54 protein-coding genes, 1 tRNA gene and 3 pseudogenes (2 of these 58 running past the window's edge) are annotated in these 56,797 nt (G+C 57.8%); 13 read left to right on the top strand and 45 right to left on the bottom strand.

Annotated features, from left to right (window positions below):
* The 3 genes in view from pcaC to pobA are tightly spaced (each overlapping or abutting the next) and all read right to left on the bottom strand, a layout consistent with a single transcriptional unit that may run on beyond the window.
* On the bottom strand, positions 1 to 298 hold the 5' portion of the coding sequence (gene pcaC / locus BOA8489_RS10140) for a 4-carboxymuconolactone decarboxylase (RefSeq protein WP_093973906.1). It extends 83 nt beyond the left edge of the window; the window shows 298 of its 381 coding nt (coding positions 1-298); its start codon is at positions 296 to 298; its stop codon lies beyond the left edge, outside the window.
* Positions 291 to 1,079, bottom strand: coding sequence for a 3-oxoadipate enol-lactonase (gene pcaD / locus BOA8489_RS10135; RefSeq protein WP_093973905.1), 789 nt, complete (start codon positions 1,077 to 1,079; stop codon positions 291 to 293). Before pcaD ends, pcaC begins: the two co-directional genes overlap by 8 nt.
* Positions 1,079 to 2,248, bottom strand: coding sequence for a 4-hydroxybenzoate 3-monooxygenase (gene pobA, locus BOA8489_RS10130; protein WP_093973904.1), 1,170 nt, complete (start codon positions 2,246 to 2,248; stop codon positions 1,079 to 1,081). The genes pcaD and pobA overlap by 1 nt, the downstream gene beginning before the upstream one ends.
* Positions 2,249 to 2,440: 192 nt before the next feature.
* On the opposite strand from pobA, the gene BOA8489_RS10125 reads away from it, so the two are divergent.
* On the top strand, positions 2,441 to 2,911 hold the full coding sequence (locus tag BOA8489_RS10125) for a hypothetical protein (protein WP_093973903.1): 471 nt from the start codon (positions 2,441 to 2,443) through the stop codon (positions 2,909 to 2,911).
* On the opposite strand, the gene BOA8489_RS10120 is transcribed toward BOA8489_RS10125, so the two are convergent.
* From BOA8489_RS10120 to BOA8489_RS21165, 3 genes and pseudogenes are all read right to left on the bottom strand, one after another.
* Positions 2,908 to 3,780, bottom strand: coding sequence for an NAD(P)-dependent oxidoreductase (locus BOA8489_RS10120; protein ID WP_093973902.1), 873 nt, complete (start codon positions 3,778 to 3,780; stop codon positions 2,908 to 2,910). The two genes, BOA8489_RS10125 and BOA8489_RS10120, sit on opposite strands and share 4 nt — an antisense overlap.
* A 2-nt stretch (positions 3,781 to 3,782) precedes the next feature.
* Positions 3,783 to 4,442, bottom strand: coding sequence for a dienelactone hydrolase family protein (locus tag BOA8489_RS10115; protein WP_093974017.1), 660 nt, complete (start codon positions 4,440 to 4,442; stop codon positions 3,783 to 3,785).
* A 208-nt stretch (positions 4,443 to 4,650) separates the two neighbouring features.
* A pseudogene (locus BOA8489_RS21165) lies at positions 4,651 to 4,883 on the bottom strand (IS6 family transposase); the annotation flags it as partial.
* A 240-nt stretch (positions 4,884 to 5,123) separates the two neighbouring features.
* On the opposite strand from BOA8489_RS21165, the gene BOA8489_RS10110 reads away from it, so the two are divergent.
* Positions 5,124 to 6,149, top strand: a complete 1,026-nt coding sequence (locus tag BOA8489_RS10110; protein ID WP_093973901.1) for a methionine synthase — start codon at positions 5,124 to 5,126, stop codon at positions 6,147 to 6,149.
* A gap of 174 nt (positions 6,150 to 6,323) precedes the next feature.
* On the opposite strand, the gene BOA8489_RS10105 is transcribed toward BOA8489_RS10110, so the two are convergent.
* From BOA8489_RS10105 to BOA8489_RS10095, 3 genes are read right to left on the bottom strand one after another with little or no spacing between them, the layout of a single operon-like run.
* Positions 6,324 to 6,923: a VOC family protein gene (locus BOA8489_RS10105; protein ID WP_093973900.1), complete on the bottom strand. Its 600-nt coding sequence runs from the start codon at positions 6,921 to 6,923 to the stop codon at positions 6,324 to 6,326.
* Positions 6,924 to 6,946: 23 nt separating this feature from the next.
* On the bottom strand, positions 6,947 to 8,251 hold the full coding sequence (locus BOA8489_RS10100) for a phenylacetate--CoA ligase family protein (protein WP_217897940.1): 1,305 nt from the start codon (positions 8,249 to 8,251) through the stop codon (positions 6,947 to 6,949).
* Between the two features lie 5 nt (positions 8,252 to 8,256).
* The gene (locus BOA8489_RS10095; protein WP_093973898.1) at positions 8,257 to 9,039 is read right to left on the bottom strand and encodes a citryl-CoA lyase; all 783 of its coding nucleotides are present in this window, start codon (positions 9,037 to 9,039) and stop codon (positions 8,257 to 8,259) included.
* Positions 9,040 to 9,508: 469 nt separating this feature from the next.
* Here BOA8489_RS10095 and BOA8489_RS10090 point away from each other — a divergent pair, with 469 nt between their 5' ends.
* Positions 9,509 to 9,934 carry a DoxX family protein gene (locus BOA8489_RS10090; protein WP_093973897.1) on the top strand — a complete coding sequence of 142 codons (426 nt, stop codon included), beginning with the start codon at positions 9,509 to 9,511 and terminating at the stop codon, positions 9,932 to 9,934.
* A 317-nt stretch (positions 9,935 to 10,251) separates the two neighbouring features.
* Here BOA8489_RS10090 and BOA8489_RS10085 read toward each other — a convergent pair.
* The 21 genes and pseudogenes from BOA8489_RS10085 to BOA8489_RS09990 all read right to left on the bottom strand — a co-directional run bounded on the left by BOA8489_RS10085 (position 10,252) and on the right by BOA8489_RS09990 (position 29,618).
* Positions 10,252 to 10,957, bottom strand: a pseudogene (locus BOA8489_RS10085) (IS6 family transposase).
* 280 nt (positions 10,958 to 11,237) lie between these two features.
* On the bottom strand, positions 11,238 to 12,362 hold the full coding sequence (locus BOA8489_RS10080; protein WP_093973896.1) for a Gfo/Idh/MocA family protein: 1,125 nt from the start codon (positions 12,360 to 12,362) through the stop codon (positions 11,238 to 11,240).
* A 1-nt stretch (position 12,363) separates the two neighbouring features.
* Positions 12,364 to 13,419 (bottom strand): sugar phosphate isomerase/epimerase family protein, encoded by a 1,056-nt coding sequence (locus tag BOA8489_RS10075; protein ID WP_093974016.1) that lies wholly within the window; start codon positions 13,417 to 13,419, stop codon positions 12,364 to 12,366.
* A 51-nt stretch (positions 13,420 to 13,470) separates the two neighbouring features.
* Positions 13,471 to 14,523: a LacI family DNA-binding transcriptional regulator gene (locus tag BOA8489_RS10070; protein ID WP_093973895.1), complete on the bottom strand. Its 1,053-nt coding sequence runs from the start codon at positions 14,521 to 14,523 to the stop codon at positions 13,471 to 13,473.
* Positions 14,524 to 14,542: 19 nt separating this feature from the next.
* Positions 14,543 to 16,168 (bottom strand): dihydroxyacetone kinase subunit DhaK, encoded by a 1,626-nt coding sequence (locus BOA8489_RS10065; protein ID WP_093973894.1) that lies wholly within the window; start codon positions 16,166 to 16,168, stop codon positions 14,543 to 14,545.
* 14 nt (positions 16,169 to 16,182) lie between these two features.
* Positions 16,183 to 17,178 (bottom strand): ABC transporter ATP-binding protein, encoded by a 996-nt coding sequence (locus tag BOA8489_RS10060; protein ID WP_093973893.1) that lies wholly within the window; start codon positions 17,176 to 17,178, stop codon positions 16,183 to 16,185.
* Complete coding sequence (locus tag BOA8489_RS10055) at positions 17,171 to 18,268, bottom strand: ABC transporter ATP-binding protein (protein ID WP_093973892.1); 1,098 nt, start codon at positions 18,266 to 18,268, stop codon at positions 17,171 to 17,173. Before BOA8489_RS10055 ends, BOA8489_RS10060 begins: the two co-directional genes overlap by 8 nt.
* A gap of 5 nt (positions 18,269 to 18,273) precedes the next feature.
* Positions 18,274 to 18,462 (bottom strand): hypothetical protein, encoded by a 189-nt coding sequence (locus tag BOA8489_RS10050; RefSeq protein ID WP_093973891.1) that lies wholly within the window; start codon positions 18,460 to 18,462, stop codon positions 18,274 to 18,276.
* Positions 18,459 to 19,397, bottom strand: a complete 939-nt coding sequence (locus BOA8489_RS10045) for a carbohydrate ABC transporter permease (RefSeq protein ID WP_093973890.1) — start codon at positions 19,395 to 19,397, stop codon at positions 18,459 to 18,461. Before BOA8489_RS10045 ends, BOA8489_RS10050 begins: the two co-directional genes overlap by 4 nt.
* The gene (locus tag BOA8489_RS10040) at positions 19,394 to 20,341 is read right to left on the bottom strand and encodes a carbohydrate ABC transporter permease (protein ID WP_093973889.1); all 948 of its coding nucleotides are present in this window, start codon (positions 20,339 to 20,341) and stop codon (positions 19,394 to 19,396) included. The genes BOA8489_RS10045 and BOA8489_RS10040 overlap by 4 nt, the downstream gene beginning before the upstream one ends.
* Before the next feature lie 106 nt (positions 20,342 to 20,447).
* Positions 20,448 to 21,767: an ABC transporter substrate-binding protein gene (locus tag BOA8489_RS10035; RefSeq protein ID WP_093973888.1), complete on the bottom strand. Its 1,320-nt coding sequence runs from the start codon at positions 21,765 to 21,767 to the stop codon at positions 20,448 to 20,450.
* Between the two features lie 445 nt (positions 21,768 to 22,212).
* A pseudogene (locus BOA8489_RS10030) lies at positions 22,213 to 22,536 on the bottom strand (DDE-type integrase/transposase/recombinase); the annotation flags it as partial.
* A 144-nt stretch (positions 22,537 to 22,680) separates the two neighbouring features.
* Positions 22,681 to 22,770: transfer RNA gene (locus BOA8489_RS10025), tRNA-Ser, on the bottom strand.
* Between the two features lie 88 nt (positions 22,771 to 22,858).
* Complete coding sequence (locus BOA8489_RS10020) at positions 22,859 to 23,581, bottom strand: alanyl-tRNA editing protein (protein WP_093973887.1); 723 nt, start codon at positions 23,579 to 23,581, stop codon at positions 22,859 to 22,861.
* 3 nt (positions 23,582 to 23,584) lie between these two features.
* Complete coding sequence (locus BOA8489_RS10015; protein WP_093973886.1) at positions 23,585 to 24,613, bottom strand: cysteine synthase A; 1,029 nt, start codon at positions 24,611 to 24,613, stop codon at positions 23,585 to 23,587.
* An 87-nt stretch (positions 24,614 to 24,700) separates the two neighbouring features.
* Complete coding sequence (locus BOA8489_RS10010) at positions 24,701 to 25,819, bottom strand: NUDIX domain-containing protein (protein ID WP_093973885.1); 1,119 nt, start codon at positions 25,817 to 25,819, stop codon at positions 24,701 to 24,703.
* Positions 25,816 to 26,256 (bottom strand): TrgA family protein, encoded by a 441-nt coding sequence (locus BOA8489_RS10005; RefSeq protein ID WP_093973884.1) that lies wholly within the window; start codon positions 26,254 to 26,256, stop codon positions 25,816 to 25,818. Before BOA8489_RS10005 ends, BOA8489_RS10010 begins: the two co-directional genes overlap by 4 nt.
* A gap of 7 nt (positions 26,257 to 26,263) precedes the next feature.
* Positions 26,264 to 27,478 carry an SAM-dependent methyltransferase gene (locus BOA8489_RS10000; protein ID WP_093974015.1) on the bottom strand — a complete coding sequence of 405 codons (1,215 nt, stop codon included), beginning with the start codon at positions 27,476 to 27,478 and terminating at the stop codon, positions 26,264 to 26,266.
* Positions 27,479 to 27,678: 200 nt separating this feature from the next.
* The gene (locus BOA8489_RS21000; protein ID WP_306345759.1) at positions 27,679 to 28,533 is read right to left on the bottom strand and encodes an NAD(P)H-hydrate dehydratase; all 855 of its coding nucleotides are present in this window, start codon (positions 28,531 to 28,533) and stop codon (positions 27,679 to 27,681) included.
* A 45-nt stretch (positions 28,534 to 28,578) separates the two neighbouring features.
* Entirely contained in the window at positions 28,579 to 29,247 is a 669-nt protein-coding gene (locus BOA8489_RS20995; RefSeq protein ID WP_306345758.1) for an NAD(P)H-hydrate epimerase, read from the bottom strand.
* Between the two features lie 122 nt (positions 29,248 to 29,369).
* Entirely contained in the window at positions 29,370 to 29,618 is a 249-nt protein-coding gene (locus tag BOA8489_RS09990; RefSeq protein WP_093973883.1) for a hypothetical protein, read from the bottom strand.
* Positions 29,619 to 30,135: 517 nt separating this feature from the next.
* Here BOA8489_RS09990 and BOA8489_RS09985 point away from each other — a divergent pair.
* The 4 genes from BOA8489_RS09985 (at position 30,136) to BOA8489_RS20430 (ending at position 33,193) form a co-directional block, all read left to right on the top strand.
* Entirely contained in the window at positions 30,136 to 30,474 is a 339-nt protein-coding gene (locus BOA8489_RS09985) for a P-II family nitrogen regulator (protein ID WP_093973882.1), read from the top strand.
* Between the two features lie 36 nt (positions 30,475 to 30,510).
* Positions 30,511 to 31,917: a type I glutamate--ammonia ligase gene (glnA, locus tag BOA8489_RS09980; RefSeq protein ID WP_093973881.1), complete on the top strand. Its 1,407-nt coding sequence runs from the start codon at positions 30,511 to 30,513 to the stop codon at positions 31,915 to 31,917.
* A gap of 267 nt (positions 31,918 to 32,184) precedes the next feature.
* A complete protein-coding gene (locus BOA8489_RS09975) occupies positions 32,185 to 32,937 on the top strand; it encodes a sulfite exporter TauE/SafE family protein (RefSeq protein ID WP_093973880.1) in 753 nt (250 codons plus the stop codon).
* Between the two features lie 103 nt (positions 32,938 to 33,040).
* The gene (locus BOA8489_RS20430) at positions 33,041 to 33,193 is read left to right on the top strand and encodes a hypothetical protein (RefSeq protein WP_176440264.1); all 153 of its coding nucleotides are present in this window, start codon (positions 33,041 to 33,043) and stop codon (positions 33,191 to 33,193) included.
* 72 nt (positions 33,194 to 33,265) lie between these two features.
* Here the strand turns inward: BOA8489_RS20430 and dusA are convergent, their stop codons facing one another.
* From dusA to BOA8489_RS09935, 7 genes are all read right to left on the bottom strand, one after another.
* Positions 33,266 to 34,258, bottom strand: a complete 993-nt coding sequence (gene dusA, locus BOA8489_RS09965; protein WP_093973878.1) for a tRNA dihydrouridine(20/20a) synthase DusA — start codon at positions 34,256 to 34,258, stop codon at positions 33,266 to 33,268.
* A gap of 171 nt (positions 34,259 to 34,429) precedes the next feature.
* Entirely contained in the window at positions 34,430 to 36,115 is a 1,686-nt protein-coding gene (locus BOA8489_RS09960; RefSeq protein WP_306345757.1) for an alkaline phosphatase family protein, read from the bottom strand.
* Between the two features lie 11 nt (positions 36,116 to 36,126).
* The gene (locus BOA8489_RS09955; RefSeq protein ID WP_093973877.1) at positions 36,127 to 37,296 is read right to left on the bottom strand and encodes a phytanoyl-CoA dioxygenase family protein; all 1,170 of its coding nucleotides are present in this window, start codon (positions 37,294 to 37,296) and stop codon (positions 36,127 to 36,129) included.
* 2 nt (positions 37,297 to 37,298) lie between these two features.
* Positions 37,299 to 38,108, bottom strand: coding sequence for a 5-deoxy-glucuronate isomerase (gene iolB, locus BOA8489_RS09950; RefSeq protein ID WP_093973876.1), 810 nt, complete (start codon positions 38,106 to 38,108; stop codon positions 37,299 to 37,301).
* Positions 38,105 to 38,896 (bottom strand): ATP-binding cassette domain-containing protein, encoded by a 792-nt coding sequence (locus tag BOA8489_RS09945; protein ID WP_093973875.1) that lies wholly within the window; start codon positions 38,894 to 38,896, stop codon positions 38,105 to 38,107. Before BOA8489_RS09945 ends, iolB begins: the two co-directional genes overlap by 4 nt.
* A gap of 1 nt (position 38,897) precedes the next feature.
* The gene (locus BOA8489_RS09940; RefSeq protein WP_093973874.1) at positions 38,898 to 40,025 is read right to left on the bottom strand and encodes an ABC transporter permease; all 1,128 of its coding nucleotides are present in this window, start codon (positions 40,023 to 40,025) and stop codon (positions 38,898 to 38,900) included.
* 80 nt (positions 40,026 to 40,105) lie between these two features.
* Positions 40,106 to 41,053, bottom strand: a complete 948-nt coding sequence (locus tag BOA8489_RS09935; RefSeq protein WP_093973873.1) for a sugar ABC transporter substrate-binding protein — start codon at positions 41,051 to 41,053, stop codon at positions 40,106 to 40,108.
* Between the two features lie 158 nt (positions 41,054 to 41,211).
* Here BOA8489_RS09935 and BOA8489_RS09930 point away from each other — a divergent pair, with 158 nt between their 5' ends.
* Entirely contained in the window at positions 41,212 to 42,213 is a 1,002-nt protein-coding gene (locus BOA8489_RS09930) for a LacI family DNA-binding transcriptional regulator (RefSeq protein ID WP_093973872.1), read from the top strand.
* On the opposite strand, the gene BOA8489_RS09925 is transcribed toward BOA8489_RS09930, so the two are convergent.
* The 3 genes from BOA8489_RS09925 to BOA8489_RS09915 are packed head-to-tail and all read right to left on the bottom strand — an operon-like array spanning position 42,210 to position 45,369.
* On the bottom strand, positions 42,210 to 43,343 hold the full coding sequence (locus BOA8489_RS09925) for a Gfo/Idh/MocA family protein (protein WP_093973871.1): 1,134 nt from the start codon (positions 43,341 to 43,343) through the stop codon (positions 42,210 to 42,212). The two genes, BOA8489_RS09930 and BOA8489_RS09925, sit on opposite strands and share 4 nt — an antisense overlap.
* Positions 43,344 to 43,355: 12 nt before the next feature.
* On the bottom strand, positions 43,356 to 44,252 hold the full coding sequence (locus BOA8489_RS09920) for a TIM barrel protein (RefSeq protein WP_093974013.1): 897 nt from the start codon (positions 44,250 to 44,252) through the stop codon (positions 43,356 to 43,358).
* Positions 44,253 to 44,265: 13 nt separating this feature from the next.
* The gene (locus BOA8489_RS09915) at positions 44,266 to 45,369 is read right to left on the bottom strand and encodes a Gfo/Idh/MocA family protein (RefSeq protein WP_093973870.1); all 1,104 of its coding nucleotides are present in this window, start codon (positions 45,367 to 45,369) and stop codon (positions 44,266 to 44,268) included.
* Between the two features lie 120 nt (positions 45,370 to 45,489).
* Here BOA8489_RS09915 and iolD point away from each other — a divergent pair, with 120 nt between their 5' ends.
* Genes iolD through iolG form a run of 5 tightly spaced genes read left to right on the top strand, consistent with a single transcriptional unit; the run spans position 45,490 to position 51,031 of the window.
* Positions 45,490 to 47,355, top strand: a complete 1,866-nt coding sequence (gene iolD, locus BOA8489_RS09910; RefSeq protein WP_093973869.1) for a 3D-(3,5/4)-trihydroxycyclohexane-1,2-dione acylhydrolase (decyclizing) — start codon at positions 45,490 to 45,492, stop codon at positions 47,353 to 47,355.
* Positions 47,355 to 48,344: a 5-dehydro-2-deoxygluconokinase gene (gene iolC, locus BOA8489_RS09905; protein WP_093974012.1), complete on the top strand. Its 990-nt coding sequence runs from the start codon at positions 47,355 to 47,357 to the stop codon at positions 48,342 to 48,344. The genes iolD and iolC overlap by 1 nt, the downstream gene beginning before the upstream one ends.
* Positions 48,345 to 48,358: 14 nt before the next feature.
* The gene (locus BOA8489_RS09900; RefSeq protein ID WP_093973868.1) at positions 48,359 to 49,201 is read left to right on the top strand and encodes a 5-deoxy-glucuronate isomerase; all 843 of its coding nucleotides are present in this window, start codon (positions 48,359 to 48,361) and stop codon (positions 49,199 to 49,201) included.
* Positions 49,198 to 50,028 carry a class II fructose-bisphosphate aldolase gene (locus BOA8489_RS09895; RefSeq protein ID WP_093973867.1) on the top strand — a complete coding sequence of 277 codons (831 nt, stop codon included), beginning with the start codon at positions 49,198 to 49,200 and terminating at the stop codon, positions 50,026 to 50,028. The genes BOA8489_RS09900 and BOA8489_RS09895 overlap by 4 nt, the downstream gene beginning before the upstream one ends.
* A gap of 13 nt (positions 50,029 to 50,041) precedes the next feature.
* Complete coding sequence (gene iolG / locus BOA8489_RS09890) at positions 50,042 to 51,031, top strand: inositol 2-dehydrogenase (RefSeq protein WP_093973866.1); 990 nt, start codon at positions 50,042 to 50,044, stop codon at positions 51,029 to 51,031.
* An 83-nt stretch (positions 51,032 to 51,114) separates the two neighbouring features.
* On the opposite strand, the gene BOA8489_RS09885 is transcribed toward iolG, so the two are convergent.
* The 5 genes from BOA8489_RS09885 to BOA8489_RS09865 all read right to left on the bottom strand — a co-directional run.
* Positions 51,115 to 51,705, bottom strand: coding sequence for a DUF3726 domain-containing protein (locus tag BOA8489_RS09885; protein WP_093973865.1), 591 nt, complete (start codon positions 51,703 to 51,705; stop codon positions 51,115 to 51,117).
* On the bottom strand, positions 51,702 to 53,345 hold the full coding sequence (locus BOA8489_RS09880; RefSeq protein WP_093973864.1) for a hypothetical protein: 1,644 nt from the start codon (positions 53,343 to 53,345) through the stop codon (positions 51,702 to 51,704). Before BOA8489_RS09880 ends, BOA8489_RS09885 begins: the two co-directional genes overlap by 4 nt.
* 87 nt (positions 53,346 to 53,432) lie before the next feature.
* On the bottom strand, positions 53,433 to 54,416 hold the full coding sequence (locus tag BOA8489_RS09875; protein WP_093973863.1) for a membrane dipeptidase: 984 nt from the start codon (positions 54,414 to 54,416) through the stop codon (positions 53,433 to 53,435).
* Positions 54,413 to 55,864 (bottom strand): aldehyde dehydrogenase family protein, encoded by a 1,452-nt coding sequence (locus tag BOA8489_RS09870; protein WP_093973862.1) that lies wholly within the window; start codon positions 55,862 to 55,864, stop codon positions 54,413 to 54,415. Before BOA8489_RS09870 ends, BOA8489_RS09875 begins: the two co-directional genes overlap by 4 nt.
* Positions 55,865 to 55,954: 90 nt before the next feature.
* Positions 55,955 to 56,797, bottom strand: the 3' portion of a protein-coding gene (locus BOA8489_RS09865; protein WP_245813767.1) for a LysR family transcriptional regulator. It continues 96 nt past the right edge of the window; only the last 843 of its 939 coding nucleotides appear in the window; the start codon falls outside the window, past its right edge; the stop codon is at positions 55,955 to 55,957.

Here is a 56,797-nt window from a genome sequence, read left to right as displayed (position 1 = left end):
CAACATGCATAAACGCCTGCATAATTTCATCAGGTGTCGCTCCAGTGTTGCTGCTGGCGCGGATATGCATGGGGATCTCTTCGAAATTGCCGGTCGCCGCCAAGAGCGCCAACGTCAAAAGCGATCGGTCCCGCCGCGAAATCGTCTCGTCGGCCCAGAGTGTTCCCCAAGCACCTTCAGTTATCAACGTTTGAAACGGATGGTCAAAATCGCTTTTCGCCGCCTCAGCCCGATCAACGTGCGCATCGCCCAGCACCTCGCGCCGCACCTTCATTCCAACCTCGAAGCGATCAGTCACTGCTGTTCTCCTTCATAAACGACGCGAGGATCGCCGCGTAAGCCTCTGATTTCTCGACACAAGGCAAATGCCCAGTACCGGCGATGATTTCCATGCGCGCGCCGGGGATAAGCGTCGCCGTGGCCTTGACGACATCCGGCGGCGTGGCACCATCCTCTTCGCCCGTGACAAAGAAAACCGGCAAATTCAAAGAGCCGACGCGGTCGCGAAGATCGGCGTCCCGCAAGGCAGCGGAACAACCCGCATAGCCATCGACCGGGGTCCGCTCAACCATTGCACGCCACAAGACGGTCTCACGCTTATGGCGTCCCTCGGAACTGAACCAGCGATCAAGGATTGAATCCGACATCGCGGCCAAACCCTGTGCTTCAACCTGGTCGATCCGGTCTTGCCAAAGCTCCACCGTGCCAAACCGTGCCGTGGTGTTAGATAGAAAAAGCGCTTTCACAAGATCAGGTCGCTTCAGCGCAAGACCCTGTCCAATTATCCCGCCGATCGAGAGGCCCACAAAGATCGCCGGACCACCCACAACTGCGTCCATAACAGCTTCTGCATCCGAAATCAGCATGTCGAGTGTGTAAGGTGCCGGCGTCACGCTGGTCAGCCCGTGACCACGATTGTCGAAGCGAATGTAACGAAAGCCCTTGGGCAACTGCGAGATCACCGCATCCCAGAGCCGGAGATCCGTGCCCAATGAATTGGAAAACACCACTGGCAGGCCGCTTGCGTCCCCGTCCTCGCGCCAATGGATGGCAATGCCGTTTGCGTCGAGCACATTCATCAATAGGGCAACCCTACGTAATTCTCGGCCAGTGACTTCTGCGCAGCCGCATTTGAGCGGATGAACTCAAGCTCAGCTACCTGCATCTTGAGGTCGAACGGTGTCTGATCGGGATACTGATGCGTGATGGACGAAAACCACCACGAGAAGCGTTCAGCTTTCCAAACACGCGACAAGGCCCTCTGAGAATACTGCTCGATGCCCTCGCTGGAACCGTTCCGATAATAGTCGGAGAGGCCATTAAAGAGGTAGTGCACGTCGGAGGCTGCCAGATTGAGCCCCTTGGCTCCGGTTGGCGGCACGATGTGCGCTGCATCTCCGCAAAGAAACAAGCGTCCCCACCGCATCGGTTCGGTCACAAACGACCGCAAGGGTGCAATTGATTTTTCAATCGAAGGCCCCGTGACCAGTTTGGCCGCCTGGTCAGCGGGAATGCGGCGCTTGAGTTCCTCCCAGAAAGCACTGTCCGACCAGTTGTTCGGATCGTCGTCCGTTCGGCATTGAATATAGTAGCGGCTCAGGTTCGGATTGCGCATGGAACAGAGCGCAAATCCGCGGTCTGAGTTGGCATAGATCAGCTCGTGGTTTACCGGTGGTGTCTCGCTCAGAATACCGAGCCATCCAAAGGGGTAGACCTTCTCATATTCCGTGCGAACATCTTCGGGGATTGTCTTGCGGCTGACGCCGTGAAACCCGTCGCAGCCCGCAATGAAATCGCATGTCAAGCGACGGCTTTTACCATCAACAACATAGGTTACATAAGGGGAATCCGTTGTCGCATCATTGATTACGACGTCCTCAACGTTGAATTCGATCTGGCCTCCTGCCGCTTCACGCGCGGAATAAAGATCACGCGTAACTTCGGTCTGGCCGTAGACCATGACGGGTGTACCCGTATGCTCGGTGAAATCGATCCGGAATATCTCGTCGCCGTATGAAATCAATGTCCCGTCGTGCGGCAGCCCCTCTTTTCGCATCCGATCCGCGCAGCCCGCCTGTTCAAGCAGACCAAGCAAACCTTGCTCAAGCACACCAGCCCGAATACGGCTAAGTACATAGTCCTTGGACTTCCTCTCCAACACCACGCTTTCAATGCCGCGAGTGTAGAGAAGCTGAGACAGAAGCAGGCCCGACGGCCCACCTCCGATAATAACCACCTGCGTCTTCAACGGTCTCCTCCCGTTTGGCTACTTCTAAGATGTATGCCGCAAAAGGAATAGAATAATAATACCCTGACCGAACTATTTGCCGACTTGGAGCCAAGAAAATTGGGCCCAGCTAGACGGGACACATGCTTGCTGGCAAGAAAACCAGTTCGTCGGGTCAGTGGGCCGTGAAAAAATTTCATTGGAAATTGCAGGGTGACTCGTCGGGCAAATTCCTTTGTCATTCGTCACGCCAACCACGCGGTGATGTACGGCTTGCTGTTGTGCCTGGCCTCAACATCAAGCGGCACGGTTCTGCACCATGCATTCGATATGCGAGCACCTTACTGGGTCTTCAGCTTGCCAAAACTACTTGGAATTCCTGGCGGCGTCCTTCTTACAGTCGGAGCCGCCACCCTCATGTGGCTCAAAACCAAAGCCGATCCGGAACTCGGTGCGCCGTCCGTCTGGGGCGGTGAAATGGCCTTTCTCGGGCTTCTCGGAGCCACCGGAACCACTGGACTCGCCCTCTATGCCGCGACCGGTACGTCGCTCGTCAGCCCGCTTCTCGCCCTGCACTTTGGCACGGTTCTGGCGTTCTTTCTGACCATGCCCCATTCAAAGATGGTGCATCGATTTTATCGCCTCGCGGCCCTCATCCGGGGTGCACAAATAAAACAAGCCTAACCGGTCAAACGCCGCAAGTACTCGGTCGCAAACCACAAATGATCCGGAACCTCTCCGTCAGGCAATCCCAGATCCGTGCCTGACAGAATCCGCTGCCAGTCTGCCGTCGCAGACGACATTCCGCACGGCAATCCAAGATCGGCAATCATCTTTGCAACCTCATCCATTTCTGCCGCCCGCCGCGCCCCGTGGACAAGTGTCCGCTCAAAGTTATAGGCCGCGCGTTCCGGCACATCGATCTTCGGATGCGCCGACTTCAGCGACGGAAACACTTCCTCCGCAACATCAGCACCGACCGCCGCCAAAACGCATTCCGCCGTCAAAGCCTCCATTCCCTTGACCATGATCGACCGGACCATCTTGATCGAAGATGCCCGCCCCACGACGTCCCCCATCACGCGAACATCCATCGGCAAGCCCTCCAGAACCGACGCCAATTCCAGCGCCTCGGGACCCGATATCAGGCACGGCACCATGTTGCGTTTGGGATAAACCGGGGCCATCACCGCCACATCTAGATACCGCCCACCGTCATTTCGAATAACAGCCTCTGCCACCTGCTTTGAGCGTGGCGCGCAGCTGTTCAGATCACACCAGACCCCGCCCCTCTCCATTGCCGGCCCGTGCGCTTCGGCTACCGCGACCGCCTGATCGGCCGTCACGGTCGAGAATACCAGATCAACGCCTGAAACTGCCTCCGCTCCTGATGCGCAAACTTCGACTGCAAGCCCTGCACCGCGCGCCGCAATCTCGCCAGCGGTTGCCGCAGAGTCGGACTTGATGTCATACGCCTTTACCATATGCGCACCACCCCAACCCGAGATCAAAGCCCCCGCCGCCTCGCCCAATCCGATGAACCCGATCCGCATGTCTACATGTGTCCCTTCAAAAAGGTTAACGCCCGCCTATGCGCCATCTCCGCCGCCGTTTCCACGTAGCTGACCGGACGCCTGTCATTCGCAAAGGCATGACCGGCATCCTCATAGACAAATGCCTCAAACTCAGGAAAATATGCCTGCGCCGCCTCCACGACTTCGCGCGGCGTATGATCGTCATCGGCGCCGAAATGTCCCTGCACGGGGGCCTTCAACGGCTCGGTTTGATATGTCGGCAAACGCGTTCCGTAAAATGATACTGCACAGGCAATGTCCAGCACCTGAGCTGCCCTGAACGCCAATCCACCACCCCAACAGAACCCCAACACAGCGACCTTGCCTCCGCGTGCAGCCAATACCTGCACTGCCGCGTCAACATCCAACATCGTGTGCGTCAACTCCGACCCCATCATCAGATCACGCCCCCGGGCGGCCGCGTCGAAAGGGATCACAGCACCCTTCACCTGCCTGTCAAACAAAGCAGGTATGGCCACGTCAAAGCCCTGCGCGGCATAGCGTTTAGCCACACCTTTCAACTGATCAGTTACTCCGAAAATCTCTTGCAGGATCACCAGACCACCCCTGCGCGCTCCCCTCGCATCAGCCATCCAGCAGTCCAGAACGTGCCCGTCAGCCGCCGTTAATTCGATCATCATAGCGCATTTTCCCCCTGCAATGGGCGGCGCAAGAACCACCCCAACCATTAATTTTCGCGAGGTTCGCAAGACTTCGCCCCACACCACCACGCCATCATCCAGATGCCCCATAACCGTCATTTCACATGTCGGATGTTCGAGCGACAACCGCGCGGGGTGCTGACAAGTGAATGCGCGACGGTCTCCAAATAGACAGAAAAACTGCCTCCTATTTTGCGCACAGGCCATGCCACTCGGCAAGAGCGCCCGCACGGATACGTTTGAAATTCGGTCGAGTCGAGTGGCTGCGTTCCTGCCCAAAGTGATTGGAGACCTATGCGTGAACTACGGCGAATTTCTGCAGACTTCGTATCCGCCTGAATCGAAGCTTGACCCGTTCTCCTGGTCGAAATGGCAAGTGAGAATTTCCCAACCGACTTTCAGCCAACGCCCAGTTTGCTGCGCCGATTTCCTTCAGCGGGTACAGTATAACCGCAGTCGGTCCGTACCCATAACCGCTGGCCGGAAGGTTTGAAGAGTGTGTTGCGTCCATCAGTTGAAACCATCCCGCATCGCGGACATTGGTGCTGACCGCAGTGAACGGCAGCTTTGAGCCCGAAGCGGACGTAGATTCTCAGTACCGTATCGACTCTTCACGCTGTATAAGTTGTTGAAATTGCGGTTCTCAAACAGAGGTTACGGATGATTCAGACAACTATTGCGGGCAGCCTGCCTAAGCCAAGCTGGCTTGCGGAGCCTGAAAAGCTATGGGCTGGGTGGCGGCTGGAAGGAGATCAACTGATCGAGGGACAGCAGGATGCCGCCCTTTGCTGGCTGAAGATCCAAGACGAGGCCGGCATCGATATTCAGTCCGACGGAGAGCAGTTCCGAAAGCACTTCGTCCACGGTTTCCTGGAAGAGGTTGAAGGTATCGACTGGAACCTGATGACGACAATGGGCATCCGCGACAACCGGTATGACGCCTCTGTTCCGACGGTGACATCAGAAGTCAGGCGGAAGAAATCCGTGCATGGCGAAAGCGTAAAGTTCCTCCGCCGTCATTCCACAAAGCAGCTGAAGTTCACGCTCCCGGGCCCCATGACGATCTGTGACACGATTGCCGACAAGCATTATGGCGAGCGTTCGAAAATGGCGATGGCATTTGCCGCGTTGCTGAATGAAGAGGCCCTGGAACTGGAAGCGCTCGGCGTCGACGTGATTCAGTTCGACGAGCCTGCTTTCAATGCCTTCATGCATCTTGTGCCGGAATGGGGAGTCGACTGTCTTCACCGCGCCATTCAGGGCCTGAAGTGCAAGACGGCCGTTCACATCTGTTACGGCTACGGGATCAAGCAGAATATCGATTGGAAGGAAACGCTCGGCGATGAGTGGCGGCAATATGAAGAATTCTTCCCAGCCTTGAATGCCAGCCGCATTGATCAGGTTTCTCTGGAATGCGCGGACTCGCATGTGCCCCTTTCGGTGATGTCGAAATTGAAAGACAAGGAAGTTCTGGTGGGCGCCATCAACGTCGCAACAAACGAGATTGAGACACCGGAAAAGGTCGCCAACACCCTTCGTGCGGCGATGGAGTTTGTCGATCCCGAAAGGCTGATCGCCTGTACCAACTGCGGGATGGCGCCGTTGCCGCGTAGTGTTGCCGAAGGCAAGCTACATGCTTTGGGAAGAGGGGCTGAAATCATTCGAAGAGAACTAGCGGCGCGATAAAAAATCCATGCTTCTGCCCGGTCTGAATGTCGGTGTCGTACCGGGCGACAGCCGTTGGTTATCTCGCAGAGAAAAATTTCTTTGAGCCGCAAAACAGACTCAGCAAGTCCGTTCCGCGGAGCTTTTTGGCGCCACTGGGGCTTTTAAGCCAAGCGATTTGAAGCCGCCATTGCGTCAGTAACCCTGCCGTGGCGATCTGTCTTCGGACAAGGAACTCTGGCGGCGCTTCACAAGAAGCTCGATTGCATCGGCAAGATGTTCCCGGTCGATGTGGTGATCTCCGCTGGCTACACGGATCTTGTGTGCTTCAATCATTACGTCGGAATGTCGGCAGCCCTCCGGGGGCTCAAACCGATAACTCGCGAGCTCCAATCGGAGACCCAGGGGATCCCGAAAATAGATGGAATCCATAAAGCCGCGGTCAACGGGACCAGAATGGTTGACCCCGCGCGCATCGAGGCGCGCAGCGACCTGCCAGAAGGTGGCTTGGCTGACGTTTAGCGCGAGATGATGAAGCGAGCCTGTGGCCTCGGGTACGGGCGAGTCATCCAGTTTACGATCTTCGTTGGTAAAGATCGTGATGAGACGGCCATCGCCGGGATCGAAGTACAAATGGCCCTCGCCTGGGTTGTCGAGGTTTGGCTGATCGAAGATGAACGGCATCCCAAGTACGCCTTCCCAGAAATCTATCGAGGTTTGACGATCTGCGCCAACAATCGTGATGTGATGCACACCCTGGGTTTGTATCTTCCTTAACTCATCGGTCTTCGACATAGGCTTCCTCCCAAATCATTCGTTCAGCCCGACTGGGACCAGTCGACGAGCTTCGTTTTATAGTCCGTCCGGGGCAATGCTCCAAATGGCACCAGCGTGATCTCTGTTGTCACGAGCAATTCGTCGCGAACGCGTTGGCGAATGCGGCTGGCGAGTTCCTGGTTGGGCGCGACACCCCGGGCCAGTTCGACAACTAAAGGTAGAGGCGGCACCTGCTTTACGGCTTTGGTCTTCGGTTGGATCGAGATTGTGCCGCTGACGTCCGCACCGATCTTGCCGACGACGTCCCGCACCGCGGAGGGAAACACATTCACACCCCGGACGATCAGGAGATCGTCTGTCCGTCCGATGCAGCGAACGCGCGGAGTACTGCGCCCGCAGGCACACCGCCCCATGGACAGACGCACCCGATCACGGGACCGAAACCGCAAAAGCGGAGCGGCCTTGTGCCTGAGGTGAGTGTAGACCAACTCCCCTTCCGCGCCATCTTCCAGCGGAAGAAGCGCGCCCGTTTCCGGGTCGATCAATTCAAAGTACACGAAGCCCTCGCCCGAAAAGTGCATACCGTCTTGATGCGCGCACTCTCCCCATAGCGAAACCGAAATGTCGCCGATCCCCATAGCCTCGGTGACACGAGCACCCCAGGCCGCTTCGATCCGTCGTCTCATTTCGGGCTCGCCGCCGCCCGGCTCACCTGCCACGAGTATCTTGTTCACCGAAGATGTCGCTGTGTCGATGCCGCGCTCTGCTGCCCATTCGGCTAGATGCATCGCATAGGAGGGCGTACAGCCAAGCACTTGCGGTTTCAGGAGCCGAACAGCTGTCATCAGGCGATCAGTGTTTCCGGCACCGACCGGAATGTGGCAGAGCCCCATCTTGGCAAACGCATCAAGCGTCACGCCGGCGACGAATGGGCCGGCGTTGTAGGTGGTCACCATTCGCTCCCCGGCAGACACACCGCTGGCTCCATAGGACCTGGTTGATATTTCAACCCAGTTGGCCAAGTCTTCTGCGACGAGAGGGATGTAGCTCGGCGTCCCGGTGGTTCCGCTCGTCGAGTAGACGCGGATGACATCTTCCATAGATGCAGCAAGATGTGTGCCTATTGGATGCTCGTCATCACGCGACGCGCGCAGTTCATCCTTTTCCGTAAAAGGAAGCTCGTGCAAGTCCGCAAGCCCTCCAGCATCCTGCGCAGATCGGATGCCGGACGCCGCCAGTTTCTCCCTGTAAAATGCCGAGTGCCCGAGAAGGTACTCAATCTGAGCACGATAAACCGGTTCGTCCCGCGACCGCTGCTCGTGCCAGGGAATGTCACCCGTGCTCACAGTACTCACTCCGCGGAACCCTTGGGATCGAACGTGATGCCCATTTCGGCATGGTGGGCAAGGGTGAAGCCAATCGGTGTCTCGCTCTCCTCAGCCAGGTGCGCCAGCAGGCTCGCTGTTCGGGCCAGGATCGGAATCGCCTTCAAGACCGCTACTGGGAAGTCGAGGTCCAACAGCACCGCAGGAATTGCAAACGATACGTTCATCGGAAGCGGCTTTGGCCAGAGGCGTGTGACAGCCTCTTCGATATCGCGAGCCAGACTGACATAGGTGCCTGCAATTCCCCGTTCATCGGCCAGCGACAATATGCGCTGCGCCCGAGGATCGACCGGTTTGTGGAGCGGATGCCCAAACCCGGGAATGCGCCGGCCCTCCTCCTGCATCTGACTGACAATGCTGTCGAGATCCTCGCCACCGTCGTCGATCCTCCGATGAGTCTCAAGAAGGAACGCGCCTGCGATTTCAGTTGTCCCAAGAATGACCTTGCCGCATCCGAGAAGCCCGGCCGCCACCGCTCCCTGAAGGAAGTCAGGATCCGCGGCATAGGTCATTCGCGCAGTCTGATTAGTTGGTACAAGACCATGCTCTGCAATGGAAACAAGCAATAGATCGAGGAAGAAAGTCTGATCCGAAGTTGGCCTGCGCCCGGTCGTCAGCAGGTAGAAGTACTCGGTGAAGCTAAGTTGCCCCATGAGGTCATTAACGAGGTCGAAGTTCCGAACCGTAATCGCCTCAGGTGTCGCCGTCGAAATCGATGTTGTTGCCTTGCCAGCTTTGCCAATTTTCATTGCTGTCCTCCACTATCTTTAGTGTAGTCCGAAATTTATTTCGTCAACGCGCTCAAGGGAATTGAACACCGCTAAATCGATACACCAATGCACCAAACCTTTCGATTGTTCCTTTTTGGAAAGGTCGTTTAGCCCCGCATAGCTGTCACGGATTGAGCCTGCTGCAAATGACTGCTCCGAGTGCAAAAAGCCATTTTGCCAAGGTAACTCACTAGTTTGAGTGAAGAAGTTCTTGCTGTCCGTTCTCGGTCGAACAGGGCTCTGTACTGTCTCGATGTTGAAGCAATTTCGCACAAAAACACAATACGGATCAGAAGTTCGTGCGATCAGGCACAGAGTCTGTGCGTTCCATGGGGTGGTTCGGCGCAGAGTTTCGGAGCAGATAGCACGTCATCGGTTCCAAAAGGGGACCTCTCATTACAAATCACAATTGGCGGTTAGTACGCCTTCAACCGAAAGGTACAGAACGATGAACAACAGTCTAGCCAACGTTGCACCAGCGGCGCGTGCGCTTCTTGCGCTTATCTTCATTATGACCGGTCTTCAGAAAATTGGCGGCTATGCCGGAACCCAAGGTTACATGGAGATGATGGGCGTACCCGGCTCACTTCTGCCGATTGTAATTGCTGTCGAAATCCTAGGTGGCGTGGCACTTCTGGTAGGCTTTCAAGCGCGGATCGCCGCGTTTGTACTCGCCGGCTTCACAGTAGTCGCAGGTACGATTTTTCACTTGGTGCCCAGCTTTGGGATGGAGGGAATGGCAGCCCAGGGGGAAGTGATCCACTTCATGAAGAATCTTTCCATTACTGGCGGCCTTGCCATGGTGGTCGTCTTTGGAGCTGGCGCGTGGTCTGCTGACAACCGTCGTTCCAGCGCGACTATCGCCGCCGAATGACTCGGATGTAGTACTTTCTTGGAGCGCCCGTTTCTAAATGAGACGGGCGCTACACCATATTGAAGCCGAAGGCCCCAGCCGAAACCGTCTCCGTCATCATATAGTTTGAGACCTTCTGCGCGCGTGATGTTATTCAGTTTCCCGTGATGACACTGGTGGTTGTAACGCCCGACGACGGTGGCGATATCCGCTTTGAGATCGCCTGCTAGGAAGGAGTTCTCCAACAAATGCGGTTCTTCGGAGTTTAGTGCCATCGCTCGATTTGGTGCTGGCAGACTAATTCAAACCAGTCTCCAAACGGACAGTGAAACTGCCACTTATGCCGCGCCGAGACCGCGCCACTCAGCAAGAGCAGCGGTGCGGTAATGCGTGAAATTGGGTCAAGTTGAGAGGCCGCGTTCCTGCCTAAAGAGATTGTAGAGGCAAGCGTGTATGAAGGCGAATTTCTGCAAACTTCGCATACGCCTGAAACGAAGCATGGCCCTCTCTCGTCGTCGAAACGGCAGATGTGAATTCTCTGCCCTATTGTTCAGCCAGCGGCCGGTTTTCTGCCGATCAGCAGCACCTATCTCCTTCAGGGCCGCACCGTATGAGCAAAGCAGGCTCGTGACAATCACCGCAGGACGACCGTGCGAGCACACCTTTTTTCTTTAAGAATTTCAACGCGGCTTTCTTGTCACGTGTCTTTGTAGCGAAGTTTTCCAGCTCTTCGCCCTCGTGATCGACACCCCGCCATTGATAATGCCGCTCACCGTTGATTTTCGCGAACTCCTTATTCAGATGCCAGCGCCTCCTGCTAGATTTCATTCCGGCAATTCGCCGTCTTCTGTTCTCCGCGGCAATCATCGGACCGAACATGTGCCACCGGTATCTGACAGCTTCATGGCTCACATTGATGCCGCGCCCATGAAGCAGATCTTTCACATTGCGAAGCGACAACGCAAAACGCACGTACAGCATCGCTGCTAGACGGATAATCTCACGGTTCGTTTTAAAATAGCGAAATGGATCAGGTTTGGTCATGTCCAGACGCAACAAATCCGCCCTGCCCGCCTCAAGCCGGTTTGCTCTGACAATCTTCTTGCCGCTCCTCGAAGAAGAGGTCGAGTGGATACAGGAACGGGCCTAGGCTTCGCCGACTTGCTATATGCCTGACCAATAGCTCTCACAGAAATGCAAAAAACCAAAAGCCGGGATAGTCAGACCCGTTCTATATGCGTTGAACCAGCGCCATTGAAATTTGTGCCGCTGATGTGTCCCGAAGGTCAGGCTCCTTCAAGACCGATGGTATGCTTTGGCGCCACTACAGCGACACCCAAGCAGCATTGCGTGCTGAAGACCGAACGCAAGCGTCGATAAACCGCACCCCCTGCAACCCATCCTGAATGGTCGGATACATAACCTCTGCCGCAACCGCCCCCCCCCCACGATGGGCCTCAATTGCATCCGCAGCCTCGGAATAGATGTTGGCAAAGCCTTCCAAATACCCCTCGGGGTGGCCGGGTGGGATACGGCTCATCCGGGCCGCAGCATCACCGGCCCCTGCCCCATTGCGGGTGATCTTCCGCGTAGGCTCTCCAAAGGGAGTATACCAAAGATAGTTCGGATCTTCTTGCGCCCATTCCAGCCCGCCCTTGTCCCCGTAAACCCGGATACGCAAAGCGTTCTCGTTGCCCGGTGCGACCTGCGAACACCAAAGCATCCCCTTGGCTCCACCTTTGAATCGCAGCATCACGTGTCCGTTGTCGTCGACCTGACGGCCCGGCACGAACGCATCCAGGTCAGCGGCCAAACTCTCGACCTCCAAACCGGTAATGAAACAGGCAAGGTTGTGGGCATGGGTCCCGATATCACCTGTCGATCCGCCCGCTCCCGAGCGCGCCGGATCGGTACGCCATTCAGCCTGCTTGAAAGTCTCGTCCTGTGTCAGCCAGTCTTGCGGATATTCGACCTGCACCACGCGAATGGTACCAATCTCGCCCGCATCAACCATAGCCTTGGCCTGACGTACCATCGGGTAGCCGGTGTAGTTATGGGTCAGTACAAACAACGCATCCGAGCTTTCCGCCGCCTTCACCAGTTTCTTGGCATCGGCCAAGGTCGAGGTCAGCGGTTTGTCGCAAATCACATGAATGCCGCGCTTCAAAAATTCACGCGCAGCAGCGTAGTGTACGTGGTTCGGGGTCACGATGGACACCGCCTCGATCCCGTTCTTCAGACGGGCCTCGCGGATCGCCATCGCTTTGAAATCGTCATAGATGCGCGGCAGGCCCAGCGCTTCACCCGAGGCTTGCGCCTTTTCCGGGGTCGAGGACAGCGCCCCAGCAACCAGTTCAAACCGATCGTCTATGCGGGAGGCAATACGGTGCACGCCACCGATAAAGGCATCATTGCCGCCACCCACCATACCTAACTTGATCCGTGCCATCTTAAGTAATCCCCAGCATTTTACGGTTTGCCGTCTCGTCTGTGCCACCGTCGGCAAAGTCGTCAAATGCGCGTTCGGTGACGCGAATGATATGATCCGACACAAACTGCGCACCCTCGCGGGCGCCATCTTCGGGATGCTTCAAGCAGCACTCCCATTCCACAACGGCCCAGCCGTCAAAATCATTCGCCGCCATCTTGGAAAAGATCGCCGCGAAATCGACCTGTCCATCACCCAAAGACCGAAAGCGCCCCGCGCGGTCCACCCATGGCTGATAGCCCGAATAGACGCCCTGTCGGCCCGTCGGATTGAACTCCGCATCCTTGACGTGGAACATCTTGATCCGGTCTTTGTAGATGTCGATATTGTCGAGATAGTCCAGACATTGCAGCACGTAGTGGCTGGGATCGTAGAGCATGTTGCAGCGCACGTGATTATCGACCCGCTCCAGAAACATCTCGAACGTCACGCCATCATGCAGATCTTCTCCGGGGTGAATTTCATAGCAAATATTGACGTCATTGTCCTCGGCATGATCCAGAATGGGACGCCAGCGCGCTGCCAATTCGTCAAAGGCTGTCTCGACCAGCCCCGCAGGTCGTTGCGGCCATGGATAGACGTAAGGCCATGCCAGCGCGCCGGAAAAGGAGACATGGTTCTTGATCCCCATATTGGCGGAGGCACTGATTGCCTTCATCACCTGATCGACAGCCCATGCCTGACGTGCCTTTGGGTTGCCGTGTACAGACGGATCAGCAAAGCCGTCAAAGGCCGCATCATAGGCCGGATGCACCGCGACCAACTGGCCCTGAAGGTGTGTTGACAGCTCGGTCACTTCGATCCCGTTCGCTGCAGCTTGCCCTTTGAACTCATCACAGTAGGTCTTGCTTTCGGCCGCCTTGGCCAGATCGAAAAGGCGTGCGTCCCAACTGGGCACCTGCACGCCCTTGTAACCGCATTCAGCCGCCCATTTCGTGATCGCATCCCACGAGTTGAATGGTGCCTCATCACCAGCAAATTGCGCCAGAAACAGAGCTGGTCCTTTTATCGTCTTCATGAATGATCCTCCCAAATCATGCGCCGGCTCGAGCGCCAAAACCTTGCCCCGTCAGGGGCCCATATTTTCCTTCAGATAGATATCGATCCGAATACGTTCCTGCGCCAGGTTAATCGGCGCGCGGTCACTGTTGGCGCGCATGATGCGCACGGCAGAGCGGACCAGATGGCCTGCGTCCTGACTGATGACCGCATCAAAATGCCCAGCAGCCAAGGCCCCGCGGGACAGGTCCGTCAACTCATGCGCCACCACGAGAGGGCGGCGTGACTGATCATGGGCGGTGAAAAAGCGCAGCAACCCGTCATTCCCTGCCGCTGATGAATAAATACCGATGATGTCCGGGTTTTCGGCAAAGGCATCAGGAAGCAGGCGCTGGATCAAGTCCGGGTCATCCCGTCCCTCAAGTGAGGCCAAGACATCCAGATGGGCAAAGTCTTTTGCCATGACCTCGTCGAACCCCAAGCGACGCTCAAGATGATCCCGCGCCAGCATGGAACCGGTCAACACGAGGATTTTGCCGTTCCTCGGTCCAACAAACCGGCCTAGCAATTGAGCAGCTGTGCGTCCGGCGGCAATGTTGTCCACGCCCACATAATTGTCCCGCTCCGAACTGGGCAAGTCCGAGACAAGCGAAACGACAGTGACGCCATGTGACTTGAGGTGCGCCACCGAATCCCGCACCGATGGCGTTTCCGGGCCAAAGATTGCGACGCCATTTACCTGTGTTGGATCAATGTCATCTATCGCACTGGCTAGCGCCATGGGGTCAAAAGCCGCCACGCGAACAAAGGACAACTTGGTTCGATCCTGCCGCAGCCCGCGGCCGAGCATCTCTATTTCCGTTTCCAGCAGCGATATGAACTCGTTCTGCGTCGCAGGTAAGATGAAGGTAAAATGATAGACCCGCCCTCGCGCCAGATTGGCCGCCGCCGTGTCACGCACATAGCCCAGCTCGGCAATCGCCGCGTTCACCTTGCGCACCGTCACCTCGCGCACCCCGGGGCGCGCGTTCAGAACCCGGTCCACGGTCGCAAGGCTGACCTCAGCGACACGCGCGATGTCGTTGATCGTGGGATTGGAAAGGGTGTCGTCGGGGTGCTTCACTTTCGTCCTTTGTGCGTTGTCACATGGCCTTGGCCAGCCCTTCAAACAGGCGCGCCACGGCTTCAGCGCCGGGGTCGTTGTGGCCCAGAAGGTTTTCTTCGGGCACGTATGAGGCGCGGCCTGCCTTGGCCTGCCCCATCGACGCGGTCGCATCCGCACCCATCCGGGCAGCGGCGGCCGCAGCCGAAATCCCATCGGGCAGCGCGGCCAAAGCGGGTGTAAGTGCGTCAATCATTGTGCGATCCCCCTGCGCAGCGCCACCAACCTGGCTGATCCGATCCAAACCGGCCTTCAGCGCCTTAGGTGTTGATTTCCCACTTGCACAAGCATCCCCGGTCGCGCCAAAGAAAATGGCCAGGATTACGCCAGAGGACCCACCCATCGTCTGGCTCAACTCATTGCCGATCGCGCGGAACAGCTGTGTAAGGTCAGCCAGTGGCATCCGATCCATTGCGCCTTTCAGCGCACGGGCGGCTGTGGCCAGCGTGCTGCCTGTGTCCCCATCGCCTGATTTGGCATCGAGCTTGTTCAAATCGTCTTCGGCAGAAATCAGCAGATCACAGCACTGTGCAATAATGGCAGCCGTTTTGTCATTTGCCGACGGAATGGGTTGGATCGGGCTCAGCCCGTCCGGCAGAGGCTGTACCTTGACCGGAGAGATATCCTTCATGCCCGGCCATGCGGCCAGATGGACGGGTGCGGACAAGGGCGCAAGGTTCGTATCGTCCACAGGCAGGACAGAGACCGAGAATCCGTGCATATCCAGCGAGGTCATCAGCGGCGCAGGGCCGATGATGTGTTTGATGTTGCCAGCCTTGGGTGAGGTCACAAGGCAATGGGCCAGGATCGACATCTCAAGGGGCGTGGTCGAGCCAAGGTTGTTCAGGATGGCCACATGTTCGCCGGTTTTGATTTTTGCGCTGAGCTTATCAAGCACCATATCCATGGCCGAATGCGCCCCTTCCAGCGTGACCTGCTCAACCCCGGCCTCGCCGTGAATGCCAAGGCCCAGTTCAGCCTTGCCAACTGGAATGCGATTTTCCTTGGCCGACCCCGGAACGGTGCAAGTATCCAAAGACATCCCGATCGAAGACATGGCCTCAATCGTGCGACCCGCTGCTGCCTTGATCGTTGCCAGATCAGCGTCGTTTTCAGCCATATCGCCCACGATCTTGTGGACAAAAAGAGTGCCCGCCACGCCACGCGATTGCGGCAGATGCGGCAGGGCAATGTCATCGTCCACAACGACCATCTCGACCTCAAGCCCGAAGGCGCGCGCGCGTTCAGCCGCAAGACCAAAATTCAGACGGTCCCCGGTGTAATTCTTGACGATCAGCAAACAGCCCGCCTTGCCCGTCACTGCCAGAATGCCCGCCAGAACAGCATCTACGGACGGAGACGCGAAGACCTCTCCACACACGGCTGCAGTCAACATGCCGCGCCCGACAAATCCTGCATGGGCAGGCTCGTGCCCCGATCCGCCACCGGAAATCAGCGCGACCTTGGATTTGTCCCAATCGGCGCGACAGACCACCTTAATATGCGGATAGCCATCCAGTCGGGCCAGCGCGCCACCGGAGGTTTCCAGCAAGCCGTCCACTGCGTCCGTAACAAGTGTGTCCTTGGCATTGATAAACTGGCTCATGTCACTGTCCTTCCTTACGAAATGCGCACGCCTTCGGCGTCAAAACACAACGGGTTCTTGGGCGCGATCTTGATATGTGCTCCCGGGGTATAGGTCGTGTGGGGATCGGCAATGGTGGTGATGGCATGGCCCTTAAGCATCAGATGCAGGCGGGCCTGATCGCCCAGATGTTCGACCCTCTGTACTTCGGCTTCCTGCCCTTCGCCCTGCTGAATATGTTCCGGGCGCATCCCGATCTGCGTGACACCCGAAGGCATACCGCCAAAGACGTCCGCTGGCACGATATTGATGCGGGGCAGCCCAAGGCGCGAGGCGACATACAGGCTGTTGGGGTTCTCATAAATCTCACGCGGAGTGCCGTATTGGACAAGCCGCCCTTCGTTCAAGACGCCGACATGGGTGGCCATGGTCATCGCTTCGATCTGATCGTGGGTGACATACAGCAGCGTCGCGCCAAGGTTCGCCTGAATGCGCTTCAACTCAACCCGCAGATCGGTACGCAACTTGGCATCGAGCGAACTCAGGGGCTCATCCATCAGGTAAATCGACGGGTCCCGTACCAACGCACGGCCAATGGAAACCCGCTGCATCTCCCCCCCCGACAAGGCCGTGGCCTTGTTGTCGAGCTTGTGGGAAATCTGCAGCACACTTGCGACCTCAGCCACTTTGCGTTCGATCTCGTCCGCCGGTGTGTTCAAAATCGGCGATTTCAATGGAAAGGCCAGATTGTCCCGCACGCTCAGGTGCGGATAGAGCGAGTATTGCTGGAACACCATCGCAACATCCCGTTGCGCCGGGGTCTCACTGCCGACATTGCGCCCACCTATCCAGACTTCGCCCGCATCGGCCTTTTCCAGCCCCGAAATCAGGCGCAAAGTCGTGGTTTTTCCCGCGCCAGTAGGACCCAGCAATACAACAAATGCCCCGTCCGGGATGGTCATCGACAAGTCCGCAATTCCGACATCATTGCCAAAGGATTTCGACAGATCTTTCAGAATAACCTCAGCCATTGGCCAGCACCTCGTTGTTGAGGTCAGAGCGAAGAGCATGACCACTGCCCGCGTCAAACAGGGTGATGGTCCTGGGGTTAAAACCAAGACCGACCTTTTCACCGACTTTGGCGACCTGCGCGCTGTCAATGCGCGCTTTCAACTCTCCATTGGGCGTGTCCAAAGTGATGATCTGTGTGGTCCCAAGATACTCGGAGGCCAGAATCTCGCCACGATAGGTACCACTATCCGAGAGCGTCACGTGTTCGGGGCGCACACCAAACACCAGCTTGCCCGACGCGCCCTGACGTGTGCGCGGAATACGCATCACCTCACCGCCCAGCGTAACACTCTCGTCCCCTTCTCCAACGGTCCCGTCAAAATGCAGAAAGTTCATCGAAGGCGAGCCGATAAAGTCGGCCACAAACATCGTCGCAGGCTTGTCATATATTTCCTGTGGAGTGCCAAATTGCTCGACCACGGCGTTGTTCATCACAACGATCTTGTCGCCCATCTGCATCGCCTCAAGTTGATCGTGGGTGACGTACACCGTGGTAGCATTCATGCGATCATGCAGGGCGCGCAATTCCTCGGCCATGTGCTCGCGGAATTCGGCATCCAGCGCACCCAAAGGTTCATCCATCATAAAGGCCTTGGGGTCACGCACAATGGCTCGGCCCAGAGCAACGCGTTGCCGGTCGCCACCCGACAGTCCGCCTACGGGACGGTTCAAAATGTCCTGAATGCCAAGGATCCCGGCAACCTCCTCCACCTTCGCCTTCACATCCCGGCGCGCCATGCCCTGAGACACAAGCGGATAGCTCAAGTTCCGGCGCACGTTCATATGCGGATAGAGGGCAAACATCTGAAACACGAAGGCGATGTCACGCTTGGATGGGGGCAGCTGGCTGATCTCTTCGCCATCGAGATAAATCTCGCCCGACGTCGGCAATTCCAGCCCGGCAATCATGCGCAAGGTGGTGGTCTTGCCACAGCCCGAAGGGCCAAGCAGCATAAAGAACTCACCGTCCTCGATTGTGAAGGTACTCTCCTTCACTGCGTTGAAGTCGCCAAAATCCTTGCGGATGTTCTTGATCTGGATCTGAGCCAAGTCGGCTACTCCTTGAAGTGGGAAACGATGATGAACATCACGGTGCCCACCAGCGTTACGATGAAGGAATAGGTGTAAAGCCACAGCACAAATGGCTGCATCAGCATGAACACCCCAAGTCCGATAAGAATGGTGGCCAGCATCTCCCACGGGCCACGGCGCAGGCGCATCAATCCGTTCAGAAAATTGCTCATTTGCGCACTGCCCCGAACGTAATCCCGCGCAACAAGTGCTTGCGCAACAGGATGGTGAAAATCATGACCGGCAGCAGGAAGATGGTGGCACCCGCTGCGACCGCGGGCCAGTCCAGTCCGCCAACGCCAATGATCGTTGGAATGAACGGAGGCGCTGTCTGTGCCGTGCCAGAAGTCAGCAAGACCGCAAATGCATATTCGTTCCAGGCAAAGATCAGACAGAAGATCGCCGTGGATGCGATACCCGTAGCAGCCTGCGGCAACACCACTTTGTAAAACGCCTGAAAGCGCGTGTAGCCATCAATCAGAGCTGCTTCTTCGTACTCCAGCGGAATCTCGTCAATGAACCCTTTGAGCAGCCAGACTGCCAGACTGATGTTCACACCGGTGTAAAGCAGGATCATGCCCAGATGTGTGTCGCTGAGACCCAGCTGCCGGTACATCAGGAAGATTGGGATCGCGACCGCAATTGGTGGCATCATCCGCGTACTGAGAATGAAGAATAGCAAGTCATCCGCTAAGGGAATCTTGAACCTGGAGAACGCATAAGCAGCCAATGTACCAAGGAAAATACTCAGAAAGGTCGACCCAAAACCGATGATCACAGAGTTCAGGAACCGCTCTCCGAACTTCGACGGGCCAGCGATGACCATGTCGTATTCCCGCACGATTCTGTCATACCAGGTCTGCGGCGGGTTCGCCGCTAGGAATTCGTCCGTTTGTCGGGTGCGGGTCGTGAACAGATTCACGTAGCCCTCAAGCGTGGGCTCGAACAAGACTTTTGGCGGATAGCTGATCGCGTCTGCAGGCGACTTGAACCCGGTCAGCATGATCCACGCCAAGGGCACCATGGTGATAAGCGCGTAGAGAATGACCAATGTGCCTGCGAACCATTTGGACCGCTTGGACGGCTCTGTGACGGAAAAACTGCTCATCTTTCTTTCACCTTGTTCAACGCTTTGACGTAGATCGAGGCGAGCCCGAACACGGTTACAAAGAGGATGATGGCATAAGCAGACGCATAGCCTGTGCGCCACTTCTCAAACGCCTCGCGTTTAAGGTTGATCGAGGTCAGCTCTGTCGTCGAACCAGGCCCACCACCAGTCAGCTGAACCACCAGATCGAACATCTTGAAGTTTTCGATCCCCCGAAACAGCACCGCCAGCATCAGGAACGGAAGCACCATCGGAATGGTGATGGTAAAGAACTGGCGCAGCTTTGAGGCGCGATCGACCTCCGCAGCCTCGTAGATATAGTCAGGGATCGAACGCAACCCGGCGAGGCAGATCAGCATAACAAAGGGCGTCCACATCCACGTGTCCACAATCACAATGGACCACGGGGCAAGCTGTACTGATCCCAGCATCTCAAAACTCGAAGGGTCTTTGCCAGTGATGAAGGACACGACGTAGTTAAACAGACCGATTTGTGGCTGATAGAGGAACTTCCAGAAGTTTCCTACAACGGCTGGGGACAGCATCATGGGCAGCACGATGATTGTGGTCCAGAGGTCGTTACCCTTGAATTTCTTATTGATCAGGTAGGCCAGCGCAAAGCCGATGAGCACCTGAAAGAAGATCGTCCAGAACAGGAAATGCGCCGTGGCCTGCATATTCAGCCAGATGTCGCTGTCCGTCAGGATCCGTTCGTAGTTGCGCAGGCCAATGTACTCGACCTCGCGATTCAGGCGGTTTGCACGAAAGTCGGTAAAGCTGAGATTGATCGTCCAGATCAGGGGAAAGATGTTGATCGCCAGCAGCAAAAAGATCGTGGGACCAACGAAAATCCACGCAATGGCGCGATCGCTCAGTCCCTTGATTTTGCGCGCCACGCCGACCGGGGTCGCTTGGGCCGCGCGGGTGGCAGGGGAATCAGTCATGCGGGATGATCCAAACGTGAGGGTGCAGGGAGGACTTGCACCGGACACATGTCCGGGACAGCCCGTCTTAGGTGATCACCCGCGCAAACGGGTGATCAGGGAGGCGTCAGAGTTTGCCTTCGTCTTCAAAGACTTCTGTCCAGTCTTCGACCAGCTTGTCGAGCGCTTCCTGGGCTGTGCCCTGATCGGCGACGATGTAGTCATGGAGACGTTTTTGCATGGCCAGAAGCAATTCGGCATAGGCCGGCTCCTGCCAGAAGTCCTGCACCGAACCCATCGCCTCGAGGAAGTCACCAGCAAAAGGTGCACTGTCTTTGAAGCCGGGGTCATTCAGAACCGAGTTGTGCGCCGAGTAGCCACCCAGCTCCCACCACTTCGCCTGAACATCGGGGTTGGCGAACCACTTGATGTACTCAAGTGCTGCATCCTGCTTGTCGGAATAGGCCACAACTGAGATGCCCTGACCGCCAAGCGTGGAGCCCGCGTTGTTCTGCGGAGGGTTCACGAAGAAGTCGATCTTGTCGCCGCCTGTGTTCGGGTCTGCATAGAGGCCCGGGAAGAAGGCAAACCAGTTCATCGCCATCGCGACCTGACCGGATTTGAACGCATCAAGGCTCTCACCCATATAGCTGTTCGTATAGCCCGGAGGCGTCGCGGTCTCGTAGAACTCTTTATAGAATTCAAGCGCTTCGACAGCTTCTGGTGAGTTCACGGCACCGTCCATGTCATACGAACCAGGCGTGTTCTCGTACTTGAAACCCCAAGGATACAACGCTGACGTCACACCCATCGTGATGCCTTCAGACCCACGCTCGGTGAAGATCGCGGCGCCATAAACGGTCTGGCCGTCAATCTCACGGCCTTGGAAGAACTGTGCGATTTGCAGCATTTCTTTCTGGCTTTGTGGCTCACGAAGTTCCTGACCGGTGGCCTCTTTGTAAGCCGCCTGAATGTCCTCACGACCAAACCAGTCCTTGCGATAGAACCAGCCATTCGCATCACCCATCGCTGGCAGCGCATAGTAATTCGGCGTGCCTTTGGGCCATGTGGAATAGGCATACACAGTGGCATCCGCAAAGTCGGACATCGAAATACCTTCGGCGTCAAAGAAGTCATTCAGTTTGACATAGTGGCCGTTCTCAGCACCGCCGCCGATCCACTGACTGTCGCCGATCAGAAGGTCACACAGTTTGCCGCCAGAGTTCAGTTCGTTCAACATCCTGTCGGCAAAGTTGGGCCATGGAATGAACTCAAAGCTCATGGAATGGCCGGATTGCGATTCAAATTCCTTGCTCAGTTCCACAAGCGCGTTGGCCGGGTCCCACGCCGCCCAGCACAATGTCAGATCTTCGGCCTGAGCTGTGTTTGCAAATGACGCCGCCGCAATGCTGATGGCGCTGGCTGATGCCAGTTTCAAATGTTTCATAGGTTCTCCTCCCAGAGTGAAATCGGCATCCTTAAATTTACGTCGCCGAATCGTCCATCGGACACCTATGACGCTATTTGAGGTACGCACCTCACGTCCACATAATTTTTGAGGTGCGCACCTCATTCAGGCGAGAATGGGCCTTAGAAGTCTGATTTAAATAGTTTTTATTTTTGAGATCTTAGTGCCGATCCGGCACACAAGCTATCCGAAGCTTTACTCGACCGAACAGTCCCGCACGAAAAACGAACCAATCCCTGCTGAAACGCGCAGCCTCAATTGGGGCCAAACACACCCTGCCGTGGCCACGAAAAAGCCCTCCTCAAAAGAAGCTGACTATGCGCGTTTTGCCCCCGTTCCTGCCCCAGACAAAGCTGGATTGTTCGTGCCTTGGTGCTGTCAGACGGATTCGAACCAGTCTCTGTTAACCACCAAATGTCGGCACTTATGCCCAACAAAGCTGGCGCTGCTCGGATAGAGCAGCGGTCAGGTTGAGCTTGAAATTTGATTGGGCGTAGAGATGTCTTTCCTGGCTGAAGTGGTTGTGAGCTGAAGAATGAACGGCGCCGAATTTCTGCAAACATAGCAGACTGCGGAATCGTCGCATGGCGCGTTCTTGTCGTCGTAATGGCAAGTGCGAATTCTCGGCCCGATTGTTCAACCAACGGCCTGTTTCATGCTGGTCGGCGTTGCCGATATCTTTCATCGCAGCACCATATGAACGCAACTTGTCCATCACAATCCTTTGCGGTTGCCCGTATCGCTTCATTTGGCAATCAGAGCCTGCAGCCCAATATGCAGACATCTCTCTCTTTAAATTCAGGTCCCAAGTAGCCCACACGCCAGCCAAGCCCTGGAAATCGCGGCACAACACCAATTGCCAAAAAAGCTCAATATCAATGGGTTATGTGGTTGGCGGAGAGACAGGGATTCGAACCCTGGAGACGGTTTCCCGCCTACACACTTTCCAGGCGTGCGCCTTCGACCACTCGGCCACCTCTCCGACGCGCTTCGTTTAGCTGGTTGCCCCCCTTATGTGCAAGGGGCCTTTTGCGCGAAATTCCGAACCTGCGGCACATAAGGTTGTCTGATCAGGGCGCGGCATCGAGATGAATATAGACACGTCGGTTGCGCGCGCCTTTCTTCTCGACTTTGCCAAGACGCACCGGGCCGATCTGGCCGGTACGGGCCACATGCGTGCCCCCACAGGGTTGCAGGTCTACCTGTTCATCGCCGTCGCCGATCTTCACTAGACGTATGCGTCCCGATCCGCGCGGCGGCTGGACGGACATGGTTTTGACAAGAGCCGGGTTTGCATCAAGCTCGGAATCGGTAATCCACGTCTCGGAGACCTCAAGATCGCGGACGATCAGGGCGTTAAGCGCCTCTGCGATAGCGTCCTTGTCCTCGGGCGGTTCGGCCATGTCGAAGTCGAGTCGGCCCTTTCCTTGTGAAATCGACCCTCCCGATACAGGGAGGGGAATCACCACCGACAAAAGATGAAGAGCGGTATGTATCCGCATGAAAGAAAATCTTTTTTCCCAATCGATGACTTGCTGGATACCCGCACCGACCGGCGGCATTTTTCCAGTATCTTCAGGCATCAGCACAATCGCATCGCCCGCGCCCTTCAGGGCTGTGGAGATTGGAATCTCATTTCCGTCCCACAACAAGCGGCCACTATCGCCCGGCTGCCCGCCACCGGTGGGGTAAAAGAGCGAGCGGTCCAGAACGATCCCACCGTCGACGGTCACGTCAACCACGCGCCCCGGAGCGGTCTTGAGATAGGCATCGCGAAAAAGCGGTTCGCTCACGACCTAATCCTCAAAGACAGATGGCAATATACGCTCGTCCCCTTCCAGCCAGTCAGGCACGGGCAGTTTTTTCGAACGCAGGAACGCCGGATTGAAAAGCTTGGACTGATAGCGATTTCCGTAATCGCACAAAATAGTTACGATTCTATGACCGGGCCCCATATCGCGCGCCATGCGCATCGCTCCCGCAACGTTGATCCCGGACGACCCCCCAAGGCAAAGGCCCTCGTGGCGCAACAGATCGAAAACGATGGGGAGCGCTTCAACGTCCGGGATTTTGTAGACACCATCGGGCGTAAAGCCTTCCAGATTGGCGGTGATACGGCCCTGCCCGATGCCTTCGGAAATGGAATCGCCCGGTGCGGGGTCTTTTCCGGTATAAAGCTTATAGAGGCCCGAGCCGTCGGGATCAGACAAAGCGACCTTCACGCCCTTAGGCTGCAAGGCCTCACCGACCCCCGCCAGCGTGCCGCCGGACCCCACGGCGCAGACGAAACCATCAACTGTCCCTTCTGTTTGCTCCCAGATTTCCGGCCCCGTGGTCTCGACATGGGCGCGCCGGTTTGCGGTATTGTCGAACTGGTTTGCCCAAATCGCTCCGTTCGGCGCGGTTTCGGCCAGTCTTGCTGCCAGACGTTCGGAATAATGCACGTAATTGTTCGGGTTCTTGTAAGGAACCGCGGGGACCTGAACCAATTCAGCGCCACAAAGACGGATCATGTCCTTCTTTTCCTGGCTTTGAGTCTCGGGGATGACGATCACGGTCTTGAAGCCCATTGATGCACCAACCAAGGCAAGCCCGATCCCGGTGTTTCCGGCCGTCCCCTCGACAATCGTGCCACCCGGGCGCAGCGCACCTGAAGCAACCGCGTCGCGGATAATATAGAGCGCCGCGCGGTCCTTGACCGACTGGCCCGGATTCAGGAACTCGGCCTTGCCAAGAATATCGCACCCGGTCGCTTCGGACGGCCCTCGCAGGCGGATCAGAGGTGTATTTCCGACGGCGTCGGCAAGATCGGCGCGCACGTGCATTTCGACTGGCTCCTTACAGTGTCGGTTTATGTCCTAAGGGCCTCGGGGCCGGGTTTCAATGGACGCGCGGCTTTGGTGACGAAAAGCCTAGCGCAGGCGGTGCCGTTCGTTTTGAAGCCAAAGTGCGGACATCACCAAAGGTCCGGTGTTGGCAGCCCCGCTCTGAACCATTTCCATCAATGAACTGAAGGGAATGACATGCGACATGATATCTTCGTTTTCAACCGCCAGACCGCCGACAAAGCCATCTTTGCCACCTAGATCGCAGATCGCGACATAGCTGGTCAGGTGTTCGCTGACGGCGGCGGGTGTGGGATAATAGCTGGCGATCCGGTGAAGATCACGGGCTATGACCCCGGTTTCCTCGCGCAACTCACGCACGGCGGCTTGCTCGGGCGTCTCATGGGGATCGATCCGCCCGGCGGCAGGCTCGACGCACCATGGGTTTTCATCGCCCCGGCTGAAGGCGCCGTGGCGAAATTGCCGGATCACCAGCACATGGTCGCTTGCCGGATCGTAGGGCAGCACCGTCACCGCATCGCCACCAATCAGCGAAATACGTTGCACCCTGGCGCTTTTCGATCCCGCAAATGTCTGGAATTGCAGGATTTCTTCAACCACCTCAAAGAAGTCGACCAAGGGGCGGCTGGAGGAATGCGTTGTGACATTCCGGCGCGTCTGTGCGGGCTGGAACGCGACGGGCGTGGGCGTTGCGCGCGCGCGCAGCCGACTTGCAGCGCGGACTCGGATTTGCTCGAACAAGACTGCCGCGGCCTGCGGTGTCTTGTGGCCCGCAAGCCGGATGTAGTGGCGTGCGGCTTCTCGGGTGAGCGTTCCGAATTCGGCTTGCCAATCGGCCAGAGACCAGGGCGCCCCCGGTGTCCAGCGATCCTGCTCGGGAAAGTACACCTCAGCACGTTGCGTCTGGCCAGACACGCTGACCTGACACGGGCGCAGATCATAGCCAAAACCGACTTCATAGAAATCAAGCCGCGCCTTTGCTTCGGGACTGACCGAGATCAAAAGGCCGTCACTTTCACTTCCGCTTTGCGGTTTAATAATCGGAAAGGATTGGTTTTTTACCCAATACACAGCGTGGTCGGAAAGCTTCGCGGCCGTTGTGGTCAGGGACTCTCCGGCCACGATCTCAAGCAATTCGAGGTCGCAGAGCGTGCCGTAGAGAAAGACCGAACTGGGCGCCGTCACGACCAGCGGCGCGCGAAGAACTCAGTGAACCACGACACGAAGATGGTTCCAACGACGGCGGGCCAGATCACGCTTTGGACGGCAACCAGCTTGGCATAGTCGAAAAACAGGGCCGCCATTTCCTGAAGCGCCTGCACCGGACCGTCGTAGAAAAGGCGCATCGAGCGATCCAGCATTTCCATACCGGCCCAGAACAGAATGCACCAAAACGCCGTCGCCGCGAGTGTCGTAAAGCCATAGCCGAAGGCCTGACGATAGGTCTTTCCAGCGCCGCGTCCAAGGATCGTCCAGCCCATCACCAAACCGATCAGCGCGTTGATGGGAGAGAATTTCCCAACCTGCGTGCCTTCCGGCAACAGGGGTTTGACCAAATCCGTTATGAAATATGCGAGGGCCGCAAAGACCAGCGCTCCGATTAGTTTTCCGCCTGTCGGCATTGTGTTTCTATCCCGGTTTAGTGACCGTTATCTGCGTCACGTCAATACTTCCGGCGTGAAAGCCTGCGGCGCAAGAGGTTAGATAGAAATTCCACATTCTTCGGAAGCGATCGTCGAATCCGCGCAACGTTTTTATCTCGTCCCACCGAGCGTTGAACGTCTCATGCCAGCGCCGAAGGGTCTGGCTGTAGCTTTCGCCGAATTCGATGGATTGCAGGACGTTGAGGCCTGCGCGCTCGATTTCGGACCTCAAAACGCTTGGCGAGGGCAGCATCCCACCCGGGAACACATATTTCTGAATGAAATCAACGCTTTTGCGGTATGTTTCAAAACGATGATCTTCGATCGTAATGATCTGCAGCGTGGCACTGCGGCCCGGTTTCAGGCGGTCTCGTACCGTCTCGAAATAGACAGGCCAGTATTTTTCGCCGACAGCCTCGAACATTTCGATCGAGGCGATACCGTCGTAGATGCCTTTTTCGTCGCGATAATCCTGAAGCTTGATGTCAACCTTTTCCGAAAGCCCCGCGCGGGCCATCCGATCGACAGCATAGTCATATTGTTCTTGAGAAATGGTTAACCCGGTGACCTTCAGCCCCCGTTCCTTGGCAGCGTATTCGGCGAAACCGCCCCAGCCGCAACCGATCTCCAGCACATGGTCTCCGGGCTGCGCGCCCATCTGGTCAACCATGCTGGCGTATTTCTGTTCCTGAGCCTTTTCAAGGCCTTCCTGCCCGGTCTTGAACAAGGCCGAGGAATACGTCATCGAGTCATCCAGCCATAATCCGTAGAAATCATTGCCCAGATCGTAGTGGTGCGAGATGTTCTTTCGGGCCTGAGCCTTGGAGTTGCTGTTCATCCAGTGACGCAGACGTTCAAATGCGCGCACAATCGCCATGCCGCTATAGCTGTTGTACATCTCGTCGTTGTCTTCATGCACCACATCCATAAAGGCCTGAAGGTCGGGCGTAGTCCACCATCCTTCGAGGTAAGCCTCTGAAAATCCTAGATCTCCTTCGCGAATGAGGCGCGCGAAGACATCCGGATTGTGAATATGCAGCTCAGCGACGGGACCGGGGTTAGGGCCTTCCACGCGAAAGACGCGACCATCGTCCAGATGGAAATCCATCCGACCGTTCTGAAGCTTACTTGCAAGCGCGTAAGCTGTTGAAAAATAACGCGGAAGGTTGCTTTGACCTTCAAGACTTGTAAGTGGCGTCATACCCGTATCCCCCGCTGACGTCGGCAACAAACTAACGCCTGCTACACATTCATCAACCTTTTCCTGCACTTAACGTCAGGGAAGACGAAAAGGCGTTGGAATGCGTGGTTTTGGGCCGTTTGGCGACGCCGTTACAACGTCGGTATAACGTCGGTATCACGTCGGTGCGACCGTTCGCAGGCTTGAGTGTACCTTAACCTTCAAAGGCCGAGATCTGCAAATACGCGCGGCAGTGTTTCGGCCAGATCTTCTGCGATCAGGCCGGGACCAAAGCGGCGGGCACAGGCGGCATGAAGCCAAGCCGCCGACCCTGCGGCTTTGAACGCAGGCATACCGCGTGCCATCAGACCGGTCGCAAACCCGGCCAGCACATCGCCCGCACCGGCCGTGGCCAGCCAGGGCGCGGCCGCGTCTGCGGTCGAGTTGACCACACAAAGCCTCCCGGTTTCGTCCGCGATGATCGTTTCGGCGCCTTTCAGAAGAACGCTGCAGCCTGCCCGGGCGGCCGCGGCGCGGACGGCGTTGGCGCGTGCTTTGGTGGCAAGGTCCTCTGCAAGATCGGGAAAGATCCTCGTGAATTCGCCGTCGTGCGGGGTCAAGAGGCAGGCGGCATGAAGCGCGTCGAACAAAAGCTGGGGCGTTCGCTGGAACCGGGTCAGCGCGTCGGCGTCGAGAACCGTGGCGCGCTTTGCTTTCAAAGCAGCCAGAACCAGCGCCTGCGTATCTGGTCCAAGCCCGAGCCCCGGACCAAGGCACAGCGCATTGAAGCGCGGATCGACCAGCGTTTCGGCAAGGCCCGGCGCGCCGTCAAGTGGGCGGCACATGATGGCTGTTGTCTGGGCGGCGACCTCGAACAGCGCGGGGTGCGGGCAGCCCAGAGTGACCAGACCGGCACCAATGCGCAAAGCGCCACCCGCCGCCAGTCGAGCCGCACCGGTCTTGCCGGGACCACCCGTCAGAACGAGGGCATGACCGTGGCTGTATTTATGCGCATCCGGGGATTTGGCGAGAGCAGACAGGTCGAGGGTCTCGGCGGTGATTTCGGTCGGTTCCATAAGAGTCTTCTGTGCCTCCGGCGGGGAATTTTCGGACCCAAAGAGTTACAGGCCAATATTCTTAACAATCAGTTGTCCGCACCAGTCGGCACCTTCACCTTCCAAGTGGCCTATCTTTGGCGCATGGAAGGTCACGGTCATATCCGGTTTCAGCGGAAATTCGGTCAGACGCTCACCGGTATCAGCATCGATGCCACTGAGGATGTCGACGGCCACCAGCTTGTTCGACTGCCAGTTGCGCTCGTAAGAGATCGACAGAAACGCCGCGCGGACCTCTTCGGGGAGGGGGCGTGTGAGTCCGATGCCAAAGAACGCATCAATCCAGACATCGGTGGGAGGATCGGCAAATCTCATATCCCGCCCCTCAAAGGGGATAATGGGCGAGACGACGCCGCCCGCATTGGCGAAAGCCAGCGCGTTGACCTTTGCATCGGGGGGCATCTTGTCGATATCGCCGTAGTGGAAGACCTCGACGTCCCAGCCGTAGTCGCGCAGGCGGTTGGCAATGACAAAACCGTCGCCACCGTTGTTGCCGGGACCTGCGAGGATACCGGCGCGTCGGGGAGCGTTCAAAAGGTCGGGCCAGGTTTCGAAAATCGCTTTGACGACAGCTTTTCCAGCGCGGTCCATCAATTCGAGGCCGGTTACCTTTCCGCCGTCGATGGCGGTCTGTTCGATGTTTCGCATCTGGGCGGATGTGAGGGCGTCTGTCATGGCTAAACCTTGCGATGACCTGGCGGTGAACACAACAAAAGACCGCTGCTGGAAGCAACGGCCTTTTCAGTCGGACCGACGCCGCCCTGAACAGGGAGGCGTCGGTCTATGCTTATGCACAATCAGTTCAGGATTGCGCGGATTTTGGTCAGGACGCGGCCTTCGGCGGTGCGTGGGCCGTCAAGTTCCGTATCAACGGAAAGGGTGTTCAGCGCGTTGACCTGTGCAGCGCTCAGCGTGTCTGCGTCGACGTTGAAGCCATATTCAACAAGCGTGTCCTGTGCGACATCAACTTTGGAGCCGGTCATAGCGGAGGCGGCGCCTGCGAAGGCTGTTGTTGCGACGAGGGCTGCTACGAGAAGCGTTTTCATTTTAGTTGTCCTTTCAAGGGTTAGTTCGCATGATTGCGATTTCAGTCTGCGGCGTCTGTGCCGATGAAAAACACTTGGCTGGCATGGGTCGGCTTTTCAAATCACGGAAACCATCGCGGGGTATCACGCACCTGTGCCCTTGAAGTGACATCGGATGCTCCTTAGCGATTGGTTTTCAAAAGAGAATTCAGCAACAAACTTCACTTGTGTCAGAGTGCTCGCTGAGGCGCGAGCGGTTTGAGGGCGGTGTGCGATAGTGCACATCTGCTACGCGGCGCCGAATGCCCTGTCTTGCACCGCTCTTTCGTCGAATTCTCAACAGATGTTCGGTGCGCGCGTCCGAAGCGTATCGATACAGACGATTCAATTTCGTCCTTTTTTCGCGCGACATGCACAAAAATTAGGCATATTGCTATCAATGTCGCGAGACCGCGGCCTGTGCGCCTGCCCTTCGATTGTGGCGGCTCGCCCTGCGTGGTTTCACCCGAGAAAACACGCACGCAAGGGAGTCGGAGCCATGAAGAAAGTCGAGGCCATTATCAAACCGTTCAAACTGGACGAGGTGAAAGAGGCGTTGCAGGAGATTGGCGTTCAGGGATTGAGCGTTCTGGAGGTCAAGGGTTTTGGTCGCCAGAAAGGGCATACGGAGCTTTACCGCGGCGCCGAATATGTTGTCGACTTCCTGCCCAAGGTGAAAATCGAAGTTGTTCTGTCCGACGATCAGGTGGATGCGGCGATTGCGGCGATCATCGACGCGGCCAAGACGGACAAGATCGGCGACGGCAAGATTTTTGTCTCTGACGTCAGCCAAGCAATTCGCATCCGAACTGGTGAATCCGGCGAAGACGCGCTGTAAATCAAACTATCCAGATAGGGAAAGAGGGTCACACCCATGAGCAACAAGGACATGTTGAAAACCATCAAGGATGAAGACGTTGAATACGTCGATATCCGTTTTACGGATCCGCGCGGCAAGCTGCAGCACGTGACCGTGCTGTCGGATCAGGTCGACGAAGACTTCCTTGAAGAAGGCTTCATGTTCGACGGTTCCTCGATTGCCGGTTGGAAGTCGATCGATCAGTCCGACATGAAACTGATGCCAGATGCATCGTCCGCCTACATGGACCCGTTCTTTGCTGAAAAGACGCTGGCCGTGCATTGCTCGATCGTCGAGCCAGACACCGGCGAAGCGTATGACCGTGACCCGCGCGGCACCGCTCAGAAGGCCGAGGCTTATCTCAAGTCTTCCGGCATCGGCGATGTGGCCTACATGGGCCCCGAGGCTGAATTCTTCCTGTTCGACGATGTGCGCTATTCGGTCGGCATCAACAAGGTGTCCTATGAAGTCGATGCGATTGACGCGTCGTGGAACACGGACACGGACTACGAGATGGGCAACATGGGTCATCGCCCGGGCGTCAAGGGCGGTTACTTCCCGGTTCCGCCGATCGACGACGCGCAGGACATCCGTTCCGAGATGCTGTCGACGATGAAGCGCATGGGCATGAAGGTCGACAAGCACCACCACGAGGTTGCGTCCTGTCAGCACGAGCTTGGCATGATCTTCGGGTCCGTCACCGAGCAGGCCGACAACCTTCAGAAGTACAAGTATGTCATCCATCAGGTTGCGCACGCTTACGGCAAGTCGGCAACATTCATGCCAAAGCCGATTGCAGGCGACAACGGCACGGGCATGCACGTGAACATGTCCATCTTCAAAGACGGCAAGCCGCTCTTTGCGGGCGACAAGTACGCCGACATGTCCCAGGAAGCGCTTTACTACATCGGCGGTATCCTGAAGCACGCCAAAGCCCTGAACGCCTTCACCAACCCGTCGACGAACAGCTACAAGCGTCTGATCCCAGGCTTTGAAGCCCCTGTTCTGCGCGCCTACTCGGCCCGCAACCGATCGGGTTGCGTTCGTATTCCATGGGCTGAAAGCCCGAAGGCCAAGCGTGTCGAAGCCCGCTTCCCTGATCCGGCTGCGAACCCTTACCTTTGCTTTGCCGCCCTTCTCATGGCTGGCATCGACGGTATCAAGAACAAGATCGATCCGGGCGAAGCCATGGACAAGGACCTTTACGACCTGCCGCCAGAAGAGCTGGAAGGCATCCCAACGGTCTGCGCCAGCCTGCGTGAAGCCATGGAAGAGCTGGAAGCCGACATGGACTTCCTTCTGGCCGGTGACGTGTTCACCAAGAGCCAGATCGAAGGCTACATGGACCTCAAGTGGGAAGAGATCTACGCCTACGAGCACACGCCTCACCCGATCGAGTTCAAGATGTACTACAGCTGCTGATCGAAGCGCTTTGCAGAATTGGAAAGGGGCGTCCTGCGGGGCGCCCTTTTTCGTTAGGCCGGGTCAATCTGGCGTCTGGCGGGCCGAGGGTTGCGCCGGCGCGCGCAGTTCGCTTCAGTCGTGGCCACAGCAGGTCGCATGGGGCAATATGATTTCAGCCCTTGCGGCATGAGGCCATTCAAGGTCCAATTCCCATAGACGATTTGTGAAGGTGGGCGGACATCGACTGACCTTGCAAACGCAGGAAACCAGCGCGTGGAGGGATGGATGTTCGGCGAAATCAGTCTGAACCTGTCGCCATTCTCCATGTTTCTCAGCTTGGCCGCGGTTTTCCTGGCGGCACTGGTGCGGGGATATGCCGGCTTTGGGTTTTCGGCAATTGTCATGGTCTGCCTGGTCCCGGTCATGCCGGTTTCCCAAATTGTACCCATGTCGATCGCGCTTGAAATCGTAGCCTCCAGCGCACAGGCGCGGCGGATACTCCCCGACATTAACAGGCAATATCTCACAGTCCTGATTGTCGCCAGCCTCATCGGTACGCCGGTGGGTGTCTTGTTGCTTTCTCAGATGTCCGAAAGACCGCTGCAATTGCTGGTCTACGGGATCATATTCGCGTCCACGCTTGTCCTGCTTTTTTCGAAGCCAAAACCCGTGAGCTTCTCATACGCCACGTTTTTCCTTTCGGGGCTTGTGGCCGGAGCGGTCAACGGCGCGACTGCGCTGAGCGGGCTGGTGCTTGCGCTATTCTTCACGACGACAAATGTCTCGTCGACAACGATGCGGGCGACGATGATCGCCTACCTGTTCTTCACCGATATCATCACCGGAGGCTTCTTGCTGCTTGCCGACCGGTATGACGCGCAAACGATCCTGTACGTTGTCGCTGCCATCCCCGCCCTGCTGGCAGGTATCTTTCTGGGAACGCGCCAGTTCGCCAAAACCCCTTCCGAGACCTTCAAGACCCTGGTCATGTGGCTGCTCGTGATCTTCTGCATTTTGGGCATGATACGATTGCTTTGACGCCCGGATCGGCAGAACCCGGGTCACGCGGTCTATGCCATTGAATTATCATACTCTTTTCCCCGCGGCGGGCGTGGTAATATCCCCTTTCCCCGAGGCCGGCATGAGCCGACGACGCCGCCTTTCAGCCCTGCATCATCTGGCGGGACTGTTTACCGCATCAGGTCCTGGGTCTGGACGGACACGTCAACGCCGCGCGCGCGCATTCGATGCCAACGGTTATGGGCTTTTCAACGTGGTCGGCAATGTCTGGTAGTGAACCCCGAAGCCGTTCGCGGTGCGCTCGCAGAAAAAGCCGGTCAAGGCGCTGCACGCCGCCTAGCCGTGCTCAGGCCGCAAGCTCTCGTGGCACCTGGGCCAGAGCGGTTTCCAGCACCTCGACCCCTGCCCCTTCGGCGTGCACATCGGTTGACAAAATCCGGCGCCATGCCCGCGCGCCGGGTCGGCCCTGAAACAGACCCAGCATATGGCGCGTGATATTGTGCAGACGACCGCCGCTGGCGATGTGGGCCTCGATATAGGGGATCATGGCTTCTGCGGCATCGTGCGGCGTTTCACAGGGGTCGGACTGGCCGAAAATCCGCGAGTCCGCGCGCGAGAGTGTGTCCCAGGGCGTGTGATAGGCCGCGCGACCGATCATCACTCCGTCCAGCCCGCGCCCAAGGTGATCCTGCGCCTGCACCAACCCCTCAATCCCGCCGTTAATCGATATATGCAGGTCCGGGAACGCGGTTTTCATCGCGTGAACAAGTGCATAGTCCAAAGGCGGAATATCCCGGTTCTCCTTGGGGCTCAGGCCTTGCAGCCATGCCTTGCGCGCGTGGATGGCGACGCGGGTGACGCCAGCATCGCGGATGCGCGCCAGGAAATCGGGGAGCACCACTTCGGGCAACTGATCATCGACACCGATCCGACATTTGACTGTGACCGGAACATTCACGGCAGCGCGCATGGCGGTCGCACAAGACGCGACCAGATCGGGCGTTTTCATCAAAACCGCGCCGAAGGTGCCCGACTGCACCCGGTCCGAAGGGCAACCGACGTTAAGGTTGATCTCGTCATACCCCTCGCCCGCGCCAATACGCGCCGCCTCGGCCAGTTCGTCCGGATCAGACCCACCGAGCTGCAGCGCCACCGGGTGTTCGACTTCCGAATAATTCAGAAGATGCGTCGCCCCGCCCCGTACAAGCGCAGGCGCGGTGACCATTTCAGTATAAAGAAGTGAGTGGTGCGACAGCGTGCGGTGAAACACGCGGCAATGGCGGTCGGTCCAATCCATCATCGGCGCGACGGATAGTCTGGCATGTTGATTTATGTGCATTTTACGTCCGTTTCTTCAAACTTCTGCCCTTGGCCCTGTGCCGGAATGCACCCTCATATCGAGACGTTGCCCCTCTGCGGGCGATCAATAACCGAATTGTGCGAGGGAGGGAAACCGCATCAAAAGCGGTCCACGACAAAAAAGCACCCAAGGGTCCGCGATCGGTGCGCCCTAGCCTGACGCCTTGTCGGGCAGGATCTTGTTCGTCGCCGCAAGGTCGGCTTCGTCCCAGAGACCGATGTAAATGCCGTGCGGTTCCTGTCTTTTTGCTCGCAGGTCCATTTGCGCACCCGTCACGGTCGTGCGGGCGTGGTGCTGGCGGGCCCAGTGAAAATGAGCAGCATTCAGGCGTTGCAGATGGGCGGCGCAGGCAGGATCGGGCGCGCGGTCGGACAATTCGTCGGGGTCCGTTTCAAGATCATAGAGCAAGGGAGCAAACCCCTCGACATGCACCATTTTCCAGCGGCCATCGAAGATCATCGTAAGCCGCGCATCAGCCTGATCCAGACCCAGATCAAGCCGCGCCTGTCGGGTGGAATAGTCGTATTCCGAGACCGCAAACGCGCGCCAGTCCGTGGGTTTCCCGTGAAGAAGCGGTTGCAGCGAGCGCCCCTCGATGATGTGCGGTTTCGCCTCTCCGCCGAAGTACTGAAGGAAAGTTGGCACAAGGTCGATGCCTTCGACCAAAGCATCCGTCAGAGTGCCGCGCGTCGCTTCCGCCTCGGGGCGCGGGTCGTAGACGATCAGCGGAATACGGGCGGAACAGTCGTAAAAGAGATCCTTTTCGCCCAGCCAGTGATCGCCCATGTTGTCACCGTGATCCGAGCAGAACACGATCATCGTGTCCTCCATCCGGCCCGTGCTTTCGAGAAAATCGAAGAGCCGCCCCATCTCGTCATCAAGCTGCTTGATCAGCCCCATATAGGCCGGCGCGACCCGGTCGCGGACCTCGTCGCGGGAAAACGACTGACACACACGAGTATCGAGCCATGCTTTCATCAACGGATGATCCGTCTCGCGTTCGGCGTTGCTGCGCACGACGGGCGGCAGGTCACCCGGACCATACATGTCGTTGTAGGGCGCAGGGGCCAGATAAGGCCAATGGGGCTTGATATAGCTCAGGTGACACAGCCACGGCTGGTCGCCCTGGGCCTGGATGAATTCGATCCCGCGCGTGGTCAGCCAGGCCGTTTCCGAATGCTCGGCAGGCACGCGCGCAGGCAAATGCGAGTTCTTCAAAAGCCAGCCCGTCAGCAACTCACCATTCTCGCCTTCCGCCGAATTTGCCCATTCCTCCCACGGGTTGTCGCCGTCAAAGCCGTGGGCGCGCAGATAGGCATCATAGTCTTCGCCGTGGCGATGAGGGTAATCCGTGTGGTTGGTGCCGTCATCGCGCACGATGACCTCGAAACCGCACTCGCTGGCCAGCGCACCGATGGTGCTGTCGGGTTCGATCCCAAGACGGGCCATGCCCTCCTTGTCGGGCGTCATATGGGTCTTGCCGACCAGACTGCACTTCACCCCGATCTCGCGCAGATGGTCGCCAAGGGTCATCTCTCCGATTTTCAGCGCGACGTTGTTCCATGTCGAACCATGACTGCGCACATAACGGCCCGTGTAGAAACTCATCCTGGAAGGACCGCAAATCGGCGATTGAACGTAGGTCTTGTTGAAGCGCACCCCTTTGGCGGCAAGGCGATCAAGGTGCGGCGTATCGATGTGGCGCGCGCCGAAACAGCCGAGATAATCCCATCGCAATTGATCGGCCATGATCCAGAGGACGTTCTTGCCCATGCGCTTGTCGCTCCTCGCTTCACCCTTGGTGGCCTTCACCATAGGCGCGGCGACTTCGGGCACAAGCCGCTCTTTCAGAGAGGCGTCGCCAGTTTGGCACGGGCCTGTGCATCAAGGTCGGCGCTGAGGATATCAAACGATACCCCGGACATAATCGCTTGCTTCACAAGCATTTTTTGCGACCGAGGCGCCAGGCCTCCAACCGGCGGGTCGCTGTCGAGGTTGGTCGGGAAGGAATACCCTTCAGCTGCGGAGGACAGAACGATATCCAGCATTGTTTCCGTGATCTCTCCGGTTTGCCAACCGCGTGACAGGACCGGGAACAAGGATTTGCACATGGCCGTGCGGTCGATGGATTCCATCGCGCGACCGAACGGTGACGAGATTTGCAGCAAGTTCACCATACGCTCGACATCGCGGGTCGTGTTGGCCCCTGCCGCGTGAAAAAGCGCCGGGCTGAAGAAGATGGCGTCGCCTTTGTCGAGCGGCAATTGAACGTGGTTCTCCTCGAAGTGCGCGCGGAAGTCCTCGCGTCGCCAGGCGGCGTATCCCGGTCGATAGGTCTGCGAGAAGGGCAGAAGTTTCGTCGGCCCGCTTTCGACCGAAATGTCCACATGCGCGATGCCGCCCTGAAGTGTCATCAAGGGCGAAAGATCATGCACATGCGCCGGATAGGTGGCGCTGACGTCGGCGGTCTGAAATCCAAGATGATAATCACGATGCGCCTGTTGCGGCTGCCCGCCCGGATGGACCAGGTTCACCTGTGCCGTCATCTGGTAATTTGGTCCAAGCCACGCCTCACAGGCTGCATCAATGGCGGGACTGGCGTGATAGTCGACAAAAACGTCCGGCGCGGCCTCGCAGAGCTTTTGCAGCGCATTCCAGATGCGGTCGTTTGAACCGGTGGCGGCGAAGTGGTCCGCCCCGCCGCCGGATTTTGATTTCTCGGCCGCGATGATCTTGTTGAAAACCGCCGTCGCCGCGTCGATCGAGGCAAGGTTGGTGCAGGCAGCCTTCAGCACGAAGACCCCTGCCCCGCGATGCAGAATCTCGGCCCATTCGGCCATCAGAAACCGGCGCTGATCCTTGTCTCGCAGCATGTCGCCCAAGACCGCGCAGTCATAGACCGGCACGTTCTTCGGCGCGCCCATGGCGTTCGGAATGTCCGTCGGATCAACGTTGCGCGCGGTGATCGCCTTGAACTCGCTCAGGTTGCAGGCGTCGGCTGAGTAATATCCGTACATCGTCAATCCACGTCCCGCTGGGCGATCCAGTCATGCGCAGGATCGTTTTCAAACCGCCATTTCCGCAAAGGGCCAGCCATCACGTTCAGATAGTACAACTCATAGCCATAGGGCGCCGCACAGGGGTGATGACCTTTCGGCACAAGCACGACATCGCCATCCTTGACGGCCATCGTCTCATCGAGAGAACCGTCCTCGGTATAAACCCGCTGCACGCCAAAACCCTGCGCGGGGTTCAGGCGGTGGTAATAGGTTTCTTCAAGATAGGTCATGCGCGGAAAGTCATCTTCATCATGACGATGGCTTGGATAAGACGACCAGTTGCCAGATGGCGTGAAAACCTCGGTGACCAAAAGACTGCCTGCCACGTCCCTGCCCTCCATTGCGATGTTGTTGATGAAACGCTGGTTCTGGCCCTTGCCGCGCGGCGTCAACTCGATGCCTTCGGGGCCGAGGCGTTGCACCGGATAGTCGCCTTGGGCAGGTGCTGTACAAACCGCCAGAACACAGGCGGTGGTCGCCTTCGCCGTCCAGTCGGTGCCACCGGGCGCATAGACGCAATGCGGCGCGGTCTTTTCAAACACTGACATACGGTCCCCGATTTCACCGAAGACTGCATCCCCGACCGAAAGGTCCAGTTTGCCTTCCACCACAACAAGGATGGCTTCAAGGTCCCGCGTCGACCCTGAAGCAACATCCCCGGGAGAAAGGTGGTGAAGCGCGAAGCCGACATAGCCCCAGCCCGCGCTTTCGGGTGTGATGTTGTGGACCAAGCCCGTGGTCCCCAACGGTTTTCGCAACAATGATGTCATACGGTGCCGCCAAGCGATCCTTCCAGCGTGGCCATTTCCTGACCGCCCGCCATCATGTCCTGCAACTCGTCCGGGCTGATCTCGCCGCGCACGGCCGTGCCCAGCGTCTGGCCCCGGTTCAATACTGTAAAGCGGTCGCCCACGGCCATCGCGTGCCGTACGTTGTGGGTGATAAAGACCACCGCCACGCCCTGCTTTCGAACCTTGTCGACCGTCGCCAGCACGTTCGACGTTTGCCGTACGCCCAAAGCCGATGTCGGCTCGTCCAGAATGAGAACCTTGGCACCGAAATAGACGGCGCGACTGATCGCAACGGTCTGACGTTCGCCGCCCGACAGGGTGCCGACCGCCTGATCCGGCCCGCGCAGGTTGATGCCCATCTTGCGCATCTCGTCCATCGTCACCTGATCCGCTTTCGTTTGATCCAGAAAGTTGATGCCCGCGATCTTTTTCACCGGCTCGTTGCCCATGAAAAAGTTCCGTGCAACGCTCATCAGCGGGATCATCGCAAGGTGTTGGTGCACCGTGGCGATGCCTGCATCCATCGCATCGCGCGGCGTCTCGAAATCCATCGGCCTGCCCTCGAAGATGATCTCGCCCTTGGTGGGTTTGTGCACGCCCGACATGGTTTTGATAAAGGTCGATTTCCCCGCGCCGTTGTCGCCCAGAAGACAGTGACATTCGCCGGGAAACACATCCAGAGACACCCCCGCCAGCGCGATTACCGCGCCAAAGTGCTTTTCGATGTTCTTCATCTGAATGATCGGAGTTTTGGATTGATCGGCCATCTTAACGCTCCCCCGTAATCATGCGTCGGATGTAGGTGTTCAGGATAACCGCGCCGAGCAGAATAAGTCCGAGGAACACCCGGAACAGCGAGCTTTCGACGCCCGCAAAGAACAGACCTTGCTGCACGACGCCGAAAATCAGTGCGCCAAGCGCGGCCCCCAGAACCGAACCATAGCCACCGGTCAGCAATGCGCCTCCGATGACCACCGCAATGATCGCCTCGAATTCCTTCAAGAGCCCCCGGTCGGCCCCAGCCGAGCCGAATTCCATAACCTGGCAGGTTGCGAAAACCGTGGCGCAAAAGGCGGTGAACATGAACATCAGAATCTTCACACGGTTCACCGGAACGCCCGAGTTGCGGGCCGCCTCCGAGTCGCCCCCGGCCGCAAAAATCCAGTTGCCGAACCGTGTCTTTGTCAAAAGGACGTGTCCGAAAACGATCAGCGCGATAGCCCAGATGATCATCATGGGAATGCCGTCAACAACCGGCTCGCCCATCCGCGAACCACGCTCAAAGGTTGCAATCACCCCGGCATTGCCCAGCATTTCGAAAAGGCCGCCACCGATCTTGCCGCCGAATATTGCGCCAAGCCAGTCGCCTTCGGCCGCGTCGCGGATGCCACCGATAATGGTCTTGTTTTCAAGCGTTTGAGGAATATAGATCGTGAAACCGCGGAGGATGAACAGAAACGCCAGTGTCACAATGAAGCTTGGCAGCCCTGTTTTGACGACGATATAGCCATTCACCGCACCGATCGCGATGCAGATCGCAAATGTGATGATGATGGTGATCCACATCGGCCAGCCCAGCACCACCCCGAACACCGCGATCATCATGCCCGCAAAGCCGATCATCGAACCGACCGACAGATCGAACTCTCCCGCGATCATCAACAGACATGCGCCCACGGCAATAATCATGAACTGCGCCGAAACGATCGACCAGTTCATCACGCCCTGACTGTTGAACATGCCGCTGTCAAAAGCAAACAGAAGGAAGAAAACAAATACTGCAATTGTGCCAACCATGCCGCCCAACTCGGGTCGGATCAGCGAACGTCTGAAAGAGGACATCTCCTTGACGCGCTCGTCCGTATCGGGGGCGTCGGTTTTGGATGCATCTGTCATCTCGACCGCTCCTTTCAATCAAAAGGCAGGAGAAAAAGGCGACCCCCCTTCAAGGGGATCGCCGGTCAAGTCAGGTCGCCTTAGCGGTATTCGCCAGCGAACTCTTCGACTTTGGTCAGGCCGTTCGCAGTGACGAAGCCCGGACCCGAGTTGATGTTGTTGCCAGGAAGAACACCATAGCGGTCCCAGTTGGTCAGAATCACAACAGGCATATAGGCCTGAAGGAAGGGCTGCTGGTCGATACCCCAAGCAATTGTGCCGTCCTTGATACCGTTAACGATCTCTTCGCCAAGGTCGAATGTACCGAAGTGAATGTCACCGGCCATACCGTTTTCCTGCAAAGCCGCAATCGTCGGATCTGCGGAAACCGGACCCAGCGTCAGAATGCCGTCCACGTCAGGGTTGGCCGACAGATACGCCAGAACCTTGTTCTTGATTTCCGCCGGGTCGGTCCCGGAATCCATCATCGAATTGCCAAGCTCGACGCCAAGCCCGTCGGCATATCCACGGCATCGTTCACCCACTGTGGGCTGCTGGATCGCGTGGTTCACACAAAGGAAATTGGTCACGCCTTCGCCTTTTGCGCGAATACCGGCCGCAAGACCTGCATCATACTCGGGCTGACCAACATACATCAGCGCGCCAACTTCGCGCGCCTGCTCGGGCGTGCCGGTGTTCATGATGATGACGTCGATGCCTTGATCCACTGCGGCACGGATCGGTCCGGCAAGCACGTCAAAGTCAGCAAGCGTCGTGATGATGCCATCGGGCGCCGAGGCTGCAGCCTGTTCGATGATGCGCGCCATATCCGCAATGTCGCCGGTCGGCGGATTGCGATATTCAACTTCTACGCCCATCTGTTCGCCGGCAAGTGCGATGCCGTTCTTGATGGTGTTCCACCAGCTGTCGCTGTCTGGCGCGTGGCTGACCAGCACATACTTCAATTCGCTGTGGCCTGCCGCCGTCGCGGCGACGGGCGCGGTCAGAACCGCCGCGCCTATCACGAGCGATGTTATAAGATTTTTCATGATGTCCTCCCAGAACGTTCAGTATTTATTTGGCGAAGTGAATAAACCTCCTCGCAAGCCTAGAGAAACACAGGGGCGAAAAAAATGCAACCGGTTGCAAAAAGAACGTCCGCGCTTTTATATTGAGTCCATCGAGCAGTCAGAATGCAAAGGGTGCCATGCCGGTCACATTGAAAGACGTCGCGCAAAAAGCGGGGGTCTCGCGCTCTGCGGTGTCGCGCACTTTTACCGAAGGCGCTTCGGTTTCCGCCAAGACACGGCGAAAGGTCGAAAGGGCCGCCGCCGAGTTGGGTTACAGCCCGAATGCGCTGGCCTCGTCACTGACGACGGGGCGTACCAAGCTGATCGGTCTTGTCTCGAACAACTTTCATAACCCGTTCTTCTTGCAGGTTTTCGATCTGTTCACCCGGCTTCTGCAGGAACGCGGTTTGCGGCCGCTTCTGGTCAATCTGACGGACCAGACCGACCCCGAAGCAACGCTGCAGCTTCTGCGCCAATATTCGGTGGACGGGGTGATCGTCGCCTCGTCGACGCTGTCGCCCGAATTCGCGCTGGCCTTTCAGGAAGCCCGCGTGCCTGTCGTGCATTCCTTTGGTCGAATCGCTGCCAGTCCGCGCGTGAATGTGGTCGGAATCGACAATGTCGAATGCGGTCGCATGGCCGCCCGCACCCTGGTGGCGCGGGGTTACAAACGCATCGGTTTCCTGGGTGGTCCCCGCGAGGCGACCTCGACGATCGACCGCCGCAAGGGCTTCAACGAGGTTCTGACCGTAGCGCCCGGCATCAAGCTGACCGAGTCGTTCGCCACCGCTTATTCCTTCGAAGCCGGTCGCGCCGAGATGCTCGACCTGCTGAAAAAAGACCACGCCGAGGCCTACTTCTGTGGCGATGATGTTCTGTCCATCGGCGCGCTCAGCGCCGTCGCCGACAATGGCCTCAAAGTGCCGGAAGACATCGGCATCATCGGCCTGAATGACATGGATATGGCCCGTTGGGAGAACATCAACCTCACCACTATTCGCCAGCCGATCCATCAGATCATCGACAGCTCTGTCGAGCTGGTCGTCGCGATGTTCGACAAGCCCGAGCGCACGCCCGAAGGTCGCTTTTTTGCCTGCGTGATCGTCGAACGGGGGACGCTACGCCCCTTGAAATCCTAACGGAACATCGGCGGGCGCGCGTCTACCCAGGCACCGTCTTTTGAAGCTGAATCCACGGCCGCGAAAACCGCAGCCATCGAACGCAAACCGTCTTCGGCTGTCGGCAGGTTGCCTTTGCCTTCACCGCGGATTTTGGCCGCCAGATCCACGTAGATGTTGGCAACCGCCAAAGGGAACCCCTCGGGATGCGCGATGGCCACCCGGCTCATGCGTTGCGCGTCTTCCGACAATCCGGCCTCGCCCTTTTCGATGATCTCGGTGCGCGCGCCCAGCCGGTTGTAGATGATCTGGTTGGGTTGCTCAGACGCCCACCGCATGCCGCCCTTTTCACCGTAGATGGCAATGTCCAACCCATGCTGTCGACCAAGTGCGATGGTCGAGGTCCAAAGCCGTCCGACGGTGCCTTTCATTGTGCGAAAGTTCACCATCGCATCATCTTCCAGAACGCGCCCCTTCACGGTCGAGGCAAAGTCCGCAGACAGCTTTTCGACCTCGTCCCCGGTGATAAAGCTCGCCATATGTAGGGCGTGAATTCCGCAATCAGCCATCTGCCCCGAGACACCCGCCTGCGCCGGATCATACCGCCAGCGCACCCGCGGATTGTCCGCGTCGTCCCCCGCCGCATGGTGCCCGTGGCTGAAGTTCGCAACCACCGTCCGGATCGCCCCCAACTCGCCGGCGGCGACCATCGCCTTCATCTGACGAACCATCGGATAGGCCGAGTAACAATAGTTAACAGCGCAGGTCTTTCCGCTCGCTTTCGCGACCCGCACGATCTCTTCGCCCTCTTCCACGGTCATTGTCATCGGCTTTTCGCAAAGCACATGAAAACCGGCTTCCAGAAAGGATTTGGTGATCTCGAAATGGGTGTTGTTCGGCGTTGCAACGGTCACAAGGTCCACCTTGTCGTCGCGACCTCGCTCGCCCGCCAGCATCTCTTTCCAGTCACCATACGCACGGTCGGCGGCAATACCCAGCGACTGTGCATAGGCTCTCCCTTTCGCCGCATCGACATCTAACGCACCGGCTTCAAACGAAAAAAGGCCATCGGCTTGCGATCCCAAGCGATGCGCCGGGCCAATCTGACTGCCTTCACCGCCGCCGATCATTCCCCATTTCAACTTTGTCACGTCCGGGCTCCTTCAGGTAAAGCCGATTGATTGCAGATAAGCGCGGTTTGCCTTGGCATCACCAAGCGCGTCGGTGTCGGGAAGCGTGGGATCACAGTCCTGCTCGACGGTGCACCAGCCTTCAAATCCGTTCTCGATCAGTATGTCGCGCACACGAGGAAAGTTAACATCACCGTCCCCAAGATTGCAGAAAATACCCTGCCCGCAGGCATCATAGAACCCCGTCCCGTTGGCAATGACGTCCGCCTTTACGACCGGATCGATGTCCTTGAAATGCATGTAACTGATCCGGTCGATGTGGCGCTCCATGAAGGCCACGGGGTCAAAACCGGCATAGGAATGGTGCCCGGTATCGAAGCAAATCTTCAGGATTTTTTCATCGACCTCATCCAGAAGGCGTTCCAACTCGGGCTCGAAATCCATGAAACCCGCCGCATGCGCATGGATCCCGACGGTCAGGCCGAATTCCTCGGCACCCATCTTTGCGACCTGCTGAATGCGGCCACGAAAGGCGGTCCACTCGGCCTTGTCCATCTGTTCGGCGGCATCCGCTCGGCCGGCTGTTGGCGCGCGTCGCGGCGAAATTGAGTCGATCAAGACGAGATGTTCGGCGCCATGCGCCTTAAGAGCCTTGCAGGTTCTGACCGAGGCATCCAGCACATCGCCCCATGCGCTCGGGTCGTGGAAAGGGCGAAAAACGACACCACCAATCAGCTCAAGATCGAACTCGGAAAGCGCCTCGCCCAGGTGTGCGGGATCCTCCGGCATGAAACCGACAGGCCCCAATTCGATACCCTTATATCCCGCTTGCGCGTTCTCACGCAGCACATCCCGCCACGCCGGATTGCGGGGATCATCCGCAAATTCAACGCCCCATGAACACGGCGCATTTCCAATTCTGATCGTCACAGGCGGGTCTCCTTCAGTCACCCTGAACCGGGGTCCAGACCCCGGCGGAATTTGATGTGCGCGCAGCCTCTACCACTTGCGAAACGGCCAATCCATCCGCAAACGTCGGCCACCGGTTTTGATCATCCGCGATGGCTTCCAGAAAGTCCCGCGCTTCGATAATGATCTGATCCTGATAGCCCGTTCCATGCCCTGGCCCCTGGCAAAAGGGGGCGTAATCCGGGTGTGCGGGACCGGTCAAGATCTTGCGAAATCCACGCTCGGCCTCCGGCCCTTCCGCCTTGTAGAGCCAAAGCGCGTTCTGGTCTTCCTGATCAAATCGAATCGCGCCCTTGGTGCCCGTGACCTCGTAGGCATAGCCCATTTTTCGCCCCGTCCCGACGCGGCTGAAAAACATGTGCCCCATTGCGCCACTGTCGAACCGACACATCATTTGCGCATGATCATCGTTGGTCACCGGCTCTCCACCGCGAGACTTATGCACAGTTTCAATCTGCGCCATGACAGAAGATATCGGACCGATCAGAGCAAGTGCGGCATTGATCATATGCGGCGCCAGATCGCCCATTGTGCCGTTTGAGTCCCCCTTCGTGCGCCACGACGCGGGTGTGTCTGCATCCGCCAGAAAATCCTCGGTGTGCTCGCCGCGAAACCAGGTCACATCTCCGATGACGCGGTCAGAAATCAGCTTGCGCGCATACTGGGAAGCAGGTGTTCTGATGTAATTGAAGCCGACCATATTGATGCATTTTCGCGCAGCCGCGCTTGCGGTCATGGCGCGCGCGTCTTCAATAGACGCTCCAAGCGGTTTTTCGCAAAACACGGGCTTGCCAAGTGAAAAGGCCAGCTCGGCAGCCGCGCGATGGGTCGCTTGCGGCGCGGCAATGACCACGGCTTCGACCCTTGGATCTCTGACCAATTGCGCCCAGTCGTCGGCTGCGCGCGCGAACCCGAACTCGGCGCAATAGCGGTCCGCCGACGCCCTGGTCGAGGCTGCCACCATCTCAAGTCTGGGTCGAAGTCGCGTGTTGAAAACCGCACCAACCGCCGAATAGGCAACGGCATGCGCCTTGCCCATGTAGCCGCCGCCGATGATACCCACGCCAATTTCCGTCACGCCCTACCCCCGAAAAACCATTGCAACCGGTTGCAACACGGGTATCTTCTAACGCACAAGAGCGTCAAGCACCTTGGTGCAGGATTGACCGGAATTCGAACTCTCGGGAAGGACCCACCGATGAGCGACCAGACAGTGCGACTTACGACCGCGCAGGCGATAATTCGCTATTTGAACGCGCAATTCATTGAAATTGATGGCGAACGGCTGCGCGTGTGCGGCGGCGGCTTTGGCATTTTCGGCCATGGCAATGTGACCTGCCTCGGCGAGGCCCTTTATGACCATCGCGAAACGCTCCCGCTTTACCGGGGACAAAACGAACAGGGCATGGGATTCGCGGCTGCCGCGTACGCAAAATATCATTTGCGCCGTCGCTTCATGTTCTGCACCGCGTCAGCGGGTCCGGGAACGGCCAATCTGCTAACGGCGGCCGCTTTGGCGCACGCCAACCGTTTACCATTGTTAATGCTCTGCGGAGACACTTTTCTGACGCGCCTGCCTGACCCGGTCCTTCAGCAGATCGAGCACTTCGGGAACCCCGCTTTGGGTCTTAACGACGGCTTCCAAGCGGTCAGCCGGTATTGGGATCGGATCACCCACCCCGCCCAAGTCATTCAGTCCCTGCCCGCCGCGCTGGCGACTCTGCTGGACCCGGCTGACTGTGGGCCTGCATTCGTTGGATTGCCGCAAGACGTACAGGGCTGGGCCTACGACTATCCTCTGTCTTTCTTTGAAGAAAAAACTCATCGTATTCGCAGAGTTAGCCCGGATGAGGACGAAGTGGCCGATGCCGCGAGGCTGCTGAAATCAGCCGCTCGTCCGATCATGATTGCAGGTGGCGGCGTGCAATATTCGGGAGCAGTGGCCGAGATGACGGCTTTTGCCGAGAAGCACCAGATACCCGTGATCGAAACCATCGCGGGACGCGCGAACATGGTGAACGATCATGCCTTGAATATAGGCCCCGTGGGTGTCACCGGATCAGACAGCGCCAACGCGGTGGCCGAGTCGGCAGACGTCATCTTATCGGTCGGATGCCGCCTTCAGGACTTCACGACAGGGTCCTGGACGGCCTTTTCCAAGGACGCAAAATTAATCTCTCTTAACGCCGCACGCCATGATGCGGGCAAGCACAAATCTCTCCCGGTCGTCGGGGACGCGAAACTCGGGCTAAAGGCGCTCGACGCCGCGCTTTCTGATTATCGCGCGCCTGCAAGCTGGACCGACTTCGCCAAGGCCGAGCGCGTCAAATGGAACGCCTATGTCGCCGAGAATGTGCGCCCCGGAAACCGCCCCAATTCCTATGCGCAGGTAATCGGAGCGGTGAACGCGCTTTGTGACAAGCGCGACCGCGTTGTGGCCGCAGCCGGCGGGCTTCCTGCGGAAGTCACCGCCAACTGGCGCACGCTTGATGTGGGCACGGTGGACGTTGAATTCGGATTTTCTTGCATGGGATACGAGATCGCCGGCGGATGGGGCGCGCGCATTGCCCAAAGCGAGAAAGAGCCAGATGCGGACACCATCGTCTTTACCGGCGACGGCTCGTACATGCTGATGAACTCGGACATCTATTCCTCTGTTTTATCAAAGAAAAAGCTGATCGTACTGGTGCTGGACAATGGCGGATTCGCGGTCATCAACAAGCTTCAGAACAACACCGGAAACGAAAGCTTCAACAACTTGTTGTCCGACGCTCCGACCATTCCGGAGGCGTTTTCGGTTGACTACGTGGCCCATGCCGCGGCCATGGGCGCGCATGCCGTCTTCGCCGACTCGCCCGATCAATTGGCCGAAGCCTTCAAAGCCGCGAAGGCATCTGACAAGACCTCGGTCATCGTAATGAACGTGGACGCCTACGAAGGCTGGACGACCGAAGGCCACACCTGGTGGGAGGTCGGCACGCCCCATGTGACGGACAATCCGAAAGTTCGCGAAGCACATCTTGAATGGGAAGCAAGCCGTTCGAAGCAGCGCAGGGGCGTATGATGGACGTTCTTTCGGGCATCAAAAAGAATGCGTTCGTCGTCGTGGGCCGCGTCGGTATCGATTTCTCGCCGGAACCTGCCGGAACGGGGATAGAAACCGCCGAGACCATGATGGTCGCGATGGGCGGAAGCTCGGCAAATATCGCGGCGGGATTGGTGAAATTCGGCTCGAAAGCGGCGCTTGTGACCCGTGTGTCGGACGATGCTATCGGTCGGTACTGTGTCAACCAACTGAAACATTACGGCGTCGACGCGACCCACGTCAAACCGATCGCAGGCGAGTTCCGCAACTCACTTGCGGTCTATGAGACGCGTGTCGAAAACCACAATTCCGTCATCTACAGAAACGGTGCCGCAGACTTTCAGATGAGCGTCGAAGACGTGGAAGCCATTGATTACACTGAATTTGGTGCGCTCATCACCGCTGGCACCGTCTTTGCCGCCGAGCCTTCGCGCACGGCCGCATTCCGCGCGTTCGAACTTGCCAAAGCCGCCGGACTGCCCGTGATCTTCGACGTGGACTATCGCCCCTACAGTTGGCCATCCCCGCAAGTCGCAGAGAAAGTCCTGTCCCGGGCGGGAGCCATGGCAGACGTCATTGTCGCCAACGACGAAGAGTTCGGCTTCATGGCAGGCGGCATCGAAAAAGGGTTGACCAAGGCGCGTGAACTGGCCAACTCGACTGCCGCGATCGTGGTCTATAAGATGGGGCACCTCGGTGCGGTAACCTTTGTTAACGGTACCGAGACGCCAAGCGGTATTTACCCGGTAAAGGCCTTGAAGCCGACAGGTGCCGGTGACAGTTTCATGGCCGGTTTCATCGCTTCGCTGGCGGCGGGCCGCGACATACACGACGCGGTCATGCGCGGGTCGGCCTGTGCGGCGATCGTGGTTGCGAAACCCGGTTGCGCGCCCGCGATGCCGACCGAACCCGAACTTGAGGCATTTCTTGCCGCGCACCCCGGCCCCACAGCGCCGGGACCACTTTGAAAGGACTTTACCCGATGCACATCGCCCCGTTTGACAATCAGAATACGCCAATCGTGGACGTCGATGACAGCCTCGTGCCGCTCAATTATTTCAATATCGTCAAGCTGAAAAAGGGCGAGACATTCGGCTATGCGGTCCCCGGATACGAAACCTGCATTGCCCCGGCGACCGGGCTGATCGATGTCTCGGTCGAAGGGTTCGAAGCTAGCCAGATTGGCGGACGCGGCGTCGATGTTTGGGACGGCGAGCCAGAGGGCGTCTATGTTCCGACCGGAATGGAAGCGACGTTCACTTGCTTGTCCGATACCGCGGAAATCTTTGTCGCCGGCGCGAAATTCGAAGACGTGCTAGAGCCTTTCGCTGTACGAGCGAATGAAATCGATCTTGTTCAGTATGGGTCGGACGAGACAAAAACACATCGTAAAATCAAACATATACTTGGTCAGAAGCAAAAAGATCGTGTGGGCCGCCTTTTGGTATCCGAGCTTTTCACCGTCGGTGCGGGCGGCTGGTCCGGCTTTCCGAGCCACAAGCACGATACCGACCGTTTGCCCGACGAAACCCGCCACGACGAGACCTATAACTTCCGTTTCAAGCCGAATTACGGGTCGGGCCTGCAAATGCTGCAACGCGACGACAACGAGCCCGGTGACGCCTACCACATCGTCGATGGTTCGACGATTTGCATCGACAAGGGCTATCATCCCTGCTGCGTTCTGCCCGGCTATGAAATGTATTATTTCACTATCCTCGGCGGCCTGAGCCAACGCGCGCTGGTGCAATACTTTCAGGAAACGCACAAAGAACAGCTGCACACCATTCCGGGCATCCTCGACATGGTGGCAAAGTTCAAATGACGCTCGCCACGCTGTCCCAAGTGCTGAAACCCGCCTTGAAAGGCGGCTATGCCGTCGGCGGATTGGTGACGCTCGGCTGGGAGGACATGCGCGCATATGTGGACGCCGCCGAAGCCGAAAACCTGCCGGTGATCCTGCAAGCCGGACCGTCGTGCCGCGCCCATACGCCCCTGCCCGTTCTCGGCGTCATGTTCCGGCATTTGGCCGAACGCGTGACCGTCCCGGTGGTGGCGCATCTGGACCACGGATACACCTTCGAGGAATGCCGGATCGCGGTCGATGCGGGCTTTACGTCTGTGATGTATGACGGATCGCGCAGCGCACTGGAGCAAAACATCGACGAGACCGCCAGCATCGCCGAACTGGCGCATGAGGCCGGGATTTCCTGCGAAGGTGAAATCGGATTTGTCGGCTATAGCGAGGGTGAAACCTCGCGCGGGACAGACCCGGCCGAAGCCGCCCGTTTTGCCCGCGAAACACAGGTCGATGCCATGGCGATCTCGGTGGGAAACGTGCATCTGCAGCAAAACAAGGAAGGCGGTCTGGACGAAGATCGCATCCGCGCAATCGAAGCGGCGACAGACGTGCCGCTGGTCATTCATGGCGGCTCGGGCGTGCCCGTTGACCAACGCCAACGCTTGGCGCGGACGTCCAACATCTGCAAGTTCAACATCGGCACCGAGCTTCGGATGGCTTTTGGCGCATCCCTTCGCAAAGCCCTGACAGATACCCCGGACGCTTTTGACCGGGTGCAGATTCTCAAACAGGTCGAACCTGATATCATGACAACCGCGCGCCGTGTTCTGCGCGGTCTGGCCGCCGACTGAAAAGGATAACACAATGATTTCCATCGGACTTTTGGGATGCGGCCGGATCGGACAGGTCCACGCCCTTAGCCTTTCGCGCATCGCTTCGGCGCGCCTTGCAGCCGTCGCGGATGCAGTTCCTGCCGCCGCCGAAAAGCTCGCCGCCAGCACAGGCGCCGAGGTCCGAACCGCAGAAGCGATCATTCAGGCCGACGACATCGACGCCGTGATTGTCGCCACTCCGACCACGTTGCACTACGACCAAATCCATGCGCTGGCAGCCGCTGGCAAAGCCATTTTCTGCGAAAAACCGATCGACCTGTCGTCGACGCGCGCCGCGGAATGTCGCGCCGCGGTCAAGGCGGCGGGCATCGGTTTTTTCACCGCCTTCAACCGTCGGTTTGATCCCAACTTCGCCCATCTTCAGGCCCAACTGGCCGCCGGTGTCATCGGAGAAGCCGAGATCGTCGTTATCACCTCGCGCGACCCGTCACCGCCGCCGCTTTCGTACATAGAAAGTTCGGGCGGATTGTTCCGCGACATGATGATTCACGATCTTGATCTGGCGCGTTTCCTGCTCGGCGAGGAACCGATTGAGGTTTTCGCGGTCGGCACCTGTCTGGTCGATCCCGCCATTGGTGATGCGGGCGATGTCGACACCGCAGTGGTTACGCTCAGGACCGCGTCTGGCAAGATCTGCACGATCAACAACTCGCGCCGCGCGACCTATGGCTATGACCAGCGCATTGAGGTGCACGGCGCGCGCGGGATGTTGAAAGCGGCCAACAAACTCGAACATCTGGTCGAAGTTGCGGGCAAGAACGGTTTCACCACGGCGCCCAACAAACACTTCTTTCTCGAACGTTACGCGGATGCCTATCGGATTGAAATGGAAGCATTTATCGCTGCGATTAGCGAAGGCAAGGCCCCCAGTCCTTCCATTGACGACGGCGTTGCCGCCCAACGTCTTGCGGATGCGGCGGCGAAGTCCTGCGAAACCGGACAGCCGGTCAAACTGGGGTAAGTGCTGGGCGAAAAGCTTGTATGACAACATGCGGATCGTCGCCGGAACATTCAAACCGTGAAGGGCCGCGACATCAATCCGGACTAATCGTTGTCGGTCAGCCCGGCCCCTGCACCACTCTCGCGGCTGGCCTGCGTCGATGGCGCGTAGGTGCGCCCCGCAAAGCGTGAAAGCGCCACGTACACTTCGCAATCCACCGACGCGCGATATGCTTCGCGAACGTGATCAGCGCGGTCCGCGACAGCCGCGCTGATCGTCAAGTTCGCCGCGCCAGGGTTCAGCGTTTTCCCTTTCACGGACAGCTCTCCGCAGGTGCCGACAACAAAATCGCATCCTTGCCAGCTTAGACTGAGCGAAACCTTGTCCCGCTCGGCCCGCCAGGCCAGAAATGGCAGGATCAACAGCGGTGAGACAACCGGGCGCGTGCCGAACTCCAAGACCGGGAACAGCCCGTCACTCAACGCGCATCCAATGGTTAACGGACAGGTTTCCGGCGCCGATCTTGCCCCCGCCTCGCATACCGCCAGCACTGCGTCCGCGCCGGGCAAATCGCGCGCCAACAGCCAGCGCACCGCCTGCCCCGCGTCTTCGGCGACGCCCCAGCCATAACCCGACCCACGCACTGCCTTGTGTGCGAGGCTCTGGATTTCGTTCAAGGACCAGACCGCCGTCACCGGTTTGTCTCATCCAGTTCTGGCACTGCCCAATCATCGAACAGGGCTTGCGCCAGTTCGTTGGGAAACGGTGCGTTCTGGAACATGTTCACCCGCACCCAGCGATCAGATCGTGGATCGAAATGGCCCGCTCCGAAATAGCTCAACTTGGCGCGTAACAGATCGATCGGCAGCATATCCGACGCAATCGTGTTGTCGCGGATTTCGGCGTAAGGAAAGCGCGCGGCCACCTGAGTTCGCCGCACGGCGTGGCGGTGCTGCGGATAAAGCATCAGAAAGGCCGCGACAGTTTCCGCTTTGCAGCTTGCCAAATCCGCGTACATCCGCGCCACATCCCGCCCGGGGCCAAGCGGCTGTTCATAATCATTAAGATCACCGTCGGATCTTTCGCCCAAGCGGGGTTCAAGCTTCTCTTCCGAGACATACCAGACGCGCGCCTGAGCATCGGGCGAGTCCCAGTTGATCTCCAAAGCCCAGTCATAAATCTCGCGGGTAATAGCAGCCAAACGGCCTGCCGACATCGCGCCGTCAATGCGCATGTTCGCCGTTTCATCAGCGGCCATACAGTCTGAAAGCTCGTCGACAAGCTGGGGATAAGGCTCGAACAACAGCGAGACCAATTGCTCCTGACCTTCAACGGAAAGCGAAGATTCCGCCCAGCTCCAAAGACAGTCCCATGGATCGTCCCGGTCCAGAGCCCCGCCTTGAACATATTCGGAAAGTACGTCTAAGTCTCTGATAAGGGTAGCAACTTTGTTTTTTTGTATAACGTGATCCGAACGCCAGCACGCAGCGTTCTGTTGCGCCCGGCGCAGGGAAAGATGAAAAACGGATTGCGCCTCGTCATCGGCTCTGTGCACCGAACGCACTCGCGCCAACGCTTCTTCACGCGCGGCAATCCAGTTGTTGAGAAGGATCGGATGGTTGATCAGGAACGGTGCCATCCCAAGCCCTGTCGAATTTCCGATCCCGAAACGGCGGCGAAGCCCTGCGTCCAGCGTCACGGCTGTTTTGGGTGACCGGACTTGCGCCATATGCTCAACCAAATCCATCACAAACGTGCGGATCAGATACACGGTCAGCATTTCAATCTGAAACGGCGCAAGAAATTCCTCTCTGCCGCAGGTCCACTCGCGATCCGCCGCACCCAGCTTGCCAGACCCGTAAACCGCCGTTGTTCGCATCAGATAACCGACATCCTGCACTTTCTGCAGCGATGGCTGTCGCCCTTTTGAAAGACAATCAACCACGTAGTACCAAAGCCGGGCTGAGCGGTTCGCACGACTGACGCTCAGTTCACTTTGCGTGACGCGACCCGCTTCCTGCACCGGAATATTCTTCGAAAGTCTTTCTATATCAGAGACTTCAGGCACACCGTCAAACAGCGTAAAGGTTGCATCCCACGCCGTCGCGATGACCCTGTCGGAGCGTTCTTGAGGGGGTAGATCGTGCGCAAAAGCGATCAGCGAATAGCTGCGCTTTGGTCCAATGGCCGTATAGACCGCAACGCCGACACCGCGTGCGTCGATCTCGAATTTCGTTCGCTCAAACCGCCAGTTCTCGGCTTTCAAACGCCGTAAAAGGATCCGCATGAACGAAAGTCGGGACTGGTGAAACGACCCCAAACGGGCAAGCCGCATCACCACATTCGGGTCGCGAGTGTTAACCTTTCTTAATTGCAGTTCTTCCAACTCATTCGCCCTCTGCCGATCCCGCCAAGCCTACCGTCAAGCGGTCTGTGGCGTGAAGTTGCTTTGAAAGAAACGATACCAATTGTCGCCCAGCAATCCGGCGATTTCGGCATCGGAAAACCCCTTTGCGCGAAGTCCGGTTTCAATATTTCCAAAGTCCCGGTTGTCACGAAACCAGTCCGGCATCGCAGGGAAACCGGGCGCATTGGCTGATCCCTCGCCATAATCGATATCTTTTGACCATCGCCCGACGCGCATCCATTCGACAATGCTGTCTGGCTGATCCTGGCAAAGATCAGAGCCAATTCCGAAGTGTTCAACTCCGAATTTTGCGACTGTATCGGCGATCATGTCGCAAAAACTCTCAAGGGTGCAATCCGACTTGTTCATGAGATGATGCGGATAAAGCGAGAACCCCATTATGCCGCCGTTTTGGGTAACCGCTCTGATCACTTCGTCGCGCTTGTTGCGCAACGCGGGCTGCCAGCAATGCGGGTTGGCATGGGTGATCGTGATCGGTCGTTGCGACAGATCCGCAGCCTCGATCGTGGATCGATCGGCGGAATGGCTCATGTCGATCACAAGCCCGACACGGTTCATTTCCCGGATCACCTGCCGCCCCATTCGCGTCAGGCCCGGGTCTTCGGCCTCATAGCAACCCGTCGCCAAAAGCGACTGATTGTTATAGCTCAACTGCATGAACCGCGCGCCAAGCGTATGAAGAATTTCGACCAGTCCAATATCATCCTCAATCGGGCTAGGATTCTGAAATCCAAAGAAAACCGCTGTTTTGCCTTTGTCCTTCGCCACATCGATGTCCGAAGCCAACTGTCCCTTGACGATCAGGTCAGGATAGAGTTCGAACCACCTGTTCCACGCTTCAAGATTGAGCACGGTTTCGCGAAATGTCTCGTGGTAGGCGACCGTGACATGCACGGCATCGACGCCGCCTTCGCGCATCTGGCGAAAGATCTTTTCGGACCAGTTGGCATATTGAAGGCAGTCAATTCGATAGCTCATTCGGGCGTCCCGGCCGCGATGTAGGCGGTCTTTACCGTCGTGTAAAACTCGGCCGCAGACCGCCCCTGCTCGCGCGGCCCGTACGAGCTGTCGCCGCGCCCGCCAAACGGCACATGATAGTCCGTTCCAGCCGTCGGAAGGTTTACAGTCACCACCCCTGTACGAGCATTTCGTCGGAAATGCGTCGCCCGCGCGAGGCTCTTCGTAACGATACCAGAGGTCAACCCGAAGGATGTGTCATTCACGACGGCAAGCGCCTCGTCATAGCTGTCGACCCGGATCACCGACGTCAGCGGCGCGAACATTTCTTCCCGATTGATCCGCATGTCATTGCGGGTTCCAAGCAACACGCCCGGCGCCATATAGTAGCCGTCCGTCTCCATTGTCAGCCGCGTACCGCCGCAGCCAAGCTCGGCTCCCTCAGATGCCGCTACATCCACATAAGCCAGATTTTCCGACAACTGTTCAGCGGACACGACCGGCCCCATCTGTGTTTCCGGCGCAAGCGCGTGCCCGACCTTCATGGCCCTTGTTGCAGCCAAAAGCCTGTCCACGAAGGCATCGTGTAAACCTTTATGAACAACCAGACGCGATGACGCGGTGCACTTTTGGCCCGATCCCCCAAATGCCCCTCCCAGAGCGAGCGACACGGCGAGGTCGAGGTCCGCGTCGTCCATCACGGCCAAGGCGTTCTTGGAGCCCATCTCCATCTGGACTTTCGTAAGGTTCTGGATCGCCGCTGAAGCAATGCCCTTGCCGACCGGAACGGACCCCGTGAAAGAAATTGCATTCACTTTCGGACTTTCGACAAGCCGCTGTCCCACATCGCGGCCCGCGCCCATCACAAGGTTGAAAAGCCCGGCCGGAATGTCTTGTCGGCTGATAATCTCGGTTAACGCCACAGCCGACGCCGGCGTGGCATTTGCGGGCTTCCAGATCACCGCGTTTCCATAGCAAAGTGCAGGCGCGATCTTCCAGCTTGCTGTTGCGGTCGGGAAATTCCAGGGACTGATGATCGCGACGACGCCGACGGGTTCGCGCCGCACATCGACTTCAATTCCAGGGCGAACGGAATCGGCATTCTCGCCAAGCTGACGTAGAACTTCGGCGGCGTAGTAGGTAAAGAACTGTCCGGCGCGATAGACTTCGCCCTTGCCCTCGGCCAGCGGTTTTCCTTCTTCGCGGCTGAGCAATGTTCCCAGTTCCTCGGCCCGCGACATCAGTTCGGTTCCGATATTCATCAAGACAGCTTGTTTGCGCTCCAGCCCATAAGCGGCCCACTCGACCTGCGCACGGCCTGCGGCCTCCAGCGCGTCGTCAAGTTGCGACGCTGACGCCTGCGCGTACATCCCGACCAGGTCCGTGATATCGGAGGGATTGCGGTTTTCGATCTCGGACGTCCCGCTGACCCAGGCCCCTGCGATGTAGTTCTTATGAAGTTCCGCCATTGAGAAGCGCCTTTGTATTTCAGAAATTTGAGCTGTCGCGGCCTACAAAGCCACAAACGCAGACTTCAATCAAACGCAAAAGAATTGAATTTACTTCAGCCAAGATGAAGTTTGAGGCGGGCTCTTGGGGAATTCTGTCGCTTGAATTTCTGCAACCATTGCCCCTGCCGCCGGTCCCAGAAGATGGCGAGGCTGGGTGATCATCCAGACATCTCGCTTTGCGGATGTGTCTTGCAATGGCAAGAAAACGAGGTCGCCAAGCACGCCTTCGACGACCAGACGCGGCACCACAGTTACGCCAACGCCGGCACGCACCAGACCCAAAAGCGAAGTTGTATTGCGCACCATCAGACGCGATCGCGCCAGAACGGGACGGAACCTTTCGTCCTTGATTTGGCTGCACAACCCATTGGCAATGAAGGTTTCTCCCTCCAGGTCCGCCCAGGTCAGCCGGTCCCAATCCCTTGCCAGCCGATGGTCGCCCCGACAGATAACTCCGAACCGGTCCGAGAACAGCTTGGTACACTCATACCCCTCGACGGGACCCAGACTGCTGATGCCGATGTCCGCGGCTTCCGAACGGATGTCCTGCTCGATCTGGGCTGAATCCGCGTCCCGGATATCGATACGAACATCCGGATGCGCCTGCACGTACCGGCGCAGGATCGGCGGCAAAATGGACTGGGCAATCGATGGGGTCACGGCAAGACGGACCTGGCCCCGCTCGGCCTTCGCCAACCCATCGATTGCAGCGACCGTGCGGTCGAAGTGCTCGATTTCGCGGCGCGCTTCATCAAGAACCTGCCGCCCCAAGGGCGTCAGCCGGGACTTTCGCGCCGTCTCGAAAAGGGGTGCTCCGATGTGGTCTTCAAGCTGTTTCAACATCATCGAAACGGCGGACGCCGTGCGTCCCAGTGCGTTGGCGGCCTCGGC

This window comes from Boseongicola aestuarii (assembly GCF_900184815.1).
GTDB classification, from domain to species: Bacteria; Pseudomonadota; Alphaproteobacteria; order Rhodobacterales; family Rhodobacteraceae; genus Boseongicola; species Boseongicola aestuarii.
Note: the sequence above shows the minus strand (reverse complement) of the source record. Positions and strands in the feature narration are given on the sequence as shown.

What these genes read in the sequence shown, in the direction of transcription:
- iolG (WP_093973866.1), top strand. Translation starts at nt 50,042, where the DNA reads ATGATTTCCATCGGACTTTTGGGATGCGGCCGGATCGGACAGGTCCAC.
- BOA8489_RS10080 (WP_093973896.1), bottom strand. Translation starts at nt 12,362, where the DNA reads ATGGCACGGATCAAGTTAGGTATGGTGGGTGGCGGCAATGATGCCTTT.
- pcaD (WP_093973905.1), bottom strand. Translation starts at nt 1,079, where the DNA reads ATGAATGTGCTCGACGCAAACGGCATTGCCATCCATTGGCGCGAGGAC.
- BOA8489_RS10015 (WP_093973886.1), bottom strand. Translation starts at nt 24,613, where the DNA reads ATGCACGTGCGCGCCGATCTTGCCGACGCCGTCGGAAATACACCTCTG.
- BOA8489_RS09985 (WP_093973882.1), top strand. Translation starts at nt 30,136, where the DNA reads ATGAAGAAAGTCGAGGCCATTATCAAACCGTTCAAACTGGACGAGGTG.
- BOA8489_RS09935 (WP_093973873.1), bottom strand. Translation starts at nt 41,053, where the DNA reads ATGAAAAATCTTATAACATCGCTCGTGATAGGCGCGGCGGTTCTGACC.
- BOA8489_RS10090 (WP_093973897.1), top strand. Translation starts at nt 9,509, where the DNA reads ATGAACAACAGTCTAGCCAACGTTGCACCAGCGGCGCGTGCGCTTCTT.
- BOA8489_RS09895 (WP_093973867.1), top strand. Translation starts at nt 49,198, where the DNA reads ATGACGCTCGCCACGCTGTCCCAAGTGCTGAAACCCGCCTTGAAAGGC.
- BOA8489_RS10115 (WP_093974017.1), bottom strand. Translation starts at nt 4,442, where the DNA reads ATGATGATCGAATTAACGGCGGCTGACGGGCACGTTCTGGACTGCTGG.
- iolD (WP_093973869.1), top strand. Translation starts at nt 45,490, where the DNA reads ATGAGCGACCAGACAGTGCGACTTACGACCGCGCAGGCGATAATTCGC.
- BOA8489_RS09875 (WP_093973863.1), bottom strand. Translation starts at nt 54,416, where the DNA reads ATGAGCTATCGAATTGACTGCCTTCAATATGCCAACTGGTCCGAAAAG.
- BOA8489_RS10105 (WP_093973900.1), bottom strand. Translation starts at nt 6,923, where the DNA reads ATGTCGAAGACCGATGAGTTAAGGAAGATACAAACCCAGGGTGTGCAT.
- BOA8489_RS09975 (WP_093973880.1), top strand. Translation starts at nt 32,185, where the DNA reads ATGTTCGGCGAAATCAGTCTGAACCTGTCGCCATTCTCCATGTTTCTC.
- BOA8489_RS09930 (WP_093973872.1), top strand. Translation starts at nt 41,212, where the DNA reads ATGCCGGTCACATTGAAAGACGTCGCGCAAAAAGCGGGGGTCTCGCGC.
- BOA8489_RS09990 (WP_093973883.1), bottom strand. Translation starts at nt 29,618, where the DNA reads ATGAAAACGCTTCTCGTAGCAGCCCTCGTCGCAACAACAGCCTTCGCA.
- BOA8489_RS20430 (WP_176440264.1), top strand. Translation starts at nt 33,041, where the DNA reads ATGAGCCGACGACGCCGCCTTTCAGCCCTGCATCATCTGGCGGGACTG.
- BOA8489_RS09940 (WP_093973874.1), bottom strand. Translation starts at nt 40,025, where the DNA reads ATGACAGATGCATCCAAAACCGACGCCCCCGATACGGACGAGCGCGTC.
- BOA8489_RS10035 (WP_093973888.1), bottom strand. Translation starts at nt 21,767, where the DNA reads ATGAAACATTTGAAACTGGCATCAGCCAGCGCCATCAGCATTGCGGCG.
- glnA (WP_093973881.1), top strand. Translation starts at nt 30,511, where the DNA reads ATGAGCAACAAGGACATGTTGAAAACCATCAAGGATGAAGACGTTGAA.
- BOA8489_RS10000 (WP_093974015.1), bottom strand. Translation starts at nt 27,478, where the DNA reads ATGACGCCACTTACAAGTCTTGAAGGTCAAAGCAACCTTCCGCGTTAT.
- BOA8489_RS21000 (WP_306345759.1), bottom strand. Translation starts at nt 28,533, where the DNA reads ATGGAACCGACCGAAATCACCGCCGAGACCCTCGACCTGTCTGCTCTC.
- BOA8489_RS10045 (WP_093973890.1), bottom strand. Translation starts at nt 19,397, where the DNA reads ATGAGCAGTTTTTCCGTCACAGAGCCGTCCAAGCGGTCCAAATGGTTC.
- BOA8489_RS09945 (WP_093973875.1), bottom strand. Translation starts at nt 38,896, where the DNA reads ATGGCCGATCAATCCAAAACTCCGATCATTCAGATGAAGAACATCGAA.
- BOA8489_RS10005 (WP_093973884.1), bottom strand. Translation starts at nt 26,256, where the DNA reads ATGCCGACAGGCGGAAAACTAATCGGAGCGCTGGTCTTTGCGGCCCTC.
- BOA8489_RS10065 (WP_093973894.1), bottom strand. Translation starts at nt 16,168, where the DNA reads ATGAGCCAGTTTATCAATGCCAAGGACACACTTGTTACGGACGCAGTG.
- dusA (WP_093973878.1), bottom strand. Translation starts at nt 34,258, where the DNA reads ATGCACATAAATCAACATGCCAGACTATCCGTCGCGCCGATGATGGAT.
- BOA8489_RS10060 (WP_093973893.1), bottom strand. Translation starts at nt 17,178, where the DNA reads ATGGCTGAGGTTATTCTGAAAGATCTGTCGAAATCCTTTGGCAATGAT.
- BOA8489_RS09880 (WP_093973864.1), bottom strand. Translation starts at nt 53,345, where the DNA reads ATGCGGCTTGCCCGTTTGGGGTCGTTTCACCAGTCCCGACTTTCGTTC.
- BOA8489_RS09955 (WP_093973877.1), bottom strand. Translation starts at nt 37,296, where the DNA reads ATGTACGGATATTACTCAGCCGACGCCTGCAACCTGAGCGAGTTCAAG.
- BOA8489_RS09870 (WP_093973862.1), bottom strand. Translation starts at nt 55,864, where the DNA reads ATGGCGGAACTTCATAAGAACTACATCGCAGGGGCCTGGGTCAGCGGG.
- BOA8489_RS10050 (WP_093973891.1), bottom strand. Translation starts at nt 18,462, where the DNA reads ATGAGCAATTTTCTGAACGGATTGATGCGCCTGCGCCGTGGCCCGTGG.
- BOA8489_RS10040 (WP_093973889.1), bottom strand. Translation starts at nt 20,341, where the DNA reads ATGACTGATTCCCCTGCCACCCGCGCGGCCCAAGCGACCCCGGTCGGC.
- iolB (WP_093973876.1), bottom strand. Translation starts at nt 38,108, where the DNA reads ATGACATCATTGTTGCGAAAACCGTTGGGGACCACGGGCTTGGTCCAC.
- BOA8489_RS10075 (WP_093974016.1), bottom strand. Translation starts at nt 13,419, where the DNA reads ATGAAGACGATAAAAGGACCAGCTCTGTTTCTGGCGCAATTTGCTGGT.
- BOA8489_RS10095 (WP_093973898.1), bottom strand. Translation starts at nt 9,039, where the DNA reads ATGAAAATTGGCAAAGCTGGCAAGGCAACAACATCGATTTCGACGGCG.
- BOA8489_RS10110 (WP_093973901.1), top strand. Translation starts at nt 5,124, where the DNA reads ATGATTCAGACAACTATTGCGGGCAGCCTGCCTAAGCCAAGCTGGCTT.
- BOA8489_RS09900 (WP_093973868.1), top strand. Translation starts at nt 48,359, where the DNA reads ATGCACATCGCCCCGTTTGACAATCAGAATACGCCAATCGTGGACGTC.
- BOA8489_RS10120 (WP_093973902.1), bottom strand. Translation starts at nt 3,780, where the DNA reads ATGCGGATCGGGTTCATCGGATTGGGCGAGGCGGCGGGGGCTTTGATC.
- BOA8489_RS20995 (WP_306345758.1), bottom strand. Translation starts at nt 29,247, where the DNA reads ATGACAGACGCCCTCACATCCGCCCAGATGCGAAACATCGAACAGACC.
- iolC (WP_093974012.1), top strand. Translation starts at nt 47,355, where the DNA reads ATGGACGTTCTTTCGGGCATCAAAAAGAATGCGTTCGTCGTCGTGGGC.